The sequence below is a fragment of the Streptacidiphilus jeojiensis genome (genome assembly GCF_042510965.1).
GTDB lineage: Bacteria > Actinomycetota > Actinomycetes > Streptomycetales > Streptomycetaceae > Streptacidiphilus > Streptacidiphilus jeojiensis.
The window spans coordinates 366,388-424,058 of sequence record NZ_JBEUKS010000004.1 but is presented as its reverse complement, the minus strand read 5'-3'; the positions used below and the strand labels follow the sequence as shown (position 1 = coordinate 424,058).

Annotated in this window: 45 protein-coding genes, 2 pseudogenes and 1 riboswitch (1 of these 48 running past the window's edge); of the genes and pseudogenes, 29 read left to right on the top strand and 18 right to left on the bottom strand. The window is 71.5% G+C overall.

Annotated elements, in window-relative coordinates:
- On the bottom strand, positions 1-712 hold the start of the coding sequence (locus ABUW04_RS14220) for a S1C family serine protease (protein WP_380564839.1). Its footprint begins 1,016 nt before the window's first position; the window shows 712 of its 1,728 coding nt (coding positions 1-712); it begins with the start codon at positions 710-712; the stop codon falls past the left edge of the window.
- A 206-nt stretch (positions 713-918) separates the two neighbouring features.
- Positions 919-1,034: riboswitch (TPP riboswitch) on the top strand.
- A gap of 34 nt (positions 1,035-1,068) precedes the next feature.
- On the opposite strand from ABUW04_RS14220, the gene ABUW04_RS14215 reads away from it, so the two are divergent.
- The 4 genes from ABUW04_RS14215 (at position 1,069) to ABUW04_RS14200 (ending at position 5,423) form a co-directional block, all read left to right on the top strand.
- A complete protein-coding gene (locus tag ABUW04_RS14215; protein WP_380564837.1) occupies positions 1,069-2,454 on the top strand; it encodes a purine-cytosine permease family protein in 1,386 nt (461 codons plus the stop codon).
- Positions 2,455-2,615: 161 nt separating this feature from the next.
- On the top strand, positions 2,616-3,464 hold the full coding sequence (locus ABUW04_RS14210; protein WP_380565041.1) for a glycerophosphodiester phosphodiesterase family protein: 849 nt from the start codon (positions 2,616-2,618) through the stop codon (positions 3,462-3,464).
- Positions 3,465-3,724: 260 nt separating this feature from the next.
- Positions 3,725-4,294: an ATP-binding protein gene (locus tag ABUW04_RS14205; protein ID WP_380564835.1), complete on the top strand. Its 570-nt coding sequence runs from the start codon at positions 3,725-3,727 to the stop codon at positions 4,292-4,294.
- Between the two features lie 133 nt (positions 4,295-4,427).
- Complete coding sequence (locus ABUW04_RS14200) at positions 4,428-5,423, top strand: DUF5926 family protein (protein ID WP_380564833.1); 996 nt, start codon at positions 4,428-4,430, stop codon at positions 5,421-5,423.
- Between the two features lie 262 nt (positions 5,424-5,685).
- Here ABUW04_RS14200 and ABUW04_RS14195 read toward each other — a convergent pair whose 3' ends face one another.
- Positions 5,686-6,384, bottom strand: a complete 699-nt coding sequence (locus tag ABUW04_RS14195; protein ID WP_084714041.1) for a bifunctional DNA primase/polymerase — start codon at positions 6,382-6,384, stop codon at positions 5,686-5,688.
- A gap of 401 nt (positions 6,385-6,785) precedes the next feature.
- Here ABUW04_RS14195 and ABUW04_RS14190 point away from each other — a divergent pair, with 401 nt between their 5' ends.
- The 3 genes from ABUW04_RS14190 to ABUW04_RS14180 all read left to right on the top strand — a co-directional run bounded on the left by ABUW04_RS14190 (position 6,786) and on the right by ABUW04_RS14180 (position 11,128).
- Entirely contained in the window at positions 6,786-7,646 is an 861-nt protein-coding gene (locus ABUW04_RS14190) for a glycosyltransferase family 2 protein (RefSeq protein ID WP_380564831.1), read from the top strand.
- A 228-nt stretch (positions 7,647-7,874) separates the two neighbouring features.
- The gene (locus ABUW04_RS14185; RefSeq protein ID WP_380564829.1) at positions 7,875-9,461 is read left to right on the top strand and encodes a PP2C family protein-serine/threonine phosphatase; all 1,587 of its coding nucleotides are present in this window, start codon (positions 7,875-7,877) and stop codon (positions 9,459-9,461) included.
- A gap of 173 nt (positions 9,462-9,634) precedes the next feature.
- Positions 9,635-11,128 (top strand): aminopeptidase P family protein, encoded by a 1,494-nt coding sequence (locus ABUW04_RS14180; protein WP_380564827.1) that lies wholly within the window; start codon positions 9,635-9,637, stop codon positions 11,126-11,128.
- A gap of 63 nt (positions 11,129-11,191) precedes the next feature.
- Here ABUW04_RS14180 and ABUW04_RS14175 read toward each other — a convergent pair whose 3' ends face one another.
- Genes ABUW04_RS14175 through ABUW04_RS14165 form a run of 3 tightly spaced genes read right to left on the bottom strand, consistent with a single transcriptional unit; the run spans position 11,192 to position 13,908 of the window.
- Positions 11,192-12,280 (bottom strand): hypothetical protein, encoded by a 1,089-nt coding sequence (locus ABUW04_RS14175; RefSeq protein WP_380564825.1) that lies wholly within the window; start codon positions 12,278-12,280, stop codon positions 11,192-11,194.
- Complete coding sequence (locus tag ABUW04_RS14170; protein WP_380564823.1) at positions 12,277-12,933, bottom strand: SigE family RNA polymerase sigma factor; 657 nt, start codon at positions 12,931-12,933, stop codon at positions 12,277-12,279. The genes ABUW04_RS14175 and ABUW04_RS14170 overlap by 4 nt, the downstream gene beginning before the upstream one ends.
- A gap of 36 nt (positions 12,934-12,969) precedes the next feature.
- On the bottom strand, positions 12,970-13,908 hold the full coding sequence (locus ABUW04_RS14165) for a hypothetical protein (RefSeq protein ID WP_380564821.1): 939 nt from the start codon (positions 13,906-13,908) through the stop codon (positions 12,970-12,972).
- A gap of 151 nt (positions 13,909-14,059) precedes the next feature.
- Here ABUW04_RS14165 and ABUW04_RS14160 point away from each other — a divergent pair, with 151 nt between their 5' ends.
- Positions 14,060-15,058 (top strand): helix-turn-helix domain-containing protein, encoded by a 999-nt coding sequence (locus ABUW04_RS14160; RefSeq protein WP_380564819.1) that lies wholly within the window; start codon positions 14,060-14,062, stop codon positions 15,056-15,058.
- A 184-nt stretch (positions 15,059-15,242) separates the two neighbouring features.
- Here the strand turns inward: ABUW04_RS14160 and ABUW04_RS14155 are convergent, their stop codons facing one another.
- The gene (locus ABUW04_RS14155; protein ID WP_380564817.1) at positions 15,243-16,004 is read right to left on the bottom strand and encodes a MerR family transcriptional regulator; all 762 of its coding nucleotides are present in this window, start codon (positions 16,002-16,004) and stop codon (positions 15,243-15,245) included.
- A gap of 85 nt (positions 16,005-16,089) precedes the next feature.
- Complete coding sequence (locus ABUW04_RS14150) at positions 16,090-16,740, bottom strand: ATP-binding protein (protein ID WP_030253536.1); 651 nt, start codon at positions 16,738-16,740, stop codon at positions 16,090-16,092.
- A gap of 244 nt (positions 16,741-16,984) precedes the next feature.
- On the opposite strand from ABUW04_RS14150, the gene ABUW04_RS14145 reads away from it, so the two are divergent.
- The 9 genes from ABUW04_RS14145 (at position 16,985) to pheA (ending at position 30,349) form a co-directional block, all read left to right on the top strand.
- On the top strand, positions 16,985-17,911 hold the full coding sequence (locus tag ABUW04_RS14145; protein ID WP_380564814.1) for a hypothetical protein: 927 nt from the start codon (positions 16,985-16,987) through the stop codon (positions 17,909-17,911).
- A gap of 94 nt (positions 17,912-18,005) precedes the next feature.
- Positions 18,006-18,812 (top strand): YcnI family copper-binding membrane protein, encoded by an 807-nt coding sequence (locus tag ABUW04_RS14140; RefSeq protein ID WP_380564812.1) that lies wholly within the window; start codon positions 18,006-18,008, stop codon positions 18,810-18,812.
- A 145-nt stretch (positions 18,813-18,957) separates the two neighbouring features.
- On the top strand, positions 18,958-19,638 hold the full coding sequence (locus ABUW04_RS14135; protein ID WP_051725233.1) for an SCO family protein: 681 nt from the start codon (positions 18,958-18,960) through the stop codon (positions 19,636-19,638).
- Positions 19,635-20,126: a copper chaperone PCu(A)C gene (locus ABUW04_RS14130; protein ID WP_380564810.1), complete on the top strand. Its 492-nt coding sequence runs from the start codon at positions 19,635-19,637 to the stop codon at positions 20,124-20,126. The genes ABUW04_RS14135 and ABUW04_RS14130 overlap by 4 nt, the downstream gene beginning before the upstream one ends.
- Positions 20,127-20,140: 14 nt before the next feature.
- Positions 20,141-22,147: a copper resistance protein CopC gene (locus tag ABUW04_RS14125; RefSeq protein ID WP_380564808.1), complete on the top strand. Its 2,007-nt coding sequence runs from the start codon at positions 20,141-20,143 to the stop codon at positions 22,145-22,147.
- Position 22,148: 1 nt separating this feature from the next.
- Positions 22,149-23,408 carry an iron uptake transporter deferrochelatase/peroxidase subunit gene (efeB, locus tag ABUW04_RS14120; protein WP_380564806.1) on the top strand — a complete coding sequence of 420 codons (1,260 nt, stop codon included), beginning with the start codon at positions 22,149-22,151 and terminating at the stop codon, positions 23,406-23,408.
- A gap of 126 nt (positions 23,409-23,534) precedes the next feature.
- Positions 23,535-26,363 (top strand): PKD domain-containing protein, encoded by a 2,829-nt coding sequence (locus ABUW04_RS14115; RefSeq protein ID WP_380564804.1) that lies wholly within the window; start codon positions 23,535-23,537, stop codon positions 26,361-26,363.
- Positions 26,364-26,403: 40 nt separating this feature from the next.
- Positions 26,404-29,268 (top strand): hypothetical protein, encoded by a 2,865-nt coding sequence (locus ABUW04_RS14110; RefSeq protein ID WP_380564802.1) that lies wholly within the window; start codon positions 26,404-26,406, stop codon positions 29,266-29,268.
- A 148-nt stretch (positions 29,269-29,416) separates the two neighbouring features.
- The gene (pheA, locus tag ABUW04_RS14105) at positions 29,417-30,349 is read left to right on the top strand and encodes a prephenate dehydratase (protein WP_380564800.1); all 933 of its coding nucleotides are present in this window, start codon (positions 29,417-29,419) and stop codon (positions 30,347-30,349) included.
- 505 nt (positions 30,350-30,854) lie between these two features.
- On the opposite strand, the gene ABUW04_RS14100 is transcribed toward pheA, so the two are convergent.
- The gene (locus tag ABUW04_RS14100) at positions 30,855-31,679 is read right to left on the bottom strand and encodes a polysaccharide deacetylase family protein (RefSeq protein ID WP_380564798.1); all 825 of its coding nucleotides are present in this window, start codon (positions 31,677-31,679) and stop codon (positions 30,855-30,857) included.
- A gap of 227 nt (positions 31,680-31,906) precedes the next feature.
- Between ABUW04_RS14100 and serS the strand changes: the two genes are divergently transcribed.
- The 5 genes from serS (at position 31,907) to ABUW04_RS14075 (ending at position 37,044) form a co-directional block, all read left to right on the top strand.
- Entirely contained in the window at positions 31,907-33,184 is a 1,278-nt protein-coding gene (gene serS / locus ABUW04_RS14095) for a serine--tRNA ligase (RefSeq protein ID WP_380564796.1), read from the top strand.
- Entirely contained in the window at positions 33,181-34,017 is an 837-nt protein-coding gene (locus ABUW04_RS14090; RefSeq protein WP_380564794.1) for an HAD family hydrolase, read from the top strand. Before serS ends, ABUW04_RS14090 begins: the two co-directional genes overlap by 4 nt.
- Positions 34,018-34,182: 165 nt before the next feature.
- On the top strand, positions 34,183-34,920 hold the full coding sequence (locus tag ABUW04_RS14085; protein WP_380564792.1) for an SDR family oxidoreductase: 738 nt from the start codon (positions 34,183-34,185) through the stop codon (positions 34,918-34,920).
- A 130-nt stretch (positions 34,921-35,050) separates the two neighbouring features.
- Positions 35,051-35,761 carry a FadR/GntR family transcriptional regulator gene (locus ABUW04_RS14080; RefSeq protein ID WP_380564790.1) on the top strand — a complete coding sequence of 237 codons (711 nt, stop codon included), beginning with the start codon at positions 35,051-35,053 and terminating at the stop codon, positions 35,759-35,761.
- Between the two features lie 32 nt (positions 35,762-35,793).
- Positions 35,794-37,044, top strand: a complete 1,251-nt coding sequence (locus ABUW04_RS14075; protein WP_380564788.1) for a CynX/NimT family MFS transporter — start codon at positions 35,794-35,796, stop codon at positions 37,042-37,044.
- 116 nt (positions 37,045-37,160) lie between these two features.
- Here ABUW04_RS14075 and ABUW04_RS14070 read toward each other — a convergent pair whose 3' ends face one another.
- The 10 genes and pseudogenes from ABUW04_RS14070 to ABUW04_RS14025 all read right to left on the bottom strand — a co-directional run bounded on the left by ABUW04_RS14070 (position 37,161) and on the right by ABUW04_RS14025 (position 47,414).
- Positions 37,161-37,877, bottom strand: a complete 717-nt coding sequence (locus ABUW04_RS14070) for an ABC transporter permease subunit (RefSeq protein ID WP_380564785.1) — start codon at positions 37,875-37,877, stop codon at positions 37,161-37,163.
- Between the two features lie 25 nt (positions 37,878-37,902).
- Positions 37,903-38,760: pseudogene (locus tag ABUW04_RS14065) on the bottom strand (ABC transporter ATP-binding protein); the annotation flags it as partial.
- A 75-nt stretch (positions 38,761-38,835) separates the two neighbouring features.
- Positions 38,836-39,744, bottom strand: a complete 909-nt coding sequence (locus ABUW04_RS14060; protein ID WP_051725229.1) for an ABC transporter permease — start codon at positions 39,742-39,744, stop codon at positions 38,836-38,838.
- The gene (locus ABUW04_RS14055; RefSeq protein WP_030253499.1) at positions 39,737-40,687 is read right to left on the bottom strand and encodes an ABC transporter ATP-binding protein; all 951 of its coding nucleotides are present in this window, start codon (positions 40,685-40,687) and stop codon (positions 39,737-39,739) included. Before ABUW04_RS14055 ends, ABUW04_RS14060 begins: the two co-directional genes overlap by 8 nt.
- Before the next feature lie 133 nt (positions 40,688-40,820).
- A complete protein-coding gene (locus ABUW04_RS14050; protein ID WP_380564783.1) occupies positions 40,821-41,666 on the bottom strand; it encodes a hypothetical protein in 846 nt (281 codons plus the stop codon).
- Positions 41,667-41,737: 71 nt separating this feature from the next.
- Positions 41,738-42,559 (bottom strand): hypothetical protein, encoded by an 822-nt coding sequence (locus ABUW04_RS14045; protein ID WP_380564781.1) that lies wholly within the window; start codon positions 42,557-42,559, stop codon positions 41,738-41,740.
- Positions 42,556-43,548 (bottom strand): hypothetical protein, encoded by a 993-nt coding sequence (locus tag ABUW04_RS14040; RefSeq protein ID WP_380564779.1) that lies wholly within the window; start codon positions 43,546-43,548, stop codon positions 42,556-42,558. Before ABUW04_RS14040 ends, ABUW04_RS14045 begins: the two co-directional genes overlap by 4 nt.
- 212 nt (positions 43,549-43,760) lie before the next feature.
- Positions 43,761-44,474, bottom strand: coding sequence for a hypothetical protein (locus tag ABUW04_RS14035; RefSeq protein ID WP_380564777.1), 714 nt, complete (start codon positions 44,472-44,474; stop codon positions 43,761-43,763).
- Between the two features lie 363 nt (positions 44,475-44,837).
- Positions 44,838-46,442, bottom strand: coding sequence for a hypothetical protein (locus ABUW04_RS14030; RefSeq protein ID WP_380564775.1), 1,605 nt, complete (start codon positions 46,440-46,442; stop codon positions 44,838-44,840).
- A 126-nt stretch (positions 46,443-46,568) separates the two neighbouring features.
- Positions 46,569-47,414 carry an SDR family oxidoreductase gene (locus ABUW04_RS14025; protein WP_380564773.1) on the bottom strand — a complete coding sequence of 282 codons (846 nt, stop codon included), beginning with the start codon at positions 47,412-47,414 and terminating at the stop codon, positions 46,569-46,571.
- 158 nt (positions 47,415-47,572) lie between these two features.
- Between ABUW04_RS14025 and ABUW04_RS14020 the strand changes: the two genes are divergently transcribed.
- The 7 genes and pseudogenes from ABUW04_RS14020 (at position 47,573) to ABUW04_RS13990 (ending at position 57,604) form a co-directional block, all read left to right on the top strand.
- Entirely contained in the window at positions 47,573-47,965 is a 393-nt protein-coding gene (locus ABUW04_RS14020; RefSeq protein ID WP_380564771.1) for a winged helix-turn-helix transcriptional regulator, read from the top strand.
- 230 nt (positions 47,966-48,195) lie between these two features.
- Positions 48,196-50,718, top strand: a complete 2,523-nt coding sequence (locus ABUW04_RS14015) for a hypothetical protein (protein WP_380564770.1) — start codon at positions 48,196-48,198, stop codon at positions 50,716-50,718.
- A gap of 76 nt (positions 50,719-50,794) precedes the next feature.
- The gene (locus ABUW04_RS14010; protein WP_030253479.1) at positions 50,795-51,682 is read left to right on the top strand and encodes an LLM class flavin-dependent oxidoreductase; all 888 of its coding nucleotides are present in this window, start codon (positions 50,795-50,797) and stop codon (positions 51,680-51,682) included.
- A gap of 226 nt (positions 51,683-51,908) precedes the next feature.
- Positions 51,909-52,517 (top strand): annotated as a pseudogene (locus ABUW04_RS14005) (AfsR/SARP family transcriptional regulator); the annotation flags it as partial.
- 147 nt (positions 52,518-52,664) lie between these two features.
- Positions 52,665-54,908: an ATP-binding protein gene (locus ABUW04_RS14000; protein WP_380565039.1), complete on the top strand. Its 2,244-nt coding sequence runs from the start codon at positions 52,665-52,667 to the stop codon at positions 54,906-54,908.
- A gap of 122 nt (positions 54,909-55,030) precedes the next feature.
- Positions 55,031-56,689: an MFS transporter gene (locus tag ABUW04_RS13995; RefSeq protein WP_380564769.1), complete on the top strand. Its 1,659-nt coding sequence runs from the start codon at positions 55,031-55,033 to the stop codon at positions 56,687-56,689.
- A gap of 90 nt (positions 56,690-56,779) precedes the next feature.
- Complete coding sequence (locus ABUW04_RS13990; RefSeq protein WP_380564767.1) at positions 56,780-57,604, top strand: HAD family hydrolase; 825 nt, start codon at positions 56,780-56,782, stop codon at positions 57,602-57,604.
- The last annotated feature ends 67 nt before the right edge of the window (positions 57,605-57,671 follow it).

Below are 57,671 nucleotides of genomic sequence, written 5' to 3'. Positions count from 1 at the left end.
TGTCGTTGTTCTCCAGCGCGGCGCCGATGCCGCCGCCGATTCCGCCGGCGATGATCGCGGTCACCGCGAGCAGGGCAATCAGCGCGCCGCGCCGCTTCTTGCGCGGCGGGACGGGCTGGCCGTAGCCGCCGTAGTAGGGCAGACCGGGCTGGCCGCCGTACGGGGGCTGCCCGCCCTGGCCGGCGTACGGAGGCTGTCCGCCGTAGGGGGGCTGCTGGGCGCCGTAGGCCGGGTCGAACGGGGGCTGGACCGCGGTCGCCTCGGCGCCGGCGCCGGGGACGGGAGCCCCGGTCGGCGGCACCGTCGGCAGCGGCGGCTCGGCGGGGTAGGGCTGCTCCTGGTGCTCCGCCTTCGTGTACGCGTCAGTCGCGACGGCGGGGGGAGAGGCCACGGGGGCCGGGGGCACCGGGGGTACGACCGGGTCCGCTATGGGTTGCTGCGGGGCCGCGGCCTGGACCGGGGCCGGCGGCGGGAACGACGCGAGCGTCGGGTCGGCCGGCGGCTCGACCGTGCCGTACGGGAGCGCGGTCGTGTCTTCGTTCACCGGTGCCGGTGCCGGCTGGACGACGGTGTCGTCCGCAGCGGGGGCGGCTACGGGCGCTGCGGCTACGGGCGCTGCGTCGCGCGGCGCGTCCTGCGACTGCGCGTCAAGGGAGGGTTCCACCGGTTCCCCACCGGTGGGGACGGCCCCACCCTCGTGCTCGGTGCTCACGAATGACCTCCTCCTGCGGGACTTGGCGTCCCAAAGCATTGCCCACCCACTGTCAGGGCATCGTAAGGGCCAGCCGTGCGCTTCCCTTGGCCGCATCTATAGCGCACTGATCTGAGAGCTTTCTTACGCCCCCCGCTCACAGCTCATCTACAGCTCATCGGACATTCATCCTTGGCTCGCCGACCGGCTGCCCCTAGCATGTCATCGAACACATACGCGGGAGCTTGGACCCATCCAGGCTGAGAGGGCGCCGAACACGGGGCGCCGACCGCCTGAACCTGACCGGGTAATGCCGGCGTAGGGAGCTGAGCCTCGTGACGTCCGTTTCGCCTTCCCCCAATCCTGTCCTCGACCGGGTGACCGGGTCCCCGCGCGCCGAGGCGCCGCTGCTGCTGGACACCTCGCCCCCGCGCACGCTGGGCTTCCGCGACCAGGCCGCCTTCTGGACCAACCTCGGCGTCAGCCTGATCGGCTTCCAGAGCGCCGCGACCGTACTGGTCTTCAACGGCAAGGACCTGTCCCTCGCCGCCTCCGTCACCGCGATCGTCGTCGGCACGGTGATCGGCTCGGTGATGCTCGGTGTCGCCGCCGTCATCGGGACCAGGGCCGGGGCCCCCGCCATGGCGATCCTGCGCGGGCTGTTCGGGACCCGGATGTCCTATCTGCCCACCGTCCTCAACATCGTGCAGTGCCTCGGCTGGGGCGTCTTCGAGCTGACCGTGATCGCGATGGGCGCCGACGCCCTCTTCGGCGGCGGCCCGCACTGGCTCTACGTGGTGCTGGCCGGGGTGCTGACCACCGCGATGACGATCCGTCCGCTCGGCGCGATCGGGGTGCTGCGCAAGTACGTCGCGGTCGCGGTCGGCATCGCCATGCTGTTCTTCACGGTGGAGCTGGTGCGGCACGGGGTGCACGACCCCTCCCCGGGCAACTGGACCGGCTTCCTGCCGGCCGTCGACTCGGTGATCGCGGTCTCCATCTCCTTCGTCCCGCTGGCCGCCGACTACACCCGGCACGCCAGGAGCACCCGCAGTTCCTTCTGGGGCGCGTTCACCGGCTACACGGTCTCCCAGGTGTGGTGCTACGCGGTGGGGCTGCTGGCGCTGCTGCAGGTCGGCGGCGACCCGGACAGGATCTTCAGCACCTTCATGGGCGTCACCGCCGGCTGGCTGTTCTTCGCCGTGCTGGTGCTGCGCGAGGCGGACCAGTCCTTCGCCAACGTCTACTCGACGGCGATGTCGGTGCAGAACCTGCTGCCCCGGGTGGACCGCCGGATTCTCACCATCGGACTCGGCACCCTGGTCACCCTGCTGGCCCTGCTGGTGACCGACTTCAGCGAGTACGAGTCCTTCCTGGGACTGATCGGCGCGGTGTTCGTGCCGCTGTCGGCAGTGCTGGCGGTGGACTTCTACTTCGGGGCGGGGCGCAGCGAAGGAGGTGCCGCGCGCAGCGCGTCCGACAAGGGTGGCGGCGGGCGACGGGAGGGCGGCTGGGACCTCGGCGAGACCGCGCCGACGCGGTGGCTGACGCTGCTGCCGTGGGCGGTGGGGTTCGTGGTCTACCAGCTGATCGCCCCGGCCCAGCTGACCGGCTGGGCCGACTTCTGGCCCTCGTTCTGGGCCCACGCCCAGAACGTCCTGCACGTCCACCCCCAGGTGTGGACCTCGGCCTCGCTGTTCTCCTTCGTCGTCCCGGCCCTGATCACCTGGGCGCTGACGCCGCTGCTCCGCCGCGGGCTGTGAGCAGGAGCTGTGACCGGTGCCGGTGCCGGGCAGCGTGACCGGGACCGTTAACCGGTCACACCGTCAGAATTCATCTGCCGCTGCCGGGGCCGCACGGGGGCCGGTCCTAGGCTGGTGGCGTGTCGAACGCTCCCCAGTCGAAGGCCCACCGGCAGCAGGTGCTGCCCAATCGCGCGGCCACCCGTGTGGTGGCCCACCGCGGCGCCTCCGGCACCCTCGCCGAGCACACCCTGGCCGCCTACAAGCTGGCTGTCGACGAGGGGGCCGACGCCCTGGAGTGCGACGTCCGGCTGACCGCCGACGGGCATCTGGTCTGCGTGCACGACCGCCGGGTGGACCGGACCTCCAACGGCCGGGGCGTGGTGTCGACCCTGGAGCTGGCCCAGCTGTCCGAGCTGGACTTCGGCTCCTGGAAGGCCGCCCGCGCCGCCACCGGGACGGCCGATGCCCACGACACCGATGCCGACACCGATGCCGACGCCGACGAGGCGGACTGGGCCGACGCCGAGCACACCTCGGTGCTGACGCTGGAACGGCTGCTGGAGTTCGCCACCGGCTGCGGCCGCCGCATCGAGCTCGCGATCGAGACCAAGCACCCCACCCGCTACGCGGGCCTGGTGGAGCGCAGGCTCCTGGAGCTGCTGCACCGCTTCGATCTGGTCACGCCGGCGGACGGCGAGCGCACCCCGGTGCGGATCATGAGCTTCAGTCAGCTCTCGCTGCGCCGGGTACGGGAGCTGGCCCCCGCCATTCCGACGGTCTTCCTGATGGAACGGGTGCCGCTGCGCTTCCGCGACGGCACCCTCCCGCACGGGGCGCGGATCGCCGGACCCGGCATCGACCTGGTGCGCGCCAACCCCGGCTACGTCGCCGCGCTGCACCGGGCCGGGCACCGGGTGCACGTGTGGACGGTGGACGATCCGGAGGACGTCGAGCTGTGCCTGCGGCTCGGCGTGGACACCATCATCACCAATCATCCGCGCCGGGTACTTGACCAGTTGGGCCGCTAGTGCGGACCATGGCGGAGTCGGGAGCCTGCTTCGGCAGGCGTACGCGGGCGCAGCGGAATGGCCGGAAATTCACCCGGTTCACCATTCTTCACCACCCCCGATAAACCCTCAGTGACGAGTCGGCTACGCTTAGTGAAATGAGTGGGACAACTCCGTCTCCAGCTGCTTTTTCGGCATGCCGTGGTGCTTCTGTTCTCGTTTCCGCCGTGCTTGCAACGGGCATTCACACCCTGGCTGACAGCTGAGGAGGAGGTCCGGGGGTGGCGCTGGTGGTAGCGCGTGATGTGCCGACTTCTTCGGCGACCATGGCTGTGCCCCATGGTCCCGAGAGCGTGAGCACTGCGCGGCGTCGACTGCGAAAGGACCTCGCCGCGCAGCATCTGCCCGACGTCGTCATCGACGACGCGGTGCTCATACTCTCCGAACTCCTGAGCAATGCCTGCAGGCACGCCAGGCCGCTGGAGCCGGCACCGGCCTCAGCCCACGACGGGATGCACCCGGGGTCCGCCGCCGAGCCGTCGGCGCGGGCGCACGCCCAGGCTGCCTGGCTGGGACAGGGACCCGCGCAGGGGGACTGCGGCCGGGTGGTCGTCGGCTGGGAGCTGCACAGCGACGGACTGCTCACCGTCGAGGTGACCGACGGCGGTGGGCCGACCCGGCCGCGCCGGGGCAGCCCCTCGTTGACCGCGCGGGGCGGTCGCGGTCTGGGCATCGTCGGACAGCTGGCGAGCGACTGGGGGGTCAGGGACGCCCCGGGCGAGGTGACCGTGTGGGCGGTGCTCCCGGTGCGGGCCCGTCATGCCCGGCGCGACGGCGTCGCCACCGGGTGAGGGTGACACCACGTCAGCGGGGCGGCGCCGCGGCGGACACCCTCCGGGGCGCTGCGGCGTGACCGGCGGGGACCCGCGGCACCACTAGGCTCGGTGCGGAACAAGCAGCCGCCGCACCGGGAGAAACCGCACCATGGCCAAGAAGCCGCCGAAGAAGGCGCCCGTACGCGCCGGGTCGAACAACGCAGCCACCGCAGCCGCGGGGGAGGTCCCGGTCGTCGGCGCGCGCGAGGCGTGCCCCTGCGGTTCGGGCCGCCGCTACAAGGCCTGCCACGGCCGCGAGGCCTCGCACGCCGTCCAGGAACTGGTGCAGCGTCCGTTCGAGGGGCTGCCCGGCGAGGGCGACTGGGTGGCGCTGCGCGAGCTCGTCCCGGCCGCGACGGTGCCGCTGACGCTGACCGCGGCGGCGCTGCAGGGCGCCAACGGCGAGGTCCCCTCGGTGACCCTGGCGACGGTGCTGCCGATGGCCTGGCCCGCGATGCGCCGTCAGGACGGCAGCGTGCTGCTGGGCCTGCAGACCCACGGCTCCTCCGGCGACATCAGCCGGGACCTGGGCGACGCCCTGCTCCAGGCGCTGTCCGCCGAGCCGGGCACCCCGGTGCCGCCGCGCCGCCCGGCCGCGGACGCAGCGCGGCTGCAGCAGCTGGTCGACACCGCGGCGCCGTTCGAGCCGGCCCTGCACAGCGGCTTCGAGTTCTGGCTGGACGATGCGGAGACGGCCACCGGCGAGGTCGCCGCCTCGCTGGAGAGCGCCAACGCCACCATCATCCCGACCGTGCGGCTGGCCTCGGTGGACACCGCCTACTGGTGCTCCGTGCCGGACAAGAACCACCTGCGGTGGGTGATGCCGTACGCCGAGGACGAGTTGCTGGACGCGCTGGCGCGGCTGGCCGCGACCGAGGACGCGGGGCTGGGCGAGGGGACCAAGCTGGTCGGCTCGTTCCGGGCGCACGGGCTCACCGTGCCGGTGTGGGACCTGCCCGCGGAGATGACGGCGGAGGACTGCGAGAAGCCGGCTGCCGCTTTCGCCGAGCGACTCGCCGGCGCACTCGCCGAAAGCGCGCCGCTCACCGGTCAGGAGCGCCGCGCACGCGCCGGTCTGGTGAACCGTCAGGTCACCCTCGGCTGACCGGAGCGCCTTACGGATTGCATCCGTTCAGGCACGTTCGGCGACACCGATTGTCCGACGCGGTCCATTTTTCAGTGACATGCATCACAATTCCCCAGGTGGAGGCAGAAACACCGCTTCTGGCTCCGCCCGGGGAATTTGCTTGGGCGCCAAAACTTGTTACGGTTTAAACAGCTCGGTCGCTGGTGCATCCCCCGTCGCCAGCGGCCGGGCCTTATCTTTGCCCGCCCGTTCCGAGGCGGCCGCGCTCAACGCCGAACGCTCAGTACGCCAGCCGTGCCCCGTCGGGGACCGCAGCACTGGCGGCGACCAGAGCCCCCATCAGATCACTCACCGAGGGTAGCCACGGCACCCCGTCGACACCCGGTCCCGGCACCGGTTCACGGGCCCAACGCAGCACCCCGGCCCCGGTCCTGGACGGCGGCAGCACCACGTACCCCCCGCTGCCGTGGTAGCGCAGGCTGGTCGGCACCCACTCCTGGGCGATCAGCAGTTCCGCCAACTCCTGCATGGTGTAGGGCGCGACGAGCATGACGTACCTGGTGGGCGTCGCGATCACCGGGCCCGTCCTGATCCGCAGCGCGTCGAAGTACTCCAGCACCCGGGCCCCGGCCGAGGCCGGCAGGCTGACCGCGGAGACCGGGCCGCCGGTGGCCAGCACCAGCGGCGCGTCCGGATGCTGCCGCCACCACCAGCGCACCATCCTGGAGTCGGTGGTGGCAGCCAGTAGCGGCGGATCGTAGGGATGGGCCCCGGGGGTGGGGCAGTCGGGACGCGGGCAGGCGCAGCGCTCCCGGCCCGCGACGGCGCCCGGCAGCACCGGCCAGCCCCAGTCCTGCGCGTAGATCGTGGCCGCGGACAGGAGCAGTGACCGCTCCCTGCGCCGACCGGCGGAAAGCGCCCGTGCGAGCCCCCGTGCAAGCAGGTACCGAGGGCGGATCGTGTTGAGAACCCCGCGCATGAGCACTCGTTCCTTTCCGTGACCAGTCAAGGATCGGTACGTGATCTCGCGCAACGAGAAGCGCACCACGCCCGACGCGCTCTGCGGAACCTGGCGGGGGGGTGGCGCAGGGTGGCGATTTTTCCGCCGTCCCCGTCAGGCTTGTACCCCGGAACCCGGATGTTGCCTCAGCATTCCCGCTACGGCTTGCAGGATGTTTTCGGGCTGCTTCCCCGGGCGGCCCCGCCGAAGGGCCTCGCGAACACGTCCACTCACGAGATTGACGCATCGTCCGGAATGACGCGGTCGATCCGGCGGCGGTTCCACCGTTCGGGTCATCGGAGGCCGTTCCAGCAGCGGTTGGCGCATTGGCATGTCCAGAAGGGGCCGCGCCGGACCCCTCGTGCTCGTACGATCCGGACATGGACGCGCAACCGACGCCGGACAGCCCGCACGGCGGCGAGCTCAATGACGAGCTCGAAGGCGGGAGAACTCCCTCGGAACGCTCGGTCGCGGTGGTGATGGCGGCACATGACGAGGCATCACGTATCGCCCTGACGGTGATCGCGGCCCGGCGGCTGCCGGGGGTGGACCTGGTCGTGGTGGTCGACACCGGGTCGACCGACTCCACGGCGCGGGTCGCCGAGGAGTCCGGGGCGCGGGTGATCCGGCTGGGGGCACGGGCCGGCCGGACCGAGGCACTGCTGCGCGGCGTGGCGGAGGTGACCGCCCTGGAGGCGATGGCGGGCGTCGGCACGGACCCGGGCGCGGTCGGGTCTGATCGGGGGGTGGCCAGAGCTGATCGGGGGGTGTCCGGGGCTGATCGGGGGATGGCCGGATCGGGACGGTCCGCGCCGCGCCATCTGCTGTTCCTGGAGCCCGACGTCCAGACGGACGCCGCCGAGGCGGTCCGGCTGCTGGAGCCGGTGCAGGCCGGCCTCGCGGACGCGGTGCTGGCGCGGGAGAGCCGGACCGCAGCGGAGACCGGAGCGGCCGCGCGCCGGGCCCGCCGGGGCGTCGAGCGGGCCACCGGCCTCTCCGCCGGCCGTCCCGTCGCGGCCGAACTGTGTCTCACCAGGAAGGCCTTCGCCGCCGCCGAGCCGCTGTCCGGCGGCGCCGGGGCGATGGCCGGTCTGATCATCGACTTGATGCGGCACGGATTCCGGGTGACCGAGGTGCCGGTCGACTGGTCCCACCGGCCCCGCCGCGGGGGAGTACGGGCCGGGTTGCGGGAGTTCGGGCAGTGGCGCGAGGTCGGCCGGACCCTTTCCACGCGCCGATGACGAACAGCGATGTTTTTCGGCCAGATATTCGGGCAAAGACACCAATCACCTGGCACCTCACAGTCCTGGACATCACCCGATCGGTGTGTGTAGAAGTAAGTCACTAATTGCCTCACGGCATGACACGGGGGTGCAAAATTAGTTATTTCGGACAAATCACTTCACGCTCTGTCATCCCCCTCGGTGCGTCCCCCTTGCAGCCCGCACCCGCAGCGAAGGGCGCACACCATGGCTGACTCCCCCTCACCCCGAACCGGCCGCACCCTCGACGACTGCACGCTCGACGGGCAGGCACCCGCCGTCCCGGCACCGAAGACCCCGGTCGACACCGCACCACCGGCTGCTGACCCGATCGACCGCGGCCCGGCCGCAGGCACCGAGCAGTCCGAGCTCACCACCCTCTACGAGCTGACCGAGCGGCTGACCGCCGCCTCCGGCCTGGAGGAGACACTGCGCGGAGCGCTGCAGGCCGGCGCCGCCATCCTCGGCGCCCAGCGCGGCATGCTGCTGCTCGCCGACGCCCCGGCGCACGGTCCCGACGGCGTCGACGCCCCCGAGGGCCTCGCCGCCTTCGGCACCATCGACTCCCCCGGCACCACCATCGGCTACGGCCTGGACCGCCCGGCGCTCGGCGCGCTGGAGACCGTACCGCGCGACAGCGGCCCCTACGCCGGCCTGCTCGGCGGCGCCGCCCAGGCGATGACGCTGGGTCTGCTCGGCCCCGGGCCCACCGCGGCCCGCGGCGGCACCGGGGTGGTCGGCGACCGCTTCCAGCAGGTGGCCGGGCAGCTGGGCATCGACGCCTCCTTCGCCCTCCCGCTGGTCGCCCCCGGCGAGGGCGGCGACCCGTTCGGCGCCGCCATCTGGTTCTTCTCAGCCGCCCCCGGCGCACCCGACGCCGCGGCGGCCGGCACAGCGGTGGCCGGCACAGCGGTGTCCGGCACAGCAGTGTCCGGCACAGCAGTGTCCGGCACAGCAGTGTCCGGCGCCGTGAGGACCGCCCCCACCGAGAGCCAGCAGCGCCTGGCCGCGCTCTACTGCGCCGCCGCCTCCCGTCTGATCGCCAAGGAGATCGAGCGCGACCGGCTCCGGCGCACCACCGAGGCGCTGCGCCGCGGCCTGCTGCCGGACCGGCTCCCCCGGGTCCCCGGCATCCAGCTGGCCGCCCGCTGCCTGCCCGCCGGGCTCGACCTGTCCGCCGGCAGCGACTGGTACGACGCGCTGGCCCTGCCGGACGGCAGCCTCGCGCTGAGCGTCGGCAGCGTCAACGGCGGCGGCCCCGACTGCGCCGCCGCGATGGGCCGGATCCGCGCCGCGCTGCGCGCCTACGCGGTGCTGGAGGGCGAGGACCCGGTCTCCGTCCTCGGCGACCTGGAGCTGCTGCTCAAGACCACCGAACCGGCCCGCACCGCGACCGCGCTCTACGCCTACCTCGACCCGCGCACCCGCCAGCTGTCCATCGCCGGCGCCGGGCAGTGCCCGCCACTGCTGGTCACCTCCTTCGGCGCCAGCTTCGTGGAGACCTCACTGTCCGCGCCGCTGGGCATGCTGAGCTGCTGGGAGGCCCCGGGCGTGGAGCTCCGGGCGGACCGCGGCGACCTGCTGCTGCTCTACACCGAGGGCCTGGCCCGCCGCTGCGGCAACTCGCTGCACGCCGGGCAGGCCAAACTGCGCTCCGCCGCGGCGGCCGCCCCGCGCGAGGCCCGGCACGATCCGGACCGCTTCTGCGCACACCTGCTCAGCACCTGCCTGGACGGCGCCGACGGCCCGGCCGGGGCGGACGACATCGTGCTGCTGGCGGCGGGCTTCGAGTAGGGGCTGCGCGCAGGGGCCCGGAGCAGGGGCCCGGAGCAGGGGCCCGGAGCAGCAGCTCCGGGTAAGGGACGTATGGGTACTCCGACCCTTTCGCCCCCCTGTTCGCAGGACCTAGGATCGTACCGACCGCCCCCTTGTCGCGGGTGGTCCCGTACGAGCAGGAGGCGACGCAGGTGAACGAGGCGACCGAGCCGACCACGGCCGAGGCAGCAGAGACCGTCGACGAGGAGCAGGACCAGCCGATCAAGGGCCGCAAGAACGGCCTCTACCCGGCCCTCTCGGACGAGCTCGCCGAGGTCATGAAGTCCGGCTGGGCCGACACCGAGCTGCGCGACCTCGCCCCCGTCGAGCAGTCCGCGTACGCGGCCAAGCGCCGTGCCGCACTGTCCGCCCGCTTCCCCGGCGAGCGGCTGGTGATCCCGGCCGGGAGCCTGAAGACCCGCGCCAACGACACCGAGTACCCGTTCCGGGCCGCCACCGAGTACGTCCACCTCACCGGCGACCAGACCCAGGACGCCGTGCTGGTGCTGGAGCCCCGCGCCGAGGGCGGCCACGACGCCACCGCCTACCTGCTGCCGCGCTCCAACCGGGAGAACGGCGAGTTCTGGCTGGACGGCCAGGGCGAGCTGTGGGTCGGCCGCCGGCACAGCCTGGCCGAGGCCGAGGCCCTGCTCGGCCTGCCCACCCGCGACGTCCGCAAGGTGGTCGCGGAGCTGACGCTGGCCGCCGAGGAGAAGCCGGCCACCACCCGGATCGTCCGCTCCTACGACGCCGCGCTGGAGGCGGCGCTCGCCGAGCACACCACCAGGCACGGCGACGAGGAACTGCGGGTCTTCCTCAGCGAGCTGCGGCTGGTCAAGGACGAGTGGGAGGTCGCCCAGCTGCAGGCCGCCTGCGACGCCACCGCCAAGGGCTTCACCGACGTGGTCCGCGAGCTGGCCCAGGCCGTCGCCAGCTCCGAGCGCTGGATCGAGGGCACCTTCTACCGCCGCGCCCGGGTCGAGGGCAACGACATCGGCTACGGCTCCATCTGCGCGGCCGGCGCCCACGCCACCACGCTGCACTGGGTCCGCAACGACGGCGAGGTCCGCCCCGGCGAACTGCTGCTGCTGGACGCCGGCGTGGAGACGCACACCCTCTACACCGCCGACGTCACCCGCACCCTGCCGATCGACGGCCGCTTCGACGAGCTGCAGCGCAAGATCTACGACGCGGTCCACGACGCCCAGGAGGCCGGCATCGCCGCGGTGAAGCCCGGCGCCCGCTACCGCGACTTCCACGAGGCCAGCCAGCGGGTGCTGGCCGAGCGCCTGGTCGAGTGGGGCCTGGTCGAGGGCCCGGTGGACCGCGTCCTGGAACTCGCGCTGCAGCGCCGCTGGACCCTGCACGGCACCGGCCACATGCTCGGCCTGGACGTCCACGACTGCGCCCAGGCGCGCACCGAGGCCTACGTGGACTGCGTGCTGGAGCCAAGCATGGTGCTCACCGTCGAGCCCGGCCTCTACTTCCAGGCCGACGACCTGACGGTGCCCGAGGAGTACCGCGGCATCGGCGTGCGGATCGAGGACGACATCCTGGTCACCACCGACGGCAACCGCAACCTCTCGGCGTCGCTCCCGCGGTCGTCGACCGAGGTCGAGGCCTGGATGGCGGGGCTCAAGGGCTGATCCGCCGCAGCAGAGGAAGGGGCGCCGTCCGCCGACGGCGCCCCTTCCGGCTCGGTGGGGGTGTCAGCGGGGGTAGGCGCCGAGCCGGGTGGCCATGGCGGCCAGGACTCGGGCGGCATCGGTGGAGGGGTCGAGCTGATCGCCGGATCCCTGGATGTCCACCATCGTCAGGACATTGCCGGAGCGCGCGAACAACTCCTGGGCGTCGGCGGGCAGATCCGGCATGTCGGCCGGCTTGCCCGCGGTGTCCCGTGCCACGAAGCGGTAGCCGAAGCCCGATGCCCCGGTGGCGGTTCGGGTGACCTGGAAGACCAGCTTCCTGCCCGACGTCATGTCGGTCTGCCCCCGGGCGCTCAGGCGCGACGCACAGTCCGTGTAGTCGTGCTGGACGGCGTCCAGCGCGGCCGCCGCGGTGCCGGCGTCCTTGAAGTAGAACGTCACCTGCGCCGCCTGCGGGGCACTGGACCCGGTGAACGAGGAGGCGTTGAAGTCGAGCGTCGATATCGACTCGGTGCCCAGTTCGGTGGTGGGGTCTCCGCTGCCGCAGGTGTAGAGCCACTGGAAGGCACCGGTGGTATTGGACGGTGTGGCCCCGCCGCTCGGCTTCCATCGGAACTGCGTGTCGAGCGGGTACTCGGACGGCTGGAGCCAGGCCGCCGCGACGTACTGACCCGAGGCCGCGTCGGCCCCGGTCGTCGGGGTCGACGTGGCCGGAGCGCTCGCCGACGCGCCCGGACCGGTCGAGGCGGGGGACGAGGACCCCGGCGCCGAGGGCGACGTCGAGGACGGCTGCGACGGTGAGGACGAGAGCGAGGGCGAGGGCGAGTCCGAAGGCGAGGCTGGCGGCGACGGACGCGGTGACGGCGCGGTGCTCGCGCTGACGGCCGGGCCGACCGTGTGGTCCGCGCTGGTCCGGACGCCGTCGAAGCTGAAGTAGCCGATCATTCCCGCCGCGGCCAGGCCGACCAGCGGCAGCGTGATCGTGTAGAGATGCCGGGTGCGGCGGACGGTGGTCGCGGGCGGGGCCGCCGGGCGCAGGTCGTTGGGGCCGACTTGGGCGGCCCGCTCCCCGAGCGCGGCCCGGAGCAGTCGCTCCACCGGGCGCTCATCCTCGGGCCGGTCGGGGTCGTGCGGCTTTCCGGGGTCGGTCATCGCACCTGCTCCAGCTTCTTCTCGAGGGCGTCGAGAGCCCTGCTGGCAGTCGACTTCACTGCACCGCGGGACAGGTTGAGGGTCTCTGCTATCTGCGCCTCGGTCAGGTCCGACCAGTAGCGCAGCACCAGCACCTCACGTTGACGATCGGTCAGTTCACGCAGGGCGGCCAGCACCCGGCGGTGCTCGTCGTTGAGGACCGCCTGGTCCTCGGCGGACCCCGCGTCCGGCTCGTGCGGCGGGACGTAGGCCCGTGCGGTCTGCCGTCGTCGCAGCACTGATCGGGCGTTGTTGACCACGGTGGTGCGCAGATAGGCGAGCGCGTTGTCGAGGTCGTCGAGGCGTTCACCGTGACGCTGGTACAGCGCGGTGAAGGACTCCTGCACCACGTCCTCGGCGTTCTGCAAATCGTCCACCAGCAGGATCGCCAGCCTGACCAGGCCCAGGCGGTGGTGGTGGTAGAGATCGGTGAGGGTGGGCGACTGCTCCTCCTCGTGCTCCGCCTCGCCGCCCCTCAGGAGCCGGAATCGTGGACGCTGCGGCGGTTCCACCTCGGCGGCCGCCCCGAAGAGCGCCACCAGCAGGCGGCGCAGCCCCCCTCGGGCCGGTCTGCCGAACGGCGTCACCCCGGCAGGTGCTGTCAGTGCGGACATGATCCCCCCTGGTCGTGATCTTGTAAGCGACCGAGATTATCCACGCCGCCCGCGGCGCAGCCGCAGGGAGAGGGTCACCACGAGTCCACCCAGGGCCAGCAGACCTGCCCCGAGGGCGGCGAGCGGGGTGGTGGGAGTGGAGGCACCCGTGCGGGCGAGCTGCGGGGCGCCGGTCGCCGGCGAGGTGGACGCGGGGGTGGTGACGGGCGCGGTGGTAGCCGGGGCGGTGGTCGCCGGCGCGGACGCCTTCGCGGAGGCGGAGGCGGAGGAGGTGGGCGAGGCGCCGGCCGAGTGGGTCGCGGTCACAGATGCGCTGGGGGTGGAAGTGGAGGTGGAGGAGGCAGCGGGGCGCGTCACGGCTATGGGGTCGCCGTTGTCACCGGACGGCTTGACGAACTGGTCGGAGCCGTCCGCGATGACCGCATCGAGGAAGTCGAAGCTGGTGAGCTGGGCTGCCACGCCGGGGTCGACAGTCAGCCGGAACTTCTGCGACCAGTGGGCGCCCGCCGCCAGCGGGTGGTCCACCACGGTGCTGTTGATGCCCATCGCCGGGTCGCAGCCGGTCGCGAGCGGAACGTTCTTCCACACCCCACCGATCAGGGCCTGCAGATGGGTGTTGGCGGGGGTCATCCCGCCGAGCCGGTCGCCCCCGACACTGACCCAGCCCATGAAGCTGGGCTCCACGGCGACGTTCCGGTAGCCGGCGCCGGTGCCGTTGTACTCGCTGAGGGTGAACTCCCAGGGCGAACCGACGGTCATCGGAGCGATCGGCGCGCTGTATCCGAGGCTGATGCCGCCGTGGTGGACCGGCGCGTTCTTGACCGGGTGAGCACCGGGGCGGTCGACGATGACCGTGTCACCGCCGCAGTTGGTCTGCGCCTGGGCAGCGCCGGCCCCGGCCACGCCGAGGGCGGCGGCCACGACGGCAACAGCGGTGATGTTCTTCGCAATACGTGACGAAAGGTATGCGCTCATGACGGAGTTCCCCCACAGGTGTCGTATCTCGGTTTTTGAAGGCGCTCCCCGCGCCTTCATAGCCATAGACGTCCATCCCCCGGCGAGGTTGCGGGTGGGTTCAAAGTTTCTTTGGACTGGCGTGAACTGTCCCTCCCGCTAAGATCCCGCCATGCTGACCATCGCCTCGCGCCCGCCGTCCGAGAGCGCGCACACGGTCGCCGTGCTCGCGTTCGACGGCATGGCGCCATTCGAACTCGGCGTCGTGGTCGAGGTGTTCGGACTGCACCGGCCCGAGCTCGGTGAACTCCCCTGGTACGAGCTGAAGGTCTGCGCCGAGCAGCCGGGGCGGGAGCTGCGGGCCGTCGGCGGGTTCAGCCTGAAGGCCGAGCACGGCTTGGACGTGCTGGCCGCCGCGGACACCGTGATCGTGCCCGGCGTCCCCGACGCCGGGGGCGCGGTGTCGCCGGCGCTGGTCGCGGCGGTGCAGGCGGCGCATGCGCGCGGCGCGCGGCTGGTGTCGATCTGCTCGGGCGCCTTCGCCCTGGCCGCGGCCGGGCTGCTGGACGGCCGGCGGGCCACCACGCACTGGCGCTACGCCGCGCTGCTCGCGGAGCGGTACCCGGGGGTGGAGGTCGATCCCGACGTCCTCTATGTCGACAACGGCAGTGTGCTGACCAGCGCCGGCAGCGCGGCCGGCATCGACCTCTGCCTCTACCTGGTCCGCAGCGACCACGGCGCGCGGGTGGCCAACGCGGTCGCCCGCCGCTTCGTGGTGCCGCCGCACCGGGAGGGCGGGCAGGCCCAGTTCATCGAGGCGGCGGTGCGGCCGGTGGCCGAGGAGGACGACGGGGTGGCCCGCAGCATGGCCTGGGCGCTCGGTCGGCTGGCGCAGCCGCTGACCGTGTCGGCGCTGGCACGGGTCGCACGGATGTCGGAGCGGTCGTACCTGCGGCACTTCACCCGTCGCAACGGGACCAGCCCGATCCGGTGGGTGGTCGCACAGCGGGTGGCGGCCAGCCTCCCGCTGCTGGAAGCCGGGGACGGCACCGTCGAGGAGGTCGCCGCGGCGGTCGGCTTCGACAGCCCGGCCACCTACCGCCACCACTTCACCCGCGCCATGCGAACCACCCCCACCGGGTACCGGCGTTCCTTCGGAACGGCGGCGTAGTCGTCTTTTCAGGGGCGCGGGGAACTGCGCTGCCGACCATGCACCTCCGTAGCGGGTTGGTCGCGCAGTTCCCCGCGCCCCTGGGGTGCTGCAACTGGCCCGGTTGCATGTGTTTTTAGGGGCGCGGGGCTCTGCTTGCTTCAAAGGCGTGCGCGAACAGCAACCATCGCCAACCTTGAGCCCGCTACCGACCCTCGCCCCGGTCCGCGTTGGCGAGGACGGCGTCGTGGAACCACTGGGCCGCGCCCTCCGCCAGGTCCTCGTAGGTGGCCTGGAAGCGCTCGTCGGCGACGAACATCTCGGCCAGCCCCCGCTGCATGGTGTAGCTGCAGTCGTAGAAGTTGCGGCAGATGTGCTGCCGGTGCTCCTCGGCGATGTCCATCGCCACCTCGCTGTCGGCGGCCGCGCCGCCCCGCACCGCCGCCGAGATGCGCCGCATGATCTCGTCGCCCTCGGCCTTGATCCGGATCCAGTCGTCCTTGCTGAGCTTCGCCGTCCGCTGCTGGGACTGCTTCCACGCGTCGGACCCGCCCCAGCGTTCCTGCGCCTCGTCCTCGTACTCCTGGTAGCCCTCGCCGAAGATCTCGAACTTCTCCTCGGGGGTCAGCTTGATTCCCATGGTGCGTGCCTCCAGTGCTTCCGCTACGGCCGCCGCCATCCGCTGGAGCCGCTCGATCCGCCCGGTGAGCAGCGCATGCTGACGCCGCAGGTGCTCGGAGGGCGCGACCTCGCGGTCGTCCAGGATGGTGGCGATCTCTTCGAGGGAGAACCCGAGCTCGCGGTAGAACAGGATCTGCTGCAACCGGTCCAGGTCGGCGTCGTCGTAGCGGCGGTAGCCGGACGCCGTGCGACCGCTCGGCGTCAGCAGCTCGATCTCGTCGTAGTGGTGCAGGGTGCGCACCGTGGTCCTGGCGAAGCCGGCGACCTGGCCCACCGAGTAGCTCATGGCTCTCTCCCTTCCGCGGACCAGCCTGGATCCTCACGTCGCGTGAGGGTCAAGCGGACCGGGACCGGACCGGGAGGGGTCCCGCTCAGGAGGCGTGCAGCAGCGGCCGGTCGCGGTACTTCAGCACCTTGTCGAAGGAGACCACGGCGCCGCTGCCGGGGTGGTTCCGGAACTGCACATGGTCCATCAGCGCCCGGATCAGGAACAGCCCGCGGCCGTTCTCCGCGCACAGGTCGGGCAGTTCGTGGCCGGCGTCGGCGAAGGCCGCCGCGGTCTCGCCGGGGCCGAGGTCCAGGCCGGCGGCGGGACGGCCCGCCCGCACCGGGACCGGAACCGGACGGGTACGGGCAGGCGCGGCCCGGCGGCGGCCGTGCCGACTGCGGGCCGTCACGCAGGGACGGATCCGGGTCGACGCCGGGGTCTCGGCCGCGGTCCCGGGGGCGGGCGAGGCGCAGTCGGGGTCGGCCGAGAAGCCGGGACCGGTGTCGGTGATCTCGACCCGCAGGCAGCCGTCCTCGATGGTCGCGGTGACCTGGAACCCGCTGTCCTCGCCGGTGTCCGTCAGATGCGCCGCGTGCTCCACCGCGTTGGCACAGGCTTCGGTGAGGGCGACGCCGACCTCGTGCGAGATGTCGGGGTCGACACCGGCCGAGGCCATGGTCCCCAACAGGATGCGTCGGGCGAGCGGAACGCTCGCCGGCTCACGCCGAAGGTGCAGAGACCACCAGATGTCCACGGCAGGCTCCTCCTGGCTGCGGCTCCACATACCACTACCTATAACCGACCGTCAGGGGAATCAATCGTCACGGCGGGAACTTGTCACCCCCTTAGCGGACGTACCGAAGCGGAGCGCGTAGTGGGAGGCATCGCCGGGGCGTATCCACGAGCGCGTACGCGGGCGCACGCTCCACCCGTAGGAGCGGTCTTCGCGGCACCCAGCCGCAGCCGGCCCCGGGCACGGTGAGAGACTGACCGACGTCATGTCTGTGTCCCCAGCCGCCCCGGCCGCCACGCCGGACCGCGCCGCCGCGCTGGACCTCCGCATGCTGAGGGCACTGCCCTTCGCGGTGGTCTGCGTCGTCGTGTCCGCGCTCGGGCACTGCCTCGGCGGTGGCGGACGGATCCCGACGGCCGCGCTGCTGCTCGGCGGCCTCGCCGTGTGGGCGATCGCGACGGCGCTGGCCGGACGGGAACGACGGCTGCCGTCCATCGTCGGGGCCCTGGCGGCGGGCCAGCTGGGCCTGCACCTGCTGTTCCACCAGGCGGCCATGGGCAGCATGGCGGGCATGCAGGGCATGAGCGGCATGGATGGCATGTCCGGCATGAGTGGCATGAGTGGCATGAGTGGCATGACAGGTATGGCAGGCATGGACGGCGTCGGGAGCTCGTCCGGCAGCGGCAGCGCCCTCGCCGCGCTCGCCGCCAAGCTGCTCTGCGGCCCGGCCGGTTCGGCCACGGCCGCGCTGCCGCGCGGCACCACCGCCGCACAGATCGTCCAGCGGGCCGGCATCGACCCGCACCTGGTGGTCAGCGGCACCACCCCGCAGCTGTCCTCGTTCTGGACCCACAGCGGGCTGCTGGGACTCACCCCGCTGATGCTGCTGGGCCACCTCCTCGCCGCGCTCACCGCCGGCTGGTGGCTCCGCCGCGGCGAGGCGGCGCTCTGGCGGCTGCTCCGGCTCACCGGCCAGGTCGCCGAGACCCTCGCGCAGACCTGGACCGCGCCGCTGCGCACCCTGCTCGCCCTCGCCGCCGCGCTGCTGCGCGGCCGGCTCGGCGGCTCCGAGGACGGCGCCGCGGCCGTCCGCCGGCGGCACGGCCGGGAGCGACGGCAACGGCCGCGCGGCGCACTGCTGCGCCACCAGGTGGTCAGGCGCGGGCCCCCGCTGGGCGCCCTTCCGGCCTGACCCGCCCCGACGCCGCATCTCTCCGGCAGTACGGGCAGGGCAGGTCGGCCATGCCTCCCTGCCCCCGTACCTCCACCGCTGGAGAGTTGCCACCATGCGTTCCACCATCCTGTCGGCGTCACGCCGTTCCGAACCACGCCGGTCCGAGTCGCGCCCCGAACCACGCCGTCCCAAGCTGCTGCGCAGCCGTGCGGCGGCCGTCACCGGTCTCGCCGCGACGGCCCTGCTGCTGCTCGCCGGGCCCGCCTCGGCGCACGTCACCGTCAACCCCGGCACCGCCGTCCAGGGCAGCTACACCGAGGTGAACGTCCGCGTCCCCAACGAGGAGACCAGCACCAACACCACCAAGGTGGAGCTGTACCTGCCGGTCGACCACCCGATCGCCTCGGTGGCCACCGAGGCGATCCCCGGTTGGACCGTCACCGTGCAGAAGACCAAGCTGACCAAGCCGATCACCACCGACGACGGCCAGGTCACCGAGGCGGTCTCGGAGATCACCTGGAGCGGCGGCACGATCAAGCCCGGCCAGTTCCAGGACTTCGCGCTGTCGCTGGGCCCGCTGCCCACCGACACCGACTCGCTCACCTTCAAGGCACTGCAGACCTACAGCGACGGCTCGGTCGTCCGCTGGATCCAGCCGACCGTCGCCGGCCAGGCCGAGCCGGCCAACCCGGCCCCGGTGCTGCGACTGACCGCTGCGGCCGCCTCCGGCAGCAGTGACAGCGCCTCCGCCTCGGCGCAGCCGAGCGTCACCACCACGACGGCCGCCACCAAGGTCGGCAGCGACACCACGGCCCGGGTGCTCGCCGGCGTCGGCGTGGTGATCGGCCTGCTCGGCGTCGGCTTCGGCTTCCTCGGCTGGCGCCGCGGCGGCTCTCCGCGCGGCACCGGCGGCGAGTGATCTGATCCCGCGCGGGGGCGGGCCTTCGGCCCTCCCCACCGGCCGGGTCCGGAAGGCCCGCCCCCGCGCACCGGCACCCCCCTTGAACCCAGAAGGTCCCCGGACCAGCCGAACGAACAGCCTCGCCGTAGGAATGGACCGCGTCATGAATGAACCGAAGCCGCCGCACCTCCGCCGCCGCTCCCTGCTCACCGGTGCCGTCGCCGCCTCCGCCGGCCTGCTGCTCGCCGCCTGCGGCAGTTCCTCGGGATCGTCCTCCGGCGACAGCACCGGCACCGTCAACCAGTTGAGCGGCCAGAGCAGCTCCGGCTACCAGGGCGTCAGCCTCGGCCGGACCTTCGACAAGCCCGCCGCGACCTTCACCGACACCAGCGGCAAGCCCTTCGACATCGCCAAGCAGACCGCCGGCAAGGCGGTGCTGCTCTACTTCGGCTACACCCACTGCCCCGACGTCTGCCCGACCACCATCGGCGACATCGCGGTGGCGATCTCCAAGCTGCCCAAGGCCCAGCAGAAGTCGGTCGAGGTGGTGTTCGTGACCACCGACCCGGCCCGGGACACCCCGGCCACCCTGCGCAGCTGGCTCAACTCCTTCAACAGCGGCTTCATCGGGCTGACCGGCGACATCAACACCATCATCGCGGCCGCCAAGTCGGTCGGCGTCGCGGTCGAGGCCCCGACCAAGGGCCAGGAACCGGTGCACGGCGCCCAGGTCCTGGCGTACTCGCCGACCGACGGCAAGGCGCACCTCCTCTACACCAGCGGCACCACCTCGGCGACCTACCTGCACGACCTGCCGCTGCTGATCAAAGGGGTGACGGCATGATGCGCAGGGCGGCCCTGGCCGGCGCAGCCGTTGCCGCGGCGCTCGCACTCGGCTTCGGACTGGCGGGCTGCGGCGGCACGTCCACGGCCGGCTCCGCCGCGCGGATCAGCGTGAGCAACGCCTATATACCGCTCTCCGCCACCCCGGACATGGCCGTCGCCTACTTCGACATCAGCAACACCGGTGGCAGCGCCGACCGGCTGACCGGCGTGAGCAGCCCGTCCGTGCAGAGCGCCGCGCTGAACCGGTCCACCGAGACGTCCATGGAGCAGATCGACGGCGTGGACGTGCCCGCGCACGGCGGCGCGCAGCTCGCCCGGGGCGGCACCCATGTGATGCTGATGGGCATCGAACCCGCACCAAGGGTGGGCCAGCAGATCGAGCTGCGGCTGTCGTTCCAGCACTCCGGAACGGTCACGGTCGAGGCCACCGTGCAGCCGCTGACCTACGAGCCCCCGACCGGTTCCCCGACCCCGACGACCAAGTGACGGCCATGCGGACCATGCAGACTGCCCCCCGTACCCGGGTCGCCTCCCTGACCGTCCTGCTCGGGCTGCTGCTCGCGCTGATGCTCGCCGGGGCGACCAGCGCGTCCGCGCACGCCGCGCTGCTGTCCAGCGACCCGGCCCAGAACGCCGTGGTGCAGAGCGCGCCGACGCAGATCGTGCTGCACTTCAGCGAGCAGGTCACGCTGGCGACGGACGACCTCCGGGTGTTCGACCCGTCCGGCAAGCGCGTGGATAGCGGCCCCACCGGGCACAACGGCAGCGACGACACCACCGCCCGAGTGGCGCTGGCGTCCGGCCTGGCCCAGGGCACCTACACGGTGGCCTGGCGCGCCGTCTCCGCCGACACCCACCCGGTCTCCGGCGCCTTCACCTTCTCGTACGGGCACACCTCCAGCACCACCCCGGTGGCCGGGGAGCAGCCGATCAAGGGCACCACCCTGGTCGGCGCCCTCTACGGCGGCTCGCGGACGGTGCAGTACGCCGCCTGCGCGCTGCTGGTCGGCTCGGTGGCGCTGGTGCTGCTGTGCTGGCCGGCCGGGGTGCGGCGGCGCTCGGTGCAGCGGCTGATGCTGGCCGGCTGGGCCGGGCTGCTGCTGGCCACGGTCGCGGAACTGCTGCTGCGCGGGCCGTACGAGGCCGCCACCGGGATCGGTCAGGCCTTCGATCTGACGGTCATTCAACGCACCCTCAGTGAGCATCTGGGGACGATGCTGGTGGTGCGGATGCTGCTGCTCGCAGCGGCGGGCGTGTTCCTGTCGATGCTGGGCGGCCAGAACGGGGTCGGCCGGCCGGCCGGGGACGCCGGGGACTCCGTCGAGGTCGGCGAGGACGGCGAGGACGGCGCGGTCGACGGGGCTGCCGGGATCGCCGGGGAGACGGACCCCGCCACCGAGCGCCGGCTGCGGCTCACCCTCGGCATCGCCGGCGCGGTGATCGCGATCGCTCTCGCCTGCACCTGGGCGCTGGCCGACCACGCCTCGGTCGGCATCCAGGTCGGCCTCGCCGTCCCGCTGGACGTGGTGCACATCCTGGCCATGTCGTTCTGGCTGGGCGGACTGGCCACGGTGCTGGTCGGGCTGCGCACCCCGGTCGCCGAGGGAGGGATCGGCGTCGCCCAGGTGCGGCGGTTCTCCGCGGTGGCGATGGGCTCGGTGTCGGCGCTGGTCGCAACCGGCGTCTACCAGGCCTGGCGCGGCCTGGGCAGTTGGGGAGCCCTGACCTCGACCACCTACGGCCGGCTGCTGCTGGTGAAGATCGGCGCGGTGGTGGTGATCCTCGCCGCGGCCTGGATGTCCCGCCGCTGGACCGCACTGCTCGGCAGCGAGCCGGAGGCGGTGGCGGTCACGGAGGCGGCAACGGCGGCGGCAACGGCAACGGCGGAGGCCGACCCCGCTCAGACGCCCGCCGACGAACCGGACCCGGTCCGCCGCGCGCAGCTCGAACGCCAGGACGCCGCCCGCCGCACGGCGACCGCGCAGCGGGTCCGCGAGGCCAGCCCAGCACGCGGGATGCTGCTGCGCTCCGTCCTGCTGGAGGTGACCTTCGCCGTCATCGTGCTGATCGTCACCACCCTGCTCACCAACGCACCGCCCGGACGCTCCGTCAGCGAGCAGGCCAGGGCCGCGGGGCAGGTGCAGCAGATCACCAGCGGTCCGGCCGACCTCACCCTGCCGTTCGACACCGGCGGTCCCGGCGCCAACGCCAAGGGCAAGGTCAGCATCGAGGTCGATCCGGCCCGGGTGGGCAGCAACGTGCTGCACGCCTATGTCTACGACAGCAACGGCAAGCCCGTGGACGAGCCGGAGCTGGACGTCACCCTCACCCTCCCGGCGAAGAGCCTCGGCCCGCTGCCGGTGAAGCTGTCCAAGCTCGACATCGGCCACTGGGCCGCCTCGGCCCTGCAACTGCCGATGGCGGGCAGCTGGCAGCTGTCGGTGAGCGTCCGCTCGGACGCCATCGACGAGACGACCGTGACCGCGACCATGAACGTGAGCGCTTGAGATGACGCAGGACCAGGACGACAGGCACGACACCCGGCAGGGGCTGTCCCGGCGGCGGCTGCTCGCCACCGCCGGGACTGCGGGCGCGGCCGGCCTCGCCGTCGGCGCGGGCGGCGGTCTGGGCGCGCACGCGCTGGCGGCGGCCCCGGCCGCCACCGCACTGACCTCGCTCGGCGCGGACAGCGTGCCCTTCCACGGCGCGCACCAGGCCGGGATCGTCCAGCCGATGCAGGCGCGGCTGGTGGCCACCGCCTTCGACCTCACCCCGGGCACGGCCCGGCCCGGCCTGGTCTCGCTGATGAAGCGCTGGTCGGCAGCGGCGGCGGCGCTGGCCGAGGGCCGTACCCCGCCCGGCCTGGCCGACGACGACGTGGCCCTGGACGCGGGCCCCTCCTCACTGACCGTCACCTTCGGCTTCGGCGCCTCGGCCTTCCCCAAGATCTCCGCCACCGCCCCCGCGGCCCTCGCCCCGCTCCCCGCCTTCCCCGAGGACGCGCTGGACCGCAGCCGCAGCAACGGCGACCTCTGGGTGCAGGTCTGCGCCGACGACGCCCTGGTCACCCATCACGCCATGCGCACCCTGCAGCGGCTGGCGGCCGGCGCCGCCACGGTCCGCTGGCAGATGAGCGGCTTCAGCCGCTCCCCTGGCGCGACCGCGCAGCCGCACACCGGCCGCAATCTGATGGGGCAGATCGACGGCACCAACAACCCCAAGCCCACCGACTCCACCTTCGACGCCCGGATCTTCGTCCCCGCCAAGGGCGACCCGGCGTGGATGGCCGGCGGCAGCTACGCCGTGTTCCGGCGGATCCGGATGCTGCTGGACAGCTGGGACCAGCAGTCCACGGACCGTCAGGAACGGGTCATCGGCCGCCGCAAGGGCTCCGGCGCCCCGCTGTCCGGGGGAACCGAGACCACCGCCGTCGACCTCGACAAGCAGAACGCCGACGGCTCGCTGGCCATCCCCGGCGACGCCCACATCCGGGTCGCCACCCCGGACGCCAACCAGGGCGCCGCGATGCTCCGCCGCGGCTACTCCTACCACGACGGCTTCCGCAGCGACGGCGCCCCCGACGCCGGCCTGCTCTTCACCGCCTTCCAGGCCGACCCGCTCACCGGCTTCGTCCCGGTCCAGCGCAAGCTCGCCCGCGGCGACGCCCTCTCGGTCTTCATCCGCCACGAATCCAGTGGCCTCTACGCCGTCCCGGGCGGTGTGCCCGCCGGTGGGGGATATGTCGGCCAGTCCCTCCTGGAGTCCTGACCAACCCCCTTGACCTGGAAGCATTCTCACGCGCTACGCTCAGCCCCCACACAGACCTCACACGAAGCACCGGCCGGAGTCAGCAGCGCGCCCACACGCGCTCCCCCGGCCCGGGGGGACATCCGCATGCCGCGCAGACGCGCACTGACCGCAGCCACCGCCGTCACCACCCTGCTCCTCACCGCCCTCGGCACCGCCGCCGCCCGCGCCGACACCCCGACGACGCTGTATGTCGACCGGACGTCCACCGCCTGCAGCGACACCGGGCCGGGCAGTGACGCTGCCCCCTTCTGCACAGCGCAAGCGGCCGCCGACACAGTGGAACCCGGACAGACCGTCATGCTTCGCAACGCAACCGCCTCTGGGCCGGTTGTCATCAGTCGGTCGGGGACGGCAGCGGCACCGATCACCTTCTCCGGAGTGCTCACGAACCAAAGCGTCCCCGGTATTGACGGCGCTCTGCTGACCATCAGGAACGCCCAGTACGTCAACCTCGACAGTCTGCGGACGCATGCGACCGGCGGCGCAGCCTCCGTCGCTCTGGTCAACGCACAGCACATCAACCTGAGTCGGTCGACGCTGATGAGCGCGGGCTCAGGGACCAGGGACGGTCTCGACATCGATGGCAGTTCGTCCGATGTGAACGTGACAGCCAGCAGCTTCCTCGCCTACCTCGGCACTGCAGTCAAGGTGGCCGCCGGTGCGTCCCACGTCACCGTGGCCAGTTCCTGGCTCACTGTCGCACAGGCGAACGACATAGGTCTCGACGCCGAGGGCACGACCGATCTGCGTGTCGCAGGCGTCAGCGTGGAAGTGCAGAACGGGACGGGTCTCAGCATCACCGGAAGCTCATCCGGATCCGTCGAGAACACCGCGATCTCGCCGCTGTCCCATACACAGATCGTCGTTTCGGCCGACTCGGCGGCCTTCGTCACGGCGGACTACAACGCCGTCACAGCGGACCCGAGCACCGACACCTACCGCTCCGCCTACAACTGGGGCGGACAGCGGTTCACGTCGAGCGCGGAGTTCTACGCGGCCACCGGCCAGGGGCGACACGATCTGGACACCCTTGCGCTTGATGCCCCGTTCCCCGCTGTCGCCGACGGGTCCCCGCTGATCGACTCCGGCGACGCCGACGCCCCGGGCGAGTCCGCGACCGACGTCGGCGGTCGTGCCCGTGTCGACGACCCGCTCGTGCCCAACACCGGGACCGGCGCAGGTACGACCGACCGCGGCGACTCCGAGTTCCAGGACCCGCTCACCGTCTCGGCCGTGACGATGGCGCCGACCCAGGGACCGGCGCCCCTGCCGGTGACCGTGACCGCCGCTGTCCAGAACACGTGGTCGACTCCGGTCACCGGCTACACCTTCGACTTCGGCGACGGCACCCCGACCCAGGACTCGACGGTACCGAGCATCAGCCACACGTTCCAGAACCCCGCGTTGGCCGCCGGGGGCACCTACACGGTGACCGTCACCGTGCACGGGGCGGACGGGGTGTCGGGCAAGGGAACGGGAACCATCAAGGTCGGCAGCCCCGGGCCGCTGGTCCCGCACCTGGGCTTCAGCACGTCGTCCACCAGTCCGAGCTCCGTCGGGGCAACCCTCTCCGCCATTTCCCCCTGGGCGGTGACCGGCCACACGGTCGACTTCGGTGACGGCTCACCCGTGGTGCACGCCGACGGACCCAAGCCGCAGCTGCAGCACACCTTCCCCGGCCCGGGGACCTACACGGTCACGGACACCGCCACCGACGCCGGCGGCCGGTCCGCGACGGCCACCCAGCAGGTGACGCTGGGCACGTCCTTCACTCCGCTGGTGTACCCGCCGCGGGTCTTGGACACCCGTATCGGCACCGGGGGACGCAAGGCGAAGATCGGCCCAGGCGGCATCGTGAAGATCAAGGTCGCAGGCGCGCAGGGCATCCCCGCCAAGGGAGTAGCGGCGGTCACGATGAATGTGACCGATGTCAACGCCTCCACCGACGGCGTGATCACCGCTTACCCGGACGGCTCGGCCCGCCCCGGCACCTCCAACCTCAACTTCCGGGCCGGGCAGGTCAACCCCAACCTGGTGACGGTCCCGGTCAGCAACGACGGCTACGTCGACCTCTACAACGCCAGCGGCAGTGTCGACCTCGTCGCCGACATCCAGGGGTACTTCCGCACCTCCCCCGTCAACGCCTGGGATCCGTCCGCTACGTACTACCTGCCGACGACGCCCACCCGGGTCGTCGACACCCGGATCGGCACCGGTGGACAGAAGGCGCCGTTGCAGCCCGGACAGTGCCTCACCCACAGCTTTCCCGCCGTGCTGCCCGGCAACGGCGCGGTGGCGGCGGCAGTACTCAACGTCACCGCGACAGGGGCGAGTTCAGGCGGCTGGATCGGTGTCTACCGCGAGGGATCGGTCCAGTCCATCGCCTCGAACCTGAACTTCCAGGCCGGACAGACCACCTCCAACCTCGTCGTCGTCCCTGTCTCCGACGGCGCTCAGTTCTGCAACCACGCAGGCAGTGTGAGCCTGATCGTCGACGTACAGGGGTACTACTTCTCCTACGGCGGGCAACCGGCCACCGGCTATCTCCCGCTCGCTCCGAGCCGGCTCGTCGACACCCGTAACGGGACCGGGGCGCCCAAGCGGCGTCTGGGCCCCAACTCCACCCTGCGCATCAAGGTCACCGGCACCCACGGCGTCCCCGTCGGTGCCACCGCGGTTACCCTCAACCTGACCGGTATCGGCAGCGACAAGGGCACCTACCTCACCGCCTACAGCGGCGGCACCCGCCCCACCGCGTCCAACATCAACCTCGCCCCCGGCCAGACTCGGCCAATCCTGGCCACCGTCCCCGTCGACAGCAGCGGCTACATCACCGTCTACAACTACAACGGCACCGTCGACGTCGTAGCCGACCTCGAGGGCTACTACGCGCCCGTCGCGCCCCTTCCCTAGCCGCCCGGCCGTACCGAAAAGCCCAGAGGAAGCCTCCCACATGCCGCGCACCCGCGCCGTAATAGCCATCACCAGTGCCGCCCTCCTACTCAGCGGCCTCGGCACAGCCACGGCCCACGCCGAGGCACCGGTCACGGACCTATACGTCAACAGCAGTTCCAGTACCTGCAACCAGACCGGCCCTGGCACACAGGCGATTCCGTTCTGCTCCGTCCAGGAGGCCGCCGACGTGGTGGACCCTGGGCAGACCGTACACATTCTGAGCTCGGCTCAGCCGACGGCACCCATAGTCATCAGCCGATCAGGCACGCCGGACGCACCCGTCTCCTTCGTCGGCTCTGGCTCTTCGCCCGACTTCACCGCCATTGCCGCGCCCTCGGCCCCGAACACAGGTCAAGCCCTGGTCTCCATCGAGAACGCGCAGTATGTCTCGTTGAGCAACCTGCGGCTGGAGTCGCACACGGAGACGGCGGTCAGATCCATCAACTCTCAGCACATAGAACTCGATCACGTCGACGTGATCGGCTCCGATTCCCCTCTCACGCCCGTCGCCTCTCCCGCGGACGGTGTCGACATCGACGGCACGTCGTCCGATGTGGTGATCAGCCACTCCCAGAACCAGGGAAGTGCAGGGAGCGCGATCGCCGCCAAGGCTGGGGCCGCTCATATCGTCCTGGCCAGCGACGCGCTTGTCTCGGTCGGCTCCGCCGTCAACGCGGACAGCGTCGACGACCTCGAAGTCGCGGGCGTCACCATCCTGAACGTCGGCGGTGGAGTCCGGATCACCGGAACGTCCACCGGTTCGGTCGAGAACACGGTGGTAGTCCCCGACTTTCGAACCGGCACGGTCGGCAACGTCGCCGTCTATGTCTCGGCCGAGGCGTCAGGCGGCGTCAGCGCCGACTACAACGTGGTCACCCCCTTCAATAACGGGGCGGAGTACTCCTGGGGCGCCACTGTTTACACGTCCACCTCGGCCTTTCATGCCGCTACCGGCCAGGGCCTGCATGATGTGGACAACCCACCGGGTCTGTCCGCCACCCCCGTGGAAGGGTCGCCCGTCATCGATTCGGGGGACGCCGACGCCCCCGGGGAGTCCAGCACCGACTACCGCGGGCAGCCCCGAGTCGACGACCTCCTGGTGGCGAACACCGGCACGGGCAACGGCTACGTCGACCGGGGCGGCATGGAATACCAGGACCGCTTCTCAGCCTCCGCCACCACGACCACGACCGGCCTCGGCGACCAGACCTATCCGCTGGCCGTCACCACGACCACCTCGGTCAACAATCCCTGGTCGGAAGGTGCCACCTACAGCTACGACTACGGTGACGGCACGAGGCCGACAGTCACCAGGGACCCCAGTCCCCAGCAGCACACGTACACCGGGCCCCCTTCCGACGACAGCGGCGTCTTCACCGTAAGGGTCACCGTCCAACGGGACTCGGGTACGTCGACCACCTTCTCCCAGCGGCTCAGCGTGCTGAAGGACGGCCCACTGGTAGCCGAGGCGTGGCAGTCGACTCTGGCCCATCCGGAGGAAGCCGGGGTGGTCACGCTCTACGACCAGTCGAACGACCCCTACAAGATCACAAAGATCTCCACGGACTGGGGCGACGGCTCCGCTCCCACGGTCTCCGCACCCGAGAATCTCACCCCGGGGAATAGCGAGATCATCCGGCACGGGTACGCCGACCCCGGCGTTCACACCGCCGTACAGACGGTGATCGATGCCGCCGGGCACTCAGTGTCCAACACCGTCCAGGGGGTCGCCGGCACCGCATACGAGGCCTACAGCAGTCCTGAGCGGATCCTCGACACTCGGTCCGGACTCGGAGCGGCGAAGCGCAAGGTCGGTCCAGGAGGCGTCCTGAAGCTGAGGATCACCGGGACGTCAGCAGACACCGGCACTGCACCGACCGCAGTCACCTTGAACGTGACCGATGCCGATGCCACCGCCGCCAGTTGGGTGACCGCCTATCCGGACGGCTCCGCACGTCCCACCGCTTCCAATCTCAACTTCCAGGCCGGACAGAGCAATCCCAACCTGGTTACGGTCCCTGTGGGCGCCGATGGCTGTGTCGACCTCTACAACGCGAGTGGCTACGTCGACCTCATCGCCGACATCCAGGGGGAGTACGACATCACCCCGTCCAACGACGGGCATGCCAGTACGTTCCTGCCGAACACCCCCACCCGGATCCTCGACACCCGTCACGGCATAGGCGTGGCTGCCAAGCCCGTAGGCCCGGGCAGCACCATCTCGGTGCCTCTGCCGTCCTCCCTGGTAGACAGCGGCACCACCGCCGTCATGGTCGATGTGACCGCCACTCAGCCGAGTGCCCGCAGTTGGATCGCCGCCTACGCCGGCGACGGAACATTGCCGACCACGTCCAATCTCAATTTCAGCGTCGGCCAGACCACCTCCAATCTGGTGATCGTCCCGGTGGACAGCTCCCATAAGATCAAGTTCTATAACCGGGCCGGTCAGACCGCGATCATTGCGGATGTCCTCGGTGTTTTCACGAACGAGGCCAGGGGGACCTTCTATGTTCCGCTCGCTCCCGCCCGCCTGGTGGACACCCGCTCCGGACTCGGTACCGCGAAGAAGCGTTTGGGCCCGAACTCGACCCTGCAGATCAACGTCAGCGGCACCCATGGCATCCCTACCGGTGCCACCGCGGTCACCCTCAACCTGACCGGCACGGGCTCAACCGCCGCCACCTACCTCACGGCGTACAGCGGCGGAACAGTCCCGAAGACGTCCAACATCAACCTGGTCCCGGGCCAGACCCGCCCCGTCCTCGTCACTGTCCCCATTCGCGCAGACGGCACCATCCTCATCTACAACTACACCGGCAGCATTGACGTAGTAGCCGACGTCCAGGGCTACTACGCACCGTAGAAGCCCTCGACCTGGAGGATTGCCACGCATCGCAGCAGCAGCGACCATAGGATGAGACCTCGGGACGCCGCGGGGCGGCAGTGGTTACCGTTGCTGTGGTCCACTCTCGTCGGCCGATGGCCGGCAGCCCGTCCTACGGAGGCCCCGGTTGTCCGCGACCCGTTACACCTACCTCGGTCCCGAGGGCACCTTCACCGAGGCCGCGCTGCGCACGCTGCCCGAGGCGGCGACGCGGGAGCTGGTGCCCTCGGTGTCGGTGCCGGCGGCGCTGGACGCGGTGCGGAACGGGGAGGCCGCGGCGGCGCTGGTGCCGATCGAGAACTCGGTGGAGGGCGGGGTCACCGCCACCCTGGACGAGCTGGCCACCGGCCGGCCGCTGATGATCTACCGCGAGGTGCTGCTACCGATCGCGTTCGCACTGCTGGTGCGGCCCGGGACGGCGCTCGCGGACGTGAAGACGGTGAGCGGGCACCCGGTGGCCCAGCCGCAGGTGCGCCGCTGGCTGGCGGAGCACCTGCCGACCGCGCACTGGGAGTCGGCGGCCTCCAACGCGGACGCCGCCCGGCTGGTGCAGGAGGGGCGCTTCGACGGGGCCTTCGCGGGCGAGTTCGCGGCGCCGCTGTACGGGCTGGAGCCGCTGGCCACCGACATCCACGACGCGTCCAGCGCGACCACCCGCTTCGTCCTGGTCGGCCGCCCCGGCCGGACCGCGGCGCCCACCGGCGCCGACAAGACCTCGGCGGTGTTCTGGCTCGCCGACGACCACCCCGGCGCGCTGCTGGAGCTGCTGCAGGAGTGGGCCGTGCGCGGGGTCAACCTGATGCGGATCGAGTCCCGGCCGACCGGTGAGGGCCTGGGCCAGTACTGCTTCTCGGTGGACGCCGAGGGGCACATCACCGACCGCAGGGTCAGCGAGGCGCTGATGGGCCTGCACCGGATCTGCCCCCAGGTGCGCTTCCTCGGGTCCTATCCCCGGGCTGACGAGGTCGCACCGCAGGTCCGCCCCGGTACCTCGGACGAGGAGTTCAGCCGGGCCGCCGACTGGCTCTCCCGCTGCCTGGACGGGCGCGGAGAGCAGTAGTACGTCGCCGGTACCCCTGCCGGCCCATCCCCGGTGATCATGTTGGATCGCTTTGGATCACCTTTTGACGGCACCGCGTTGACGACCCTTCATCCACGGGTGCGAGTTTTCCCCAGGCCAGGCCGGGTGTGGATGGAGGGTGAGTTATCCACAGGCTGGGGATGAATCGACAAATCCCTCTGCGGCGGCCCTGGATCGAGCCCTTCGGATAGATCGGACATTTCGGCATACGGGCCGCCTGTTTCCCTTTTCGCCGCCCGAGGTTCGCCAAAAATCACACCCACGCCACCAAAGCCGAGGTTTAGCCGCCCACCAAGGTGGTCCGGAGTACCATCCCGAGCCCCCTCGGCGATCCACAGGCCGGCTTCGCCAACTGTGGACAAATCCATGAATCCTCGGGAGTCATCGAGATATCCACAGGGCGGAGCGGGTTATCCCCAGGCGGCCCCATTGTCACAGACTCACTCATTGCAGTCATAGTAGGACAGAGAGTGTCAGTCTGTGATCATTTGACGGGGAATTCGAAAGAGTAGCCCTTGCTGACGAGTTCGGGGAGCAGTTGCTTCAGTGCCGCCACCGTCTGCGAGCGGTCCCCGCCCCCGTCGTGCATCAGGATGATCGCCCCCGGCACCAATTCCTTGTGGATATTGGAGAGGATCCTGGGAACGCCCGGTCGCATCCAGTCCTGGCTGTCCACGGTCCAGCCCAGCGGACGCAATCCGTTCTGCGCGGAGATGTGCCGGTTCAGCGGGGAGAAGTCACCGCCGGGGGCGCGGAACCAGTCGACCTGGGTTCCCGGACCGCCCGCGTTCTCGATCATCGTCTTGGCGCCGGCGATCTCGTAGGTCTGCCGCTGCGCGGTCCACTTGCTCATGGCCTCGTTGTGCGACACCGAGTGGTCGCAGAGCCGGTCGCCGGCCGCCAGGATCGCCTTGACCGTGGCCGGGGAGGCCTTGGCGTTGGGGCCTATCTCACAGAAGGTCGCATGGGCGTGGTACTGGGCCAGCACCGCCAGGATCCTCGGCGTCCACACCGCGCTGGGACCGTCGTCGAAGGTGAGCGCCACCACATGGCCCTTGGCCCCGGTGGTGTACTCGATCAGCGGGTTGACCGCCGCCGTCCCGCCGGGCGGGACGTTGTCGCCGGAGGTGCTCTTCGAGGTCGGCGAGCCGGAGGGCTGCGCGGCACCGCCCGAAGCCCCGGAGGCCCCGGAGGATCCCGCCGCGGGCTTGCCGGCCTGGACCCGTCCACCGGACCCGCATCCCGTCAGTGTCACGGCCAGCGCCGCGACCGCCGCACCCGCCAGCGCTATTCGGATGTTCGTACGCATGCCCATGGGATCCCCCCGAAGTCGTTCTGTTGCCGGTCCCCACCCTGGCAGGCCGTCGGGCGGCTGTGGAGCCGCTGTACCGTCCTGGTGGCGGACAGGGACAGATATGTGACAAACCACCGCACAGCAGACCATCGGCGATCACCGGTAGTGGCAAGTCAGTGGCACGGACCCTGCGCAGCATAAGGAGCGGCAGGCGGCAGCCTGGGACCGGTAGGCTCGTCCCCGTGATTGACCTTCGCCTGCTCCGTGAGGACCCTGACCGTGTGCGCGCCTCGCAGCGTGCCCGAGGAGAGGACGTCGCCCTTGTCGACGCCCTCCTCAGTGCTGATGAGCGGCGCAGGTCCTCCGGTTCCCGCTTCGACGAACTGCGCAACGCCCAGAAGCTGATCGGCAACCAGATCCGCAGCGCCCAGGGCGAGGAGAAGGCCGGCCTGCTCAAGCAGGCCTCCACCCTCGCCGCCGAGGCGAAGGCCGCCAACGCCGAGCAGTCCGAGGCGGACGACGAGGTCAAGCGGCTGCAGGGGCAGTTCGCCAACCTGCTGCACCCCGACGCCCCGATCGGCGGCGAGGAGGACTTCGTCACCCTGGAGGAGGTCGGCCTCCCCCGCGACTTCGCCGCGGAGGGCTTCGAGCCCCGCGACCACGTGGAGCTCGGCCGGATCCTCGGCGCCATCGACATCGAGCGCGCCGCCAAGGTGTCGGGCTCGCGCTTCTACTACCTGACCGGCATCGGCGCGCTGCTGGAGCTGGCCTTGGTCAACATGGCCATCGCCCAGGCGGTCGAGGCCGGCTTCATCCCGATGCTGACCCCCGCCCTGGTCAAGCCGCGGGCCATGGAGGGCACCGGCTTCCTCGGCCAGGCCGCCGAGAACGTCTTCCGCCTGGAGGAGGACGACTTCTACCTGGTCGGCACCTCCGAGGTGCCGCTGGCCGGCTACCACATGGACGAGATCATCGACGCGGACCGGCTGCCGCTGCGCTACGCCGGCTTCTCGCCCTGCTTCCGCCGCGAGGCCGGGACCTACGGCAAGGACACCCGCGGCATCATCCGGGTGCACCAGTTCGACAAGGTCGAGATGTTCGTCTACACCTCCCCCGAGGAGGCCGAGGCCGAGCACCAGCGCCTGCTGGAGTGGGAGAAGCAGTTCCTCGACAAGCTGGGCCTGGCCTACCGGGTCATCGACGTGGCCTCGGGCGACCTGGGCTCCTCGGCGACCCGCAAGTTCGACATCGAGGCCTGGATCCCCACCCAGGGCAAGTACCGCGAACTCACCTCCACCTCCAACTGCACCGAGTACCAGTCGCGCCGGCTGGACATCCGGATGCGCGGCGAGGGCGGCAACCGTCCGCTGGCGACGCTGAACGGGACGCTGTGCGCGGTGCCGCGCACCATCGTCGCAATCCTGGAGACGCACCAGCAGGCGGACGGCTCGGTGGTGGTCCCGGAGGCGCTCCGGCCCTACCTCGGCGGACGCTCCGTCCTGGAGCCGGTCGGCAAGTGAGCGGCACCAGCGGGAAACCCTCCCGCCCGTACGACCTGATCGCGACGGACCTCGACGGCACGCTGCTGCGCTCCGACCACACCGTGTCGGAGCGCACCCGGCGGGCACTCGCGGCGGCTGCCGCCGCCGGGGCCCAGCACATCGTGGTGACCGGCCGCTCCGCCTCGTGGACCCGGCCGACGCTGGACGCCATCGGCTACACCGGCCTGGCCGTCTGCAGCCAGGGCGGCCAGGTCTACGACGCGGGCGCGCACAGGCTGCTCACCTCGATCACCCTGGACCGCAAGCTGGCCCAGGTGGCTCTCGCCAAGATCGAGGCGGAGACCGGCCCGGTGTTCCTCGCGGTGGGCCGCGAGGGGCTGGACGGCGAGATCCTGGTCGGCGAGGGCTACCGGATGCCCGGCGACGGCGAAGGCGAGGAGGAGCTCCGCGCGGTCACCGACCCCGCGGAGTTCTGGGCGGAGCCGATCACCCGGCTCTTCCTGCAGCACCCGACGCTGACCGACGACGAGCTCACGCAGATCGTGCGGGAGGTCGGCGGGCAGCTGGTGGACGTGGTGATGGCCGGTCCCGGGTTCGTCGAGGTGCTGCCGCTGGGCCTGTCCAAGGCGACCGGGCTGGCCCTGGCGGCGGCCCGGCTGGGCGTGAAGCGGGACCGCGCACTGGCCTTCGGCGACATGCCCAACGACCTGCCGATGTTCGCCTGGGCGGCGCACGGGGTGGCCATGGCCAATGCGCACCCCGCGTTGGTCGCGGCGGCGGACGAGGTCACGTCGAGCAACGACGCGGACGGGGTGGCCGTGGTGCTGGAGCTGTTGTTCCCGACTGCGTGAACCTTTCCGCTGGTGGGTGGCTTGTCGCGCAGTTCCCCGCGCCCCTGGCTGATTGCAACTGAGCCAGTTGCAGAACCTCAGGGGCGCGGGGAACTGCGCGACAAGCCAGCTACGGCCGTAGAGCCCTCCGACCACGGTGACCACCCACCGCGTTAAGGTGCCGCCATGGACACACGGGTCGCAGTGGTGACCGGAGCAGGTTCGGGCATCGGTCGGGCGACGGCGCGCGCCCTGCTCGAAGCAGGATGGGCGGTGGCCCTCGCCGGACGGCGTGAGGCGCCGTTGCGGGAGACCGCCGCAGGCGACGACGTGCTGGTCGTGCCGACCGACGTCACCGATCCCGGCTCCGTCGACGCCCTGTTCACCGCGGTGAAGGCCCGGTTCGGACGCCTGGACCTGCTGTTCAACAACGCCGGAGTCGCCGCGCTGTCCGCCCCGCCGGAGGAACTGGAGCACGAGCAGTGGCGCCGGGTGGTGGACACCAACCTCACCGGCTCGTTCCTGTGTGCCCAGGGCGCCTACCGGCTGATGATGGCCCAGGACCCGCAGGGCGGCCGCATCATCAACAACGGCTCGGTCTCCGCGCAGGCGCCCCGTCCCAACAGCGTCGCCTACACCGCGACCAAGCATGCGATCACCGGCCTGACCAAGTCCCTCGCCCTGGACGGACGCCGGCACAACATCGCCTGCGGGCAGATCGACATCGGCAACGCCGCCACCGAGATGACCGAGCGGATGAGCACTGGCACCCTCCAGGCCGACGGCCGCACCGCGGTCGAGCCGACGATGGACGTGGCCGACGTCGCCCGCACCGTGCTGCACATGGCCTCGCTGCCGCTGGCCGCCAACATCCCGTTCGTGACGGTGATGGCCAGCGCGATGCCGCTGCTCGGCCGGGGCTGAGAACCGGGGCTGAGCACCGGGGCTGAGCACCGGGGCTGAGAGCCGGCCCACCCGGTGGCCGGACCGGTCGGGTTCCAGTTGTAGGATGACTGGGCAAGAGGATGTAGGACGACCGGAGGACCTCGCACCGATGAGCAGCAACCTGCACGCCGCCGGCCGCACCTCCCTGGTCGACTCCGCCATCGAACAGCTCCGGGCCCAGATCAGCGGCGGCGCCTGGCAGGTCGGCGACCGCATCCCGACCGAGCACGAGCTGGCCGCGCTGCTCCAGGTCGGCCGCAACACCGTGCGCGAGGCGGTGCGGGTGCTGGTGCACTCCGGGATGCTGCAGTCGCGGCAGGGCGAGGGCACCTTCGTCCGCAGCAGCAGCGACCCGGCCGCCGTGCTGCACGGGGTGCAGCGGGCCGGGGTGCGGGACGTGCTGGAGGTCCGCGGCGCGCTGGAGACCGAGGCCGCGCGTTTCGCCGCGCTCCGGCACACCCGGGAGGACCTGGCCCGGATGCGGGCCGCGCTGGACGCGGAGGAGACCATCCTGCGCGACGAACCGGAGCGGGGCGGCCGCGAGGCCACCGTCGAGCACGACCTGGAGTTCCACACCGCCCTGGTCGAGTCCGCGCACAACCCGGCGCTGACCGAGGTCTACCGCTACTTCAGCTCCTCGGTCCGGGAGTCCATGCGCTCCTCCTCCGGGGACCAGGACATGCCCGAGGTCGACCTGGCCTCGCACCGCGCGCTGATCGACGCGGTCGAGTCCGGCGACCCGGACGCGGCCGAGGCCGCCTGCCGACTGCTGCTGGCCGAGCCGATGGCGGCCGTGGGCCGCCTGCTCGGCGACAACTGATCCACCCCACCTGCAACTCCGGAAAGAACGCCATGCCGCGCACCACCCTCGACGCCCCGACCCCCTCCGTAGGGACGTCGTACGCCCCCGCACCCTCCCGGGCGGCCAGGATCGCCGTCCACCCGGCGACGGCGCTGGTCGGGATCCTGCTGGTCTCGCTGAACATGCGCGCCGCGCTGTCGGCGGTGTCGCCGCTGCTCACCGATGTCAGCAACGGCTACGGACTCTCCGCGACGGCGGGCGGGCTGCTGACCACCCTGCCGGTGCTGCTGATGGGCCTCACCGCGCCGTTCGTCCCCCGGCTGGTGCGCCGCCTCGGCCCCGAGCGGGTGGTGCTCGGCGCGCTGGCGCTGCTCGCGGCGGGGATCGGACTGCGGGTGGTCTCCGGCACCTGGGCGCTGTTCGCCGGCAGCGTGGTCATCGGCGCGGCCATCGCGCTGCTCAACGTGACCATGCCCGGCCTGGTGAAGCGGGACTTCCCGGACCGTGCGGCGACCATGACCGGCGTCTACACGACCTCGATGATCGTCGGCGCGACGCTGGCCGCGGCGCTGTCCGTCCCGATGGAACACGCCTTCGGCGGCTGGCAGGGGTCGATGGCGTCCTGGTCGGTGCTGGCGCTGTTCGCCGCAGCGGTGTGGCTCCCGCAGGTCCGCCGTCCGGCGGGGTCGGCCGGGCGGGTGGCCCAGCCGGTCGGGGAGCGGGTGGCCGGGCTGTGGAGGCATCCGCTGGCCTGGCAGCTCGCCGTCTACATGGGCGTGATGTCGCTGCTCTCCTACACCCTGATCGCCTGGATGCCGACGATCCTCACCGACCAGGGCATGGACCGCGGCACGGCCGGGGCGGTCTTCGCCTTCTGCAACCTGGTCCAGGTCGGCGGGGCGTTCGTCGTGCCGACGCTGGCCGGACGGATGCACAGTCAGCGGGTGCTGGTGGCGCTGATGGTGTCCTGCAACGTCGGCGGCATCCTCGGCCTGGTGCTGGCGCCGGTGGGCGGCGCATGGCTCTGGGCGGTGTTGCTCGGTATCGCGCAGGGGGGCGGTTTCGGCCTGGCGATGGCACTGATCGTGCTGCGCTCGGGGGGTGCGGCGGTGGCTTCGCAGCTCTCGGGGATGTCGCAGATGGTGGGGTACTTCATCGCGGCGTGCGGGCCTGTGGGGTTCGGGGCCCTCCATCAGCTGACCGGGGGGTGGACTCTTCCCTTGGTGCTGCTGCTGGGGTGCTGCGGGGTGGCGCTTACGGCGGGGTTGGGTGCGGGGCGGGCTCACACGCTCAGGCCGTAGCTGGCTTGTCGCGCAGTTCCCCGCGCCCCTAGCAATTGCAACGAAGGGTCAGTTGCAAACGTCCAGGGGCGCGGGGCTCTGCTTGTTCAACTGCGTGCGCGAAACGGCGGTACAGCCTACTCCTCCGACGCCAGCGTCAATCGACTCAACCGGACGGCCGCAAAGGCGCTTGCGCCGAGCGTCACCACGATGAGCAGCGGAATCGCCGTAGGCAGGTGCACCGAGGAGCTGACCACGCCCGGGTCGGCGATCTTGCGGGCCACCGAGAGGGCCCACTGCTGGACGCTCAGTGTCTTCGCCCCGGAGACGAAGTTGCCGACGATGCTCTCCCAGAGCAGCGAGTACATCAGGCCGACCACCACCGCGTGCCGCGTGATCACGCCGAAGAGCAGGAAGATGGAGCTGTAGGCGACCCCGGCGATGAGCGCTCCGACGCCGTAGGCCAGCGCCAGGTTCTCGAAGTTGCCGAAGAGGATGACCCCGGCGATGTAGGTCGGGACCGCCGCGAAGACCACGGTGCAGCCGATGGCCACCGCCAGCTTGGTGGTGATGATCTTCCAGCGGGGCAGCGGCTTGGCCAGCAGGTAGATGATCGAGCCGTCGTCGATCTCCGGGCCGATCGCCCCGGTCCCGGCGATCAGGCCGAGCAGCGGGACCAGGGTGCCTAGGGCCAGGGTGCCCAGGATGTTGACGGTGGTGGACTCGTCCTGGCCGGCGGCGGCCCGGATCACCACCGACAGGATCAGCAGCAGCGCGGGCACCGCGAGCAGCAGCAGGCCACGGCGGCGGCCTAGCAGGCCGCGTACGGTCAGCCGGGCGACGGTGATGTTCACGGGCGGGTCACCTTCTTGTCGGGCTTCATCGGGCGGAGGTGACGAGGTAGGAGAAGACGCTCTCCAGGGACTCGTCGGCTGGGGAGACGGTGTGCAGGCGGATGCCTGCCTCCTTGGCGACCCGGGGCACCAGCTCCGTGAAGCGGTAGAAGTCGATGGCCTGGATCCGCAGCGCCTTCTCGGTCCAGTCCAGTTCGATGCCGGCCGTGGACGGGTCCGCGATCAGCGCCGCCGCGAGCTTGCGGTCGTCGCTGGAGCGCACCAGGTAGCGGTGCGGACGGTCGGTCATCAGCCGGCGGATCTTGCGGAAGTCGCCGGAGGCGGCGTGCCGTCCGGCGACGACGACCTCGATGTGGCGGGCCAACTGCTCGACCTCCTCCAGGATGTGGGAGGAGAAGAGCACCGTGCGGCCGTCGGCCCCGAAGCGCCGCAGCAGCTCCATCAGGTGCATCCGCTGGCGCGGGTCCATGCCGTTGAAGGGCTCGTCGAGCAGCAGCACGTCGGGCTCGTGGACCAGCGCGGACGCCATCTTGACGCGCTGCCGCATGCCCTTGGAGTAGGTGGTGACCTTGCGGTCCTGCGCGTACTCCATCTCGACGGTGGCCAGGGCGCGTTGGGCCGCCGCGCCGGGGTCGGGCAGGCCGTGCAGCTCTGCGTTGGCGAGCACGAACTCCTGGCCGGTCAGGAAGTCGTACATGGCCTCCCGCTCGGGGACCAGTCCGATCTGCCGGTAGGCCTGCTGGTTCTTCCACACCTGGACGCCGTCGAGGGTGACCGATCCGGAGGAGGGCGGCAGGAAGCCGCTCATCATGTGGATCAGGGTGGACTTGCCCGCGCCGTTGGGGCCGAGCAGGCCGGTGACCCCGGGCCCGATGGTCATGCTGACGTCGTTGACCGCGACGACGTTGCCGAACCAGCGGGAGACCTGGTCGATGCTGATGGTGGTCATGGCGGCCTCTCAGATCTTCCGGTAGCGACGGACCAGCAGCCAGAACGAGGCGGCGGCGATGACCAGGATCTCGGCGAGGAAGACGAAGCCGCCGAGGTCCGAGGGGACGTGCGGGCCGTCGCCCCTGCTGCTGAGCCCGAAGAGCCAGTCGACGGTCGTGGCGACCAGACTGCTGGGGCTGATCACCAGTGCCCAGCCGGCCCCGGACGCATGGCCGTGCACATGCAGCACCGCGTAGATGATCCCGGCGATCGCCTCGGAGATCAGCAGCACCGCGATGATGGCGGCCACCCCGAAGCCGCGACGGGGCGTCACCGAGGAGATCACCAGTCCGATCCCGGCGTAGAGCAGGGAGTAGAAGGCTGCGGCGACCAGCCCGTAGGCGAAGTGCTCCAGGTTGTAGCCGAAGTCCATCGAGGCCAGCATCGAGCCGATCCACATGATCAGCATCGGCAGGCCGGTCAGCACGAAGATGGCCGAGGCCATCGCGCCGAACTTCGCCTGGACGTAGTCCCGCGAGGTCAGCGGGCGGGAGAAGTACAGAGGCAGGGTCATGAAGCGCAGGTCCCGGGAGAGCGCCACCGGCGCCTGGGCCGCGACGAACACCGCGATGACGAACTGCATGATCGAGAGGTAGTGCGGATAGCTGGCCGTCTCGGGGTACTTCGACAGCTTGGTGTAGACGCTGACCGCGACGATGATCAGCGCGGGCAGGCAGATCACCGCGAGCAGCGCCATCGGCAGGATCTTGGACTTGACGGACCGTCCGAGGCCGAAGCTGCCGCGCAGGCTCAGGGTGAAGAGCGAGCGGGTCGCGTAGGAGCGGCCGAGGCGGGGTCCGTCGTAGTGGCGGTAGCCGATGTCATGGATGACGTCCGCCCGTGGTTCGGGCAGCGCCGGGGTGGTTGCCTCAGACATGCGCGGTCTCCTCCTCGGCCTGGTCGTAGCTGAAGACCTCGGAGATGTGGTGCCGGCGCTGTTCCATCCGCACCAGGCCCACGCCCAGGTCGGCCACGGCGTCGCGGACCAGGTCGTAGGTCTCCTCGCCCTTGATCTCGACCAGCAGCACCCGGCCGCCGTCGGCCTTGGCCGTCAGCCCGGCTGCGGCGAGCGCCTCCAGCAGGGCCTTGTCGGTGTCCAGGGTCGGGTCGGACTGCTTGTCCGTCACCTCGACCGCGAGCAGCTGGGTCACCTGGGTGAAGTCGGCGGTCGAGGAGGAGCGCAGCAGCCGGCCCCCGTCGATGACGACCACGTGGTCGCAGGTCCGCTCCAGCTCTCCGAGCAGGTGCGAGGTGACCAGCACGGAGATCCCGAACTCGGCGTGGACGCGCCGGATCAGGCCCAGCATGTCGTCCCGGCCGACCGGGTCGAGGCCGTTGGTGGGCTCGTCCAGCAGCACCAGCTGCGGGTCGTGCACCAGCGCCTGGGCCAGCTTCACCCGCTGCTTCATGCCGGTGGAGTAGCCGCCGATCGGGCGGTAGCGCTCCTCGTAGAGGCCGACGTGGCGCAGCGTGTCCGCGGTCCGCTCACGGGCGGCGGAGGCCGGCAGGCCGGACATCCGCGCCATGTGGACGACGAACTCGGTGGCCGAGACGTCCGGTGGCAGGCAGTCGTGCTCGGGCATGTAGCCGACCCGTTCCCGGATGGCACCGCCCTCGGTGGCGACATCCAACCCGAGTACCCGGGCCGTGCCCTCGGTGGCCGGGGCGAGCCCCAGCAGGATCTTGATGAGTGTGGACTTGCCTGCGCCGTTCGCTCCGACCAGGCCGACCACTCCGGGCTGCACATCGACGGTCAGTCGATCCAGCGCGGTGACCCGGGGGAACCTCTTGGTGAGGTTGTCCGTGATGATGACAGACACAGGAGGACCGTATCGGGGCGGCGATCCGCACCGCATCAGTCCGGAGGCAGCGGCTTGCCCCACTCTTCCGGCGTACCGGTGCGGGTGCGTCCCCTAGGGGACGCACCCCGGGACCCACCCGCGACGGCTGCGGTCAGCCGAGCAGCAGCTCGCTCTGGAGCGTGGCCACCTGCTGGGCGACGACCGGGTTGACCTTCGACGGGTTGGTCATCATCACCACGGCCGCGACCTCCCCGTGGTCGAAGCAGGTGACCCGGGCGGCCGGATGTCCGCTCTGAGCGTCCCCGGCCCGACCGGAGAGGAAGATGCCGGTGGGGATGTCCGGTGCGGAGAACTCCGGGTCCACCAGCGCGTCCGGCGCCGCCGCCGGTGAGGTGTCGCAGGTCAGGCTGTTGAGATCGCCGGCGCTGGAGGAGGAACGGAACTGCAGCAGGTAGATCTCGGTCCGGGTGCCGTCGGGGCCGGTCCAGGCCGTCGCGGCGATGTGGCGGACGCCGTCGTCCTGGAGGTGCTTCGCCATGCCGGACGCGTCCACGAACTTCTGGGCGAAGGCGGTCGTGGAGTACCAGCCGGAACGGCCCGGGTAGGACGCGTCGGCCTGTCCGCCCACCGGCATCGGGAGCAGCAGCTGCCGGAGGTCGGCCGCGTGCGTCTCCTCGACTCCGGAGGAGGTCTTCTGCTCGGCCGGACCGACCGCCCCGGAGGGGAGCGCGGGCAGCGTCAGCGCGGGGAAGGCATAGCGTCCGTCGGTCGGGGTCTTCAGACCGGGGATGTCGGTGCGGCGCGGGGCGGCCACTGCGAAGGCCGTACCCGTGCCGACGGCCGCGCAGACCACCACGGCGGTGGTCCAGCGCAGCGCGGTGCGCAGCCAGGTGCGGTTGCGCGGGGGAGCCGGGGACAGCAGCGGTGGCACCGCCCAGACGGTGCTGGGGTCGAACTGCGGTGGGACGGGGACGGGGGCGGGGACGGGGACGGGCACCGGCGCGGGTGTGGATGTGGATGTGGATGCGGGTGCGGGCGCCGGTGTGGGCGTGGGTTCCGTCAGCTCGCTCATATCTGGGCTCCCGGGATCGCAAGTCGTTCGAGCTGCTGCCGGAGCAGATCCGTGGCAGAGGCGGAGTCCAACGGCGCCACTCCGTAGGCGGACAGGCGGACGTAGATGTCGCCCACCGAGGCGTCACAGTCCATGTAGTCGAGCTTGTCGCCGCTGGCCAGCGGGGGAAGGTAGCAGTGCACCTTGGGGAAGCCCGGCACCGCAGGGCCCGCCCGGAACGCCTGCGTGCTGTCGGCCAGTTCCTTCAGCCAGGCAGCACCGTAGGAGGCGGCCTGCTGGTTCTCCTGGCGCAGCTCCACCTCGATGACCATGTTGCCCGTCGACTGGTAGGTGCGTACCGCGTCGCCCTTGACGAAGCTCGCGTTGAAGCCGCCGTCGAGCTTCTTCCGGTCGCTGTCGGACAGGGACGCGATGTCCTCGTCGAAGATCGCCCGGTACTGCGCCGTGGTCAGGGTGGTGTCGTTGCCGATTCCCGGGTCGTCCGGACCGAGGTTGTACCCGACGGGCAGCGGCAGCAGCAGATCGCTCAGCGCACCGAAGTGGTCGCCGTCGGCGTGGGCGCCGTAAGAGGGCGACGCAGAGGGTGCGGGCGACGCGGCGGCGGCCGCGACGGGCTTGTCCGGCTTCTTGTCGGCCTGCAGGATGCCGAAGCCGACACCGCCGCCGACCGCAACGGCCGACAGGACCAGCAGGGTGCCCAGCACGAATGCCCGGCGCCTGCCGGGACGGCGCACCGGGTCCTGGCCTGCGGCCGGCTGGATTTCGGCCTGCTGCGGTTCGGGTTGCGGCAGCCCGGGGGTGGGCAGTTCGGTGGTCACAGTCGCTCCAACTGGTCCTGGACGACGGCCATCAGGGCCTTCCCGTCGATCGGGTGCGAGGAGTCGACCCACACGGCGACGACGATGTCGCCGTGGACGGCGAGACCCCCGCCCCGGTAGTACGTGCCGCCGTCGTCGTGCAACTGCTTGTGGCCGGCGAACACGGCGCCGTTGACGGTTCCCGGGACGGCGGTCCGGTACTTCGCCCCACCGGCATCGGTCACCAGGTAGTCGGACTGGTCGACGAGGAACTGCGCGGTGGACGCCTCGGCGGTGTGCTGGAACTGGATCAGGTTGACCTGGTAGTTGACACCACCCTGGTCCCAGGCCACCACGGCAGCCCTGCGGAAACCGTGGTCGAGTTGCCAGGTGAACTCCACACCGGGCTTGGTGTAGGTCTCCGCCAGACCGTCGAGGGCCAACCAGCCGTTGTCGCCGGACTCGTCAGCGTTCTTCTTGGCGCCCTTGGGGACCGGGACCAGGAGCTTGGTGAGGTCGCCGTCGGTCCTGACCATGTCGTCCTGGGCCGCGGTGAGTGCCGCGGCGGTGGAGTGGGCGGCCGGGTAGGACGGCTGGGCGACGGAGAGCGGGGGCAACGGGGTCGGGGCACGGTGCTGCTGCACGGCGTAGCCGACGCCGGCGCCGCCCAGGACTCCGAGGACCACGGCGACCGCCATGATCAGCGCCGTCTTCCCACGGCGTCGGGGCTTCCGGGCTGCGGGGGGCGCCACCGCTTCAGGCGCGACGGCTTCGGGCGCGACCGCTTCGGGCGCGACGGTGGGAGCCGGCTCCGCCACGGCGTCGGCAGCAGCTGCGGGCGCAGTTGCGACAGCGGCAGCGGGCTCAGCTTCGGGCACGGTCTTGGCTTCGGGCTTCGGCTCCGGTTCGGCCTGAGCCTCGGCTTCGGGCGCCAGCTCGGGCCCGGGCTCGGCCTCCGGCTCGGCCTGGGCTTCGGCTTCGGGCGCCAGCTCGGGCTCGGCCTTCGGCACGGCCTCGGCTTCGGGCTCGGGCCCGGCCTCGGCCTCCGTCCCCGGCTCAGTCTCAGCTACTGGTACGGCCTCAGACGGTGCGTCAGTTACCGTTTCTGGAACAGCCTCTGGTTCAGGGATTGCCGGCTCGGCGGCTTCGGTGGTCAACGGTCGGTCCTCCACGGGACGGTCTGGGAAGGGAGTTCGGGAAGGCGCGGCAGCGCACCTGCGCCTCAGTGGCCGGTGCTGAGCCGCTGCTCCTCGCGCTTCATCAGCGGGGTCAGCAGCGAGTGGGCCAGCTTCCCGGTCCCGGAGACGGTGATCTCGTACTCGACGTCGCCGACATGGGAGATCCCGAGCAACTCGCCGTCGCCGTCGGCGGTGGCCGGGTCGAAGGCGATGCCCCTGCCGTTGTCGATCCCGGAGACGCTGAATTCCTTGCCCTTGCCGAAGGTGAGTCCTGACGCCCAGTCACTTGCGTGGCCGGAGCCGTCGAAGTGCAGCAGTTGGACGTCGACGGTGACCGTGCCGTCGTTGCTGCGGTAGCTGCGGTACGCGCCGCCGGAGCAGCCGTACTCGTTGAGGATCTTCTTGCTGGTGGTGGGGTTCCCCAGGGTCTTGGCGATGTCGGCGACAGTCATCTTGTTGCCGTCGGAGTCGCCGTACGCCTCGGCGTCCGTGGGCACGGGGAGCAGGAAGAAGCGCAGGTCACCGCTGTGCGTGGAGCCCTGGACGGTGCCCTTCACGGTGGAGCTGGGGCTGGGCGCGACCGTCGGCGTGGGGGCGATCACCGGTGCCGAGCTGCTGGCCGCCGCCGAGGGCGAGGCGCTCGCGCTGGGCAGTGCCGCCGCGGCGGCCTGCGTGGTACCGCCGCCGTCGCCCACCAGCACCACGCCGGTGGCCGTACCCGCTGCGATCACCAGCCAGCAGGTGACGGCCAGGGCCACCCGGCGACCCTTACGCGAGCCAGGCGCCGGGGGTTCGGCCGGGGCTGCCGCATATCCCACCGGTGGCGGCGGAACGGGCGGATAGTAGCCGCCCTGGGGCACACCGGACACGTCTTCGCTTTCCCCCACGACAACCCCACAGAATGGTGATTCGCCTCATTCCCACCCTGGGGAGGCCGAACGCGCCGCAACCGCCGGGAGAGGATTGGCAGGGGCACGAACAGCAATGATGTCCATCTCCTTACCTACTGCACAACTCGTTTATAGGATCGATACGCAATACCGCTGCGCCAAGGGAATTGCGTTGTGGAATAACCCCTTCCGCCCCTTATGCGAATCCGCCGGAATTCGGCGGGATCCCGCTCAACCACTGACCAGCCGCAGCCTGGAGACGGAGAGCGTCGTGGTGCTGGGGGAAGTCCCCAGTGCCGCCGAGTAGTTCGGCGCGGCCTTGACCGAGGCCCAGGCGAGGTCGCCGTCCGGGAACACCGCGATGTCTCCGGAGATGTGCTCGGGGACCACCACCGCGGGGGTGACCACCTTGCCGGTGTAGTCGATCAGTTCCAGGTGGGTTCCGCCGAAACTGCCGGTGCAGGTGCCGCTGGTGCATTTGGCCCCGGTCACCGACTCCCAGGAGACCAGCAGCCGGCTCCCGCCGTACGGCGCGATGCGGACGTTGACGTGGTCGGTGCCTGGGTCGTCGGTCAGGTAGACGGTCTTCCCGCTGGGCGTGGAGGAGTTGCCGAGGAAGTCCACGGCGACCTGGTGGGTGTTCCAGCGCGGGGTCACCGTCCAGCCGCGGCCGCTGGTGTCGGCGGCGTTCTTCACCGCCGAGGCGGCCCCGCGGGAGGCCAGGGCGACGGCGTAGCGGCCCGCGGCCGACTTGACGATCGCCCCGGTTCCGTCCGGGAAGGCCCCGCCGCAGTAGCCTGCCCAGCACTGTTCCCGCCCCAGCACCGGTGCCACGTCCGGGGCTCCGATTCCGGTACTGACGAACAGTCCGGAGCGCCAGTCGTCCAGGCAGACCGAGGTGAACGGGGCGGACTTCTCCGGGTAGAGGGCGATGCCCTCGTTGTGGCTGCAGCCCCAGCTCCAGCCGCCGCTCAGCCGGGTTCCGGTCGCGCCCGTGTAGACCAGTTTGTCGCCGAAGTGCCCGTCCGCGAATCCGCCCGCGCCGTGCACCACGAAGTAGGCGCCGTACTCGGTTCCGTTCCAGGCGAGTTGGCCGTCGAGGACCGGTGCGGTGTCGTCGCTGGCGGTGCCGGTCAGCTTGTCGGTGAAGGCCCGGGCGCCGTTGCGGTAGCGGATCAGCGCGGCGGCGGTCTCGTTCCACTTGTTGCTGTCGGCGACCCTGGTGAGCAGCGCGAAGCCGTCGTCGTGGGCCACCAGCCCGCCGACCTCCTGGGCCCCGGCGACCACGGTGTCCGCGCCGCTGCGGGTCAGGTTCGTCCCGAGCGGGGTGACATGGATGCCGTTCGCGGCCGGCCAGGCGACCTGGACCTTGCCGCCGGGCGTGGCGGCGACGGCGACCCGGGTCCACTGGGGCGTCTCGTTGTAGCCCTGCTCCAGATAGTGCAGTGGACTGGAGAGGGTGAGCGTCGTGCTGCTGATCCGCTGGGCCAGCGGCGTGGCGGCGGAGACGGCGGGAGCGGCCGCGGCAGCCGAGGCGCGGGCCGAGGCGGCGGCGCCCGACGCGGCGGCGGACTTGGAGGGCCGCTTGGACGGCGGGGTCGGCGTCTTCGACGATGACGACGAGGGCGACGAGGGCGACGACGACACCGACCCGGCGGCGGCACGGCTCGCCTCGGCGACTCCCGCCACATTGCCCACCGCGCGTTCGTGCGGCGCTCCCCCCGCTGCGGCGTGCACGGACACCCCCACGGCGGTCGCCACCGCCGCGAGCGGGAGGACCACGACGGTCCCGCGACGCCACCTCTTTCCCTGACTCCTGCGTCGTGTGCCGGCCATGCGCGCTCCCTGGGTCCGTCTCTGGCGGATACGGCCCGCTCGGTGCGCGCCGTACCCCCAAGTGGCCCGGGAAGCCGGAATGGTTGCCTTGCCGGGCAAGCCCGTTGGGGCGGCGGGGGCCGGTGGTCAGCCGAAGGCCGCGACGTTGCGCTCCGCCCAGCCGGCGAAGGTCCCGGCCGGACGGCCGAGGATCCGCTCGATGTCGGGACTGGTCCGCAGCTCGGCGGCGGTCGGGGCGCCGAGGATGTCCAGCGTGGTCGCGACCACGGGCTCGGGCATGAACCGCAGCATCTGCTCGCGGGCCTGGTCCGCGGTCAGTTCGACGAAGCGGACCGGCTCGCCCAGCGCCGCGCCGATCGCCTCGGCCTGCTGCCGCGGCGTTACGGCGGCGGGCCCGGTCAGCTCGTACACCTGGCCGCCGTGTCCCTGCCCGAGCAGCACCGCCGCGGCGACCTCGGCGATGTCGTCCGGGTCGACGGTCGGCAGGCCGACGTCGCCGAACGGGGCGCTGACGGTCCGTCGGGTCCGTACCGACTCCGCCCAGGCGTAGGCGTTGGAGTCGAACCCGCCGGCCCGCAGCACGGTCCACTCCAGCCCCGACTGCCGGACCGCGTCCTCCCTGGCCCGCCCGACCACCCCGTGCGAGACCGACTCCGGCCGGGTGCCGACCCCCTGGGAGGACAGCAGCACCACCCGCCGAACCCCGCCGGCCTTGGCGACGTCGAGGAGGTCCGGCACGCTGAACCCCTGCGTGCCTCCGCCGCCGTCGTGCAGGAACAGCGCTTCGGCGCCGTCCAGGACCGGCCGCAGGGTCTCGGCGTCGTTCAGGTCCGCCGCGCGGTGCCGGACCCGCTCCGGCACCGGATCGCCGGGGTTCGCCCGGGACACCGCCGTGACCTGCGCACCGGCCGCCGCGAGTGCCCGCACCAGCGGTCGTCCGACGTTGCCGGTGGCTCCGGTGACTACGATCATGATCAACACCTCTGTGTATTCGTCAGGTCAACTCACGCCGGAACAGGCGGAGTTGTCGCCGCCCCGGCTGCTTCCCCGCGGCGACTGGACGAAGCTAACATCGTCGGGATAGTAGGTACCTAGGAGATAGTGGCTATGCCGAAGGGATGCGGAGCCGGATGAGCAAACAGGAGAGCTGGACGTCAGCGGGGTCGGACGACCCCCGGCTGGCCTGTCCGATCACCCCGGTGGTCGACATCGTCTTCAGCCGCTGGACCACCCCGATCCTCTGGACCCTGCACCGGGAGGGCCGCATGCGCTTCGTGGAGCTGCAGCGACACATCGGCACGGTCACCCCCAAGGTGCTGACCCAGCGGCTGCGCCAGCTGGAACGCGACGGCCTGGTCCTGCGCACCTACCACCCCGAGGTGCCGCCACGGGTGGAGTACGAGATCAGCGAGCTGGGCCGGAGCCTGGCCCCGCTCTTCGCCAAACTCGCGGAATGGTCCGCCGACCACCTCGACAGCGTCGAGACGGCCCGCCTCGCCTACGACGGCGGGACGCTCCCGTGAGGTCGGACCCGCTCGTGCGGTTCTCGACAGTTCGCTTGGACCGCAGTTGCCCGGATTCCGCCTGTTCCTGCGAGAGTTCATCGCCGAAGTTGCCGGGGCGGTGAATGGCCGGGAGGCGGGTGCGCGTAGAACTACTCCTGTGATTCCTGTCGGGAACACGCGGGGCCCATTGGGGGGTTGCGTTGCGAATAACGAGACTTGGAGTGGTTTCTGCTGTCACGGTGCTCGGCGTGGCGGCAGCACCACTGGTCGCCCATGCCGATGGCACGACCGGCAGAACCCTCTACGTGGCGAAGAGTTCCGCCTGCAGTCCCAGCGGGACGGGGACCCAGGCGGTTCCGTTCTGCACGGTGCAGGCGGCTGTCGACGCGGCCGGGCCCGGGGACACCGTGATCCTGGAGGGCAGGAGCGCCGCTTACGCCGAGAACGTCAGCGTCACCGGCTCGGGGACGGCTGCCGCACCGATCACCATCACCTCTGAGTACCCGGCCTTCGAGCAGCAGCCGAAGGTCAGGAGCATCAGCCTCAGCGGGGCCTCCCATGTGCTGGTCCGGGGCATCGAGACCACCGTGGGCGGCGTCACCGTCAGCGGTTCGCAGAACGTCACGCTCGACAGCCTCTATGTCCTTCCCTCCCAAGGGACCGACGGCGTACACCTGAGCGGCGATTCCTCGGACGTCACAGTGAGCCGGAACTGGGTGTACGGCGACCGGGCGTCAGCCGTCGTCGTCGATCCCGGATCGACCGGCATCGTCGTCACCACCAACTTGCTCGACAGCTCGACCGATGCGGTCGGCACGCCGATCCTCTCGGTCGACGGTGCCCCGGGTACCGACGTGGTCAGCAACACTCTGCAGACGCCCTGCGCCGGGGCGGAGATCGACCTCTCCGGGGGATCGGTCAACTCAGTGGTCGAGAACAACGTGCTCACGCCGTCCCTCGGAGCGGTCGCCTACTGCACCTCGCCCGTCAAGACCGGGATGGAGGTCTCGGCGGACTCCATCTCCGGCACGACCGCCGACTACAACGACGTCTACTCCCCCGGTGGAGGGGCGCTCTACACCTGGGGCGGAACGGGATACACCAGCGGCGCCGCCTTCAACGCGGCCACCGGGCAGGGCGGGCACGACCTCGCGTCCAACCCCGAGTACGTCAACAACGGCACCGCGTGCAGCGTGACGCCGACACCGGGCAGCGGCTCACCGGTGATCGATTCGGCCGACCCGCTCGCACCAGGCGAACTCACCACCGACATCAACGGCGCGCCACGAATTGCCACTATCGCGGCGGGCCGCACCGCTCCCGACGCTGACGCCTACGACCGCGGCGCCGTCCAACTGCCGCTCTGCCTGACGACGAACAAGGACCTCACCGAGCTGTGGTGGAACAGCACTCACCAGGTCATGTTCCAGCCCCTGGTGACCGCCGACCTGAACGTGGCCGACAGCTACACCGTGAACTGGGGCGACGGGACCAGCACCACCGGCAGCTCGTACACGTCCACCAGTCCGACGATCACGCACACCTATGCGCGGGCGGGCGGCTACCAACTCGTCTTCAGCGAAACGGCGGCCGGGCAGTCGGCGACGTACACCCGCACGGTCACCCCACCGGGAAGCGACTTCGTACCGCTCACCCCGCGCCGACTGCTCGACACCCGCGACGGGACCACGCCGGTGGCCGCGCACGCCAAGGTCCGGTTGCAGGTCGCGCAGGGTGCTGGTCTGCCGACCGGCCCGGTCACGGCGGCCGTCCTCAATGTGACGGCGACGGGCCCCACAGCGGCCGGCTACCTGTCCGGCTACGCGGACGGCGGCTCGTCCGGCACGTCCTTCCTGAACTACCCGCGTGGCGGAACCGTCGCCAACCAGGTCACCGTCCCGGTGGCGGCCAACGGTTATGTGGACTTCTACAACGGATCCAGTGGGACCGTGCAGGTGGTCGCCGACCTCCAGGGCTACTACACCCAGTCGGCCGCCAACGGGTACCTGCCAACCACGCCCAAGCGCCTGCTGGACACCCGCACCACCAACGTCGCCCGCCACGCCGGGCAGGTCCCGGCCAGGGGCACCGTCACCGTCCAGATCACCGGTACCGACGGCATCCCGCGCACCGGGGTCACGGCGGTCGTGATGAACACCACCGAGACCGGTGCCACCGCGGCCGGCTTCATCACCGCCTACCCGGGCGGCACCGCTCTGCCCACGGCCTCCAACCTGGACTTCACGGCTGGAAGCACTGTGCCGAATTTGATCACCGTCCCGGTCGGCCGCGATGGAACAGTCACCCTCTACAACGGTTCGAGCCGACCGGTGGACCTCATCGCCGATCTGCAGGGCTACTACCAGCAGGGGGAAGGCCTCAGCTTCTTCCCGGACCAGACCCGGCTGTACGACAGCCGGTCCGAGCCCGGCACGCAGGGAACCCCGGTCGACAGTCCGCTGACACCGGGCCTGAGCCTCAGCCTGGGAGTCGGCGAGTCCCTCTCGATGTCAGGCAGGGACGGCAGTTACCACATGCCCGCGGCTGCACTGCTGAACACGACCGTCACCGGTCCGAAGGCCGCCGGATTCATGTCGCTTACCCCGACGGAGTCATCGGCCCCGACGACGTCCAACGTCAACTTCACCGCGGGCGAGACCGTGGCCAACGCCGATGTCGCCACGACCGGATCAAACGGATGGGTCTGGTTCCACAACGGCTCCAAGGGCAGCACCGAACTGATCGTCGACGTCGAGGGCTACTTCGCCTGAGAATCCGGACCGCATGTCATCCGTACGGGGGCAGAGCCGTGCTCCCGAGCGCATGCGTTCCCGTAGGGTCGGATCCATGCGTCTGAGCACTGTGATTCTGCCGATCCACCGCTGGTCCGAAGGCCGGCAGGTCTGGCGCCGGGCCGAGGAGCTGGGGTTCCACGCCGCCTACACCTACGACCACCTGTCGTGGCGGTCGTTCCGGGACGAGCCGTGGTTCGGTGCGGTCCCGACGCTGACGGCCGCCGCGACCGCAACCGAGCGGCTCCGGCTGGGGACGCTGGTGACCTCGCCTAACTTCCGGCATCCGGTGACGCTGGCCAAGGAACTGCTGACGGTCGACGACATCTCGGGCGGGCGGCTGACCGTCGGCATCGGGGTGGGCGGGACCGGGTTCGACGCGACCGCGCTGGGGCAGGACGAGTGGACCGCGCGGCAGCGGGCGGACCGGTTCGACGAGTTCCTGCCGCTGCTGGACGAACTGCTGACGCATGACTCCACCACCCGCTCGGGCGAGTTCTACTCCGCCGTCGAGGCCCGCAACATCCCCGGCTGTGTGCAGCAGCCCCGGGTGCCCTTCTACGTGGCCGCCACCGGACCGCGCGGGCTGAGGCTCACCGCCGAGTACGGCCAGGGCTGGGTCAGCTACGGCGACCCGCGCGGCCCGGCCGACGTGCCCGTCGACCAGGCACCGTCCGTGATCGAGGCCCAGCTGGCCAAGCTCCGCAGCGCCTGCGAGGCCCGGGGCCGGGACTACGCGACCATCGACCGGATGCTGCTGCAGGGCTCCACCGCCGAGCGGCCGCTGCAGTCCCTCGACGCCTTCGTCGACTACGCCGGCACCTACCGGGCGCTGGGCATCGACGAGATCGTCGTGCACTGGCCGGTTCCCGACTCCATCTTCGCCAACGACCTCGCCGTCTTCGAGAAGATCGCCACCGAGGGCCTGGCCCAACTGGGCTGACCGGCTCTCGCCGGCCGCACCGGGCCGGAAGGTTCCACCGGGGTGGACGATCTCTCCGACGGTCGGTGGGGGCGTGCGGGAGAATCGTCGGGTGAGATTCGGGATTCTGGGCGCGACGCAGGCGTGGGACGCCGAGGGGGCCCCGGTCGCGCTCGGCGGACCGGGGCGGAGAGCCGCGCTGGCGCTGCTCGCGCTGGACGCCGGACGGATCGTCACGGTCCAACGGATGATCGACGGGCTGTACGGGGAGGACCCGCCGAACGGCGTCGGCAACGCACTGCAGTCGCAGGTCTCCCGGCTGCGGAGGGCGTTGCGGGGCGCTGGCGGTGTCGGCGGGGCGGGTGGCGGTGGTGGCGACGTCATCGAGAACCATGTGGCCGGGTACCGGCTGGCCGTCGACCGCGAGCAGGTGGATGTGCACCGTTTCGCGCAGCTGGCGGCCCAGGGGCGGGAAGCGCTGGGCGCGGGGGATCCGGCGAAGGCGGCCGAACTGCTCCGGGACGCGCTGGCGCTGTGGCGCGGGCCCGCGCTGGCCGATGTGGGGGACGCACCCTTCGCCGGACCGCAGGCCGTCCGGCTGGAGGAGCAGTGGCTCACCGCCACCGAGGACCGGATCGAGGCCGACCTCCGACTGGACGACCCCCGCGCGGTCGTCCCCGAACTGCGGGAGCTCGTCGCCGCACACCCGCTGCGGGAGCGGCTCAGCACCCAGCTGGTGCGGGCGCTGCACGGCAGCGGGCAGCAGGCGGAGGCCCTCAACGCGTTCGCTGATGCCCGCGAGGCCCTCGCCGACGCGCTCGGCGCGGATCCAGGTCCCGAGCTGGCGGCGGCGCACCTCGCGGTGCTGCGGGGGCCTGCGGCCGATGTTTCACGTGGAACATCACCGAGGGGGGTGGATCGCGTCCCGGGCCGGACGGCCGACGGGGACGGTGGGGCCGGTGGGCCGGAGCGGTTGGCGTTGCCGGTCCGGCTCAGCGGGCTGGTGGGGCGGGGGGAGGAACTGGCGGGGGTCGCGGCACTGCTGCGGGAGGGACGGCTGGTCACGCTGACCGGCCCCGGCGGCACCGGGAAGACCCGGATGGCCGTGGAGACCGCCGCCCGGCACCCCGCGGACAGCTGCTTCGCCGACCTCTCCGGCCTCGCCGCCGGCGCCGATCTGCCGCAGGTCGTCCTCAGCGCGCTGGGGCTCCGCGGCTCCGGTCTGCTCGGCGCGCACGAGGGCCCCGCGCCGCTGGAGCGGCTGACCTCGGCCCTGGCCCAGCGCGAGCTGCTGCTGGTCCTGGACAACTGCGAGCAGCTGATCGCCGACGCGGCCCGGCTCGCCACCGACCTGCTCACCGCCTGCCCCGGCCTGTCCGTTCTGGCCACCAGCAGGGAGGCGCTGGCGATCACCGGCGAGCGGCTGTTCCCTGTGCCGGCCCTGCCGGAGCCCGCCGCCGTCGCCCTGTTCGCCGAACGGGCCACCGCCGTCCGCCCGGACTTCGAGCTGCGGCGCGACGCCGAGGCCGTCGCCGAGATCTGCCGCCGGCTGGACGGCCTGCCGTTGGCCATCGAGCTGGCCGCAGCCCGGCTGCGGATGCTGTCGCCCCGTCAGGTCGCGGACCGCCTCGACGACCGCTTCCGGCTGCTCACCGGCGGCAGCCGGACCGCGCAGCCCCGGCAGCAGACCCTGCGCGCGGTCGTCGACTGGAGCTGGGAGCTGCTGCCCGAGGCCGAACGCGGGGTGCTGCGCCGGGCCTCGGTGTTCTCCGGCGGCTGGACCCTGGACGCCGCGGAGGCGGTCTGCTGCACGGAGGCTGACGATGTGGTGGAACTCCTCGGCGCGCTGGTGGACAAGTCCCTGGTGGGCATGGAGCCGGACAGGGACGGGGAGGTCCGCTACCGGCTGCTGCAGACGGTCCGCGCCTACGCCGGCGAGAAGCTGGCCGAGTCCGGCGAGGAGGAACGCACCCGGCAGGCCCATCTGCGCTGGTTCACCGGGCTGGCCGCCGAGGCGGGCCCGCTGCTGCGCGGCGCGGACCAGCTGTACTGGCTGCGCCGGCTGTCCGCCGACCACGACAACTTCCACGCCGCGCTCGGCAGCGCCGGACCCCGGGAGGCGCTGCGGCTGATCGGCGAGCTCAGCGGCTACTGGCTGCTGCGCGGCCTGCGGTTCGAGGGCGGCCCGTACGCCAGGACCGCGCTGCGGTCACTCCCCCCGGAGCCGGTGCCCGGGCTGGAGGAGGAGTACGCGATCTGCGTGATCCTCGGCGTGCAGACCCCCGGCGGACGCGAGGCCCTGGCCGAGCACTACGCCGTCGCCGAGGCGCTGATGGGCCGGCTGCGGATGTCGCCCTGCCGGCTGCCGGCCGTCCTGCTGCTGTGGGCGCCGATCACCGGCGCACCCGCCGACCTGGACGACATCGACCTGGCCTCGGCCGAACAGTGGCTGGCCGACCCCTGGTACCGCGGCCTGATGCACATCGGCAACGGCTTCCGGGCCGAGTACGTCCTGGCGGACATGGCAGTGGCGGAACGTGAGTTCCTGGCCGCCACGGAGGAGTTCGGGGCGCTGGGCGACCGCTGGGGCCGGCTGATGGCCGCCGGCGAGCTGGCGGTGCTCAGTTACCGGCGCGGCGATGCGGCGGCGTCGGAGCGGTACTCGGCGAGCGCGCTGCAGCTGGCGCACGAGCTGGGCGCCACCGAGGACATCGCCGACCAGCTGTACGCCCGGGCCGAACGCCGGATCAGCAGCGGGGAGCTGGACGCGGCCGTCGCCGACTGCGAGGAGTCCGAGGCGCTGTTCCGGCGGGTCGGCGCGGTCGACAACGTGGGACGGCCACGACTGCTGCTCGCCACGGTGGCGCGGCTGCGGGGGGACCTGCGGTCGGCGCGGGAACTGTGCGCGGGGCTGCTGGAGGCGGAGGCGCCGGGGTGGTTCGGCGGGGACTGGCAGCGGATCAGCGTGCTGCTGGAGCTGAGCCGGATCTCGATGGCGGAGGGGGATCCGGTGGCGGCTCGGGGGTACCTGCGGGAGGCGCTGCCGGTGGGGGTGGACATCCGTAACCGGCCGGCGCTGGCGGCTGCGGCCGAAGTCGTCGCGGAGTTGCTGCGGGTGGAGGGGCAGCCGGAGCGGGCCAAGGAGTTGTCGGGGGTGGCGGGGGTGCTGCGGGGGGAAGGGGGCTCCGTCGAGACGGCGGCGCAGGTGTTGACGGAGGCGGCGCAGGAGCAGGGTGGGGGGTGCTGAGCTGCGGCGGGTGCGGCTCCTGGGTGGGTTTCTCGCGCAGTTCCCCGCGCCCCTGAGGGGCTGCGTGGTGACGGTCAGCGGTTGGTCAGGGGTTGGTCAGCGGGGGGCTCGAATGTTGGGGCATGACCTCCTCGACGAACATCTCCGCCGCTCGTAAGTGGGGCACGCTGGCCATCTGCACGGTGGCCGGGCTGCTCCTGGGAATCGACAACACCGTCCTCAACCTCGCCATCCCGGACCTGGTGCGGGAGTTGGACCCCTCCTCCACCCAGATCCTGTGGATCGCCGACGCCTACAGCTTCGCGCTCGCCAGCCTGCTGGTGGTGATGGGCGGGCTCGGGGACCGGATCGGTCGCAAGAAACTGCTGCTGGTGGGCGCCGGCTGCTTCGGGCTGGCCTCGCTGCTGGCGGCCTACTCCGGCAGCCCGGACCTGCTGATCCTGGCCCGGGTGCTGCAGGGCGTCGCCGGGGCGACGGTGATGCCGTCCACGGCCTCGCTGATCCGCTCGACCTTCACCGTGGCCAAGGAGCGCACCCTGGCGATGGGGATCTCCGGCGGCGTCGCGGCGATGGGCTTCGCCATCGGGCCGGTGGTCGGCGGTGCGCTGCTGAACCACTTCTGGTGGGGTTCGGTGTTCCTGATCAATGTGCCGGTGCTGGTGCTGCTGGTCGGTGCGGGCTCGGTGCTGCTTATCGAGTCGCGGCACCCGGCACCCGGGCGGATGGACTGGCCCAGCCTGCTGCTGTCGGTCGTCGGGCTGTTCGGTGCGGTGTACGCGGTGCAGACCGGTGCGCACGACGGCTTCGGGTCGCTGCCGGTGCTGGTCGCCGGGGTCGGCGGCATCGTGGTGCTGACCGTGTTCGTCCTGCGCCAGTCCAGGATCGCCAACCCGCTGATCGACCTGCCGCTGCTGCGGGAGCGGGCCTTCGCCGGCTCGGTCGGCGCGAACCTGGTCACCATCGTCTCGGTGTCGGCGCTGTCGCTGGCCTTCTCGCAGTACTTCCAGGACGTCCGCGGCTGGTCCCCGCTGTCGGCGGGGCTGGCGCTGCTGGCCGGGCCGCTCGGCGCGATGATCGGCGGGCCGAGCAGCGCGGCGATGATCTCCTGGCTGGGCCGGGCCCGTACCACCGCGATCGGGCTTGGGCTGATGGCGGTGAGCATGGTCGGCCTCAGCTGGGTGGGCGTGTCCACCCCGTACTGGATGATCGCCCCGATCGTGGTGGTCAACGGCATCGGGATGGGCTTCATCTTCGGCGTCACCCAGGACACCATGATGGCCACCGCCCCCAAGGAGCGGGCCGGCGCGGCGGCGGCGATCGGCGAGACCGCGATGGAGCTCGGCGGCGGTCTGGGGATCGCGGTCCTCGGCTCCGTGCTGACCAGCGCGTACCGGGGCGGGCTGCGGCTGCCGTCCGGGCTGCCCGAGCAGGTGGTGGCCGCGGCGCACCAGAACGTCGGCAGTGCGATGGCCGCCGGGGCGGCGCTGCCCGCGCCGCAGGGCCCGGCGCTGGTCAGCACGGCACAGCAGGCCTTCGTCCACGGGATCCACGTCAGCACCGTGATCGGTGCGTGCATCCTCGCGGTCGGCGCGGTGGCGGCGCTGTACGCCCTGCGCGGGGTACCGGCGGTGATCGAGGACCCGGAGTCCGGGCTGGTGGGGTCCGGGCAGTCCGGGCAGCCGGGTCACGGGAAGTCCGGTCTCGGGCAGCCGGGCTACCAGCGGGCGGGGTCCGAGCGGGACGAGGAGGTGGCGGAGGGCCCGCTCCCGACCGTCGGCTGACCGGTCGGTCCCGTCGAGCCGTGGGCCGCATCCCTCCGGGGGTGCGGCCCACCGGCATGCCGCTCGGCTCCACTGAGCGAAGATGGGGAGGTGACAGCCACCCCCGCCACCCGCCCCCGCCTGATCGCCACCGACCTCGACGGCACCCTGCTGCGCAGCGACGGCACGGTGTCCGCACGGACCCAGGCCGCGCTGGCGCTCGCCGAGGACGCCGGGATCTCCATCGTGTTCGTCACCGGACGGCCGCCGCGCTGGCTGGAGTCGCTGGCCGAGCACACCGGCCGGCACGGCGTCGCCATCTGCTCCAACGGCGGCGCCGTGTACGACGTCCGGCGCAAGGAGCTGGTGGAGACCTCGCCGCTGCGGGTCGAGGACTCGCTGGCGGTGGTGACCGCGCTGCGGGCCGAGCTGCCGGAGGTGGCCTTCGGTATCGAGTACCCGGGCGGATTCTCGCACGAGCCCGGGTACCGCTCGATGCTCGACTGGTCGCCGGCCAACCGGATCGCCTCCGTCGAAGAGCTCCTCGGCGGAGCGGAGGGCGGCACCGTGTTCAAGCTGCTGGCGCAGGTGCCGGGGATGGACCCGGACGAGATGCTGCGGCGGGCCTGCGGCGCGGCGGGGGACCTGGCCGAGATCACCCGGTCCAGCCCACTGCTGGAGATCGGGGCCCGGGGCGTGACCAAGGCCACCGCGCTCGCCCGGTGGTGCGCGGAGAAGGGGATCGCCGCGGACGAGGTGGTGGCCTTCGGCGACATGCCCAACGACCTGCCGATGCTGGCCTGGGCCGGCCGCGGCTACGCCATGGCGAACGCTCACCCGGCGGTGCTGGGCAGCTGCACGCTACGGGCCGGGGACCACGACCGGGACGGGGTCGCCGAGGTGATCGAGGCACTGGTGGCCGGGGCGCAGGGCTGAGGGTCGCTGCGGTGTCGGGGTTACGGGGCGGGGTCGGGGCTACGCGGTGGGGTGGGGGGGGGGGGGG

Coding starts and splice junctions, on each gene's coding strand:
- ABUW04_RS14200 (WP_380564833.1), top strand. CDS start 4,428: ATGGCCAAGAAGCCGCCGAAGAAGGCGCCCGTACGCGCCGGGTCGAAC.
- ABUW04_RS14195 (WP_084714041.1), bottom strand. CDS start 6,384: ATGCGCGGGGTTCTCAACACGATCCGCCCTCGGTACCTGCTTGCACGG.
- ABUW04_RS14190 (WP_380564831.1), top strand. CDS start 6,786: ATGGACGCGCAACCGACGCCGGACAGCCCGCACGGCGGCGAGCTCAAT.
- ABUW04_RS14185 (WP_380564829.1), top strand. CDS start 7,875: ATGGCTGACTCCCCCTCACCCCGAACCGGCCGCACCCTCGACGACTGC.
- ABUW04_RS14175 (WP_380564825.1), bottom strand. CDS start 12,280: ATGACCGACCCCGGAAAGCCGCACGACCCCGACCGGCCCGAGGATGAG.
- ABUW04_RS14170 (WP_380564823.1), bottom strand. CDS start 12,933: ATGTCCGCACTGACAGCACCTGCCGGGGTGACGCCGTTCGGCAGACCG.
- ABUW04_RS14165 (WP_380564821.1), bottom strand. CDS start 13,908: ATGAGCGCATACCTTTCGTCACGTATTGCGAAGAACATCACCGCTGTT.
- ABUW04_RS14160 (WP_380564819.1), top strand. CDS start 14,060: ATGCTGACCATCGCCTCGCGCCCGCCGTCCGAGAGCGCGCACACGGTC.
- ABUW04_RS14155 (WP_380564817.1), bottom strand. CDS start 16,004: ATGAGCTACTCGGTGGGCCAGGTCGCCGGCTTCGCCAGGACCACGGTG.
- ABUW04_RS14145 (WP_380564814.1), top strand. CDS start 16,985: ATGTCTGTGTCCCCAGCCGCCCCGGCCGCCACGCCGGACCGCGCCGCC.
- ABUW04_RS14140 (WP_380564812.1), top strand. CDS start 18,006: ATGCGTTCCACCATCCTGTCGGCGTCACGCCGTTCCGAACCACGCCGG.
- ABUW04_RS14135 (WP_051725233.1), top strand. CDS start 18,958: ATGAATGAACCGAAGCCGCCGCACCTCCGCCGCCGCTCCCTGCTCACC.
- ABUW04_RS14130 (WP_380564810.1), top strand. CDS start 19,635: ATGATGCGCAGGGCGGCCCTGGCCGGCGCAGCCGTTGCCGCGGCGCTC.
- ABUW04_RS14125 (WP_380564808.1), top strand. CDS start 20,141: ATGCAGACTGCCCCCCGTACCCGGGTCGCCTCCCTGACCGTCCTGCTC.
- efeB (WP_380564806.1), top strand. CDS start 22,149: ATGACGCAGGACCAGGACGACAGGCACGACACCCGGCAGGGGCTGTCC.
- ABUW04_RS14115 (WP_380564804.1), top strand. CDS start 23,535: ATGCCGCGCAGACGCGCACTGACCGCAGCCACCGCCGTCACCACCCTG.
- ABUW04_RS14110 (WP_380564802.1), top strand. CDS start 26,404: ATGCCGCGCACCCGCGCCGTAATAGCCATCACCAGTGCCGCCCTCCTA.
- ABUW04_RS14100 (WP_380564798.1), bottom strand. CDS start 31,679: ATGCGTACGAACATCCGAATAGCGCTGGCGGGTGCGGCGGTCGCGGCG.
- ABUW04_RS14085 (WP_380564792.1), top strand. CDS start 34,183: ATGGACACACGGGTCGCAGTGGTGACCGGAGCAGGTTCGGGCATCGGT.
- ABUW04_RS14080 (WP_380564790.1), top strand. CDS start 35,051: ATGAGCAGCAACCTGCACGCCGCCGGCCGCACCTCCCTGGTCGACTCC.
- ABUW04_RS14075 (WP_380564788.1), top strand. CDS start 35,794: ATGCCGCGCACCACCCTCGACGCCCCGACCCCCTCCGTAGGGACGTCG.
- ABUW04_RS14060 (WP_051725229.1), bottom strand. CDS start 39,744: ATGTCTGAGGCAACCACCCCGGCGCTGCCCGAACCACGGGCGGACGTC.
- ABUW04_RS14030 (WP_380564775.1), bottom strand. CDS start 46,442: ATGGCCGGCACACGACGCAGGAGTCAGGGAAAGAGGTGGCGTCGCGGG.
- ABUW04_RS14025 (WP_380564773.1), bottom strand. CDS start 47,414: ATGATCGTAGTCACCGGAGCCACCGGCAACGTCGGACGACCGCTGGTG.
- ABUW04_RS14020 (WP_380564771.1), top strand. CDS start 47,573: ATGAGCAAACAGGAGAGCTGGACGTCAGCGGGGTCGGACGACCCCCGG.
- ABUW04_RS14010 (WP_030253479.1), top strand. CDS start 50,795: ATGCGTCTGAGCACTGTGATTCTGCCGATCCACCGCTGGTCCGAAGGC.
- ABUW04_RS13995 (WP_380564769.1), top strand. CDS start 55,031: ATGACCTCCTCGACGAACATCTCCGCCGCTCGTAAGTGGGGCACGCTG.